The organism is Furfurilactobacillus milii, from assembly GCF_009864005.1.
GTDB classification, from domain to species: domain Bacteria; phylum Bacillota; class Bacilli; order Lactobacillales; family Lactobacillaceae; genus Furfurilactobacillus; species Furfurilactobacillus rossiae_B.
In genome coordinates, this window is sequence record NZ_WEZQ01000005.1 from 472,635 (window position 1) to 530,305 (window position 57,671).

55 protein-coding genes, 2 tRNA genes and 1 other annotated feature (1 of these 58 only partly in view) are annotated in these 57,671 nt (G+C 43.7%); of the genes, 15 read left to right on the plus strand and 42 right to left on the minus strand.

The features are described from left to right. Window positions 1-190: 190 nt before the first annotated feature. The 13 genes from GB993_RS05060 to GB993_RS05120 form a co-directional block, all read right to left on the minus strand. Window positions 191-1,165: a 3'-5' exoribonuclease YhaM family protein gene (locus GB993_RS05060; protein ID WP_161001456.1), complete on the minus strand. Its 975-nt coding sequence runs from the start codon at window positions 1,163-1,165 to the stop codon at window positions 191-193. Between the two features lie 60 nt (window positions 1,166-1,225). Then, entirely contained in the window at window positions 1,226-3,736 is a 2,511-nt protein-coding gene (locus GB993_RS05065; protein WP_161003322.1) for an ATP-binding protein, read from the minus strand. Window positions 3,737-3,739: 3 nt separating this feature from the next. Further along, a complete protein-coding gene (locus tag GB993_RS05070) occupies window positions 3,740-4,978 on the minus strand; it encodes a metallophosphoesterase family protein (protein WP_161003323.1) in 1,239 nt (412 codons plus the stop codon). A gap of 120 nt (window positions 4,979-5,098) precedes the next feature. Continuing rightward, window positions 5,099-5,443, minus strand: coding sequence for a YlbF family regulator (locus tag GB993_RS05075; RefSeq protein WP_017261667.1), 345 nt, complete (start codon window positions 5,441-5,443; stop codon window positions 5,099-5,101). A 115-nt stretch (window positions 5,444-5,558) separates the two neighbouring features. Continuing rightward, window positions 5,559-7,691: a PBP1A family penicillin-binding protein gene (locus GB993_RS05080; RefSeq protein WP_431188828.1), complete on the minus strand. Its 2,133-nt coding sequence runs from the start codon at window positions 7,689-7,691 to the stop codon at window positions 5,559-5,561. A 298-nt stretch (window positions 7,692-7,989) separates the two neighbouring features. Beyond that, window positions 7,990-8,442: an arginine repressor gene (locus tag GB993_RS05085; RefSeq protein WP_161003324.1), complete on the minus strand. Its 453-nt coding sequence runs from the start codon at window positions 8,440-8,442 to the stop codon at window positions 7,990-7,992. Window positions 8,443-8,456: 14 nt separating this feature from the next. Beyond that, the gene (gene argS, locus GB993_RS05090) at window positions 8,457-10,148 is read right to left on the minus strand and encodes an arginine--tRNA ligase (RefSeq protein WP_161003325.1); all 1,692 of its coding nucleotides are present in this window, start codon (window positions 10,146-10,148) and stop codon (window positions 8,457-8,459) included. Window positions 10,149-10,490: 342 nt separating this feature from the next. Next, complete coding sequence (locus GB993_RS05095; RefSeq protein ID WP_162854042.1) at window positions 10,491-10,937, minus strand: GNAT family N-acetyltransferase; 447 nt, start codon at window positions 10,935-10,937, stop codon at window positions 10,491-10,493. Then, on the minus strand, window positions 10,918-11,460 hold the full coding sequence (locus GB993_RS05100; protein ID WP_161003327.1) for a P-loop NTPase family protein: 543 nt from the start codon (window positions 11,458-11,460) through the stop codon (window positions 10,918-10,920). The genes GB993_RS05095 and GB993_RS05100 overlap by 20 nt, the downstream gene beginning before the upstream one ends. Further along, the gene (locus GB993_RS05105; protein WP_161003328.1) at window positions 11,460-11,990 is read right to left on the minus strand and encodes an isochorismatase family protein; all 531 of its coding nucleotides are present in this window, start codon (window positions 11,988-11,990) and stop codon (window positions 11,460-11,462) included. The genes GB993_RS05100 and GB993_RS05105 overlap by 1 nt, the downstream gene beginning before the upstream one ends. Window positions 11,991-12,679: 689 nt before the next feature. Then, on the minus strand, window positions 12,680-13,381 hold the full coding sequence (locus GB993_RS05110; protein ID WP_161003329.1) for a VIT1/CCC1 transporter family protein: 702 nt from the start codon (window positions 13,379-13,381) through the stop codon (window positions 12,680-12,682). A gap of 52 nt (window positions 13,382-13,433) precedes the next feature. Beyond that, window positions 13,434-14,075 (minus strand): VIT1/CCC1 transporter family protein, encoded by a 642-nt coding sequence (locus tag GB993_RS05115; RefSeq protein WP_236402451.1) that lies wholly within the window; start codon window positions 14,073-14,075, stop codon window positions 13,434-13,436. Window positions 14,076-14,463: 388 nt separating this feature from the next. Beyond that, window positions 14,464-15,867 (minus strand): NAD-dependent succinate-semialdehyde dehydrogenase, encoded by a 1,404-nt coding sequence (locus GB993_RS05120; protein WP_161003330.1) that lies wholly within the window; start codon window positions 15,865-15,867, stop codon window positions 14,464-14,466. 314 nt (window positions 15,868-16,181) lie between these two features. Between GB993_RS05120 and GB993_RS05125 the strand changes: the two genes are divergently transcribed. The 7 genes from GB993_RS05125 (at window position 16,182) to GB993_RS05155 (ending at window position 22,694) form a co-directional block, all read left to right on the plus strand. Further along, on the plus strand, window positions 16,182-17,495 hold the full coding sequence (locus GB993_RS05125; protein WP_161003331.1) for a Y-family DNA polymerase: 1,314 nt from the start codon (window positions 16,182-16,184) through the stop codon (window positions 17,493-17,495). Next, window positions 17,488-17,808: a hypothetical protein gene (locus tag GB993_RS05130; RefSeq protein ID WP_017261656.1), complete on the plus strand. Its 321-nt coding sequence runs from the start codon at window positions 17,488-17,490 to the stop codon at window positions 17,806-17,808. Before GB993_RS05125 ends, GB993_RS05130 begins: the two co-directional genes overlap by 8 nt. Next, entirely contained in the window at window positions 17,801-18,187 is a 387-nt protein-coding gene (locus tag GB993_RS05135; RefSeq protein ID WP_161003332.1) for a hypothetical protein, read from the plus strand. The genes GB993_RS05130 and GB993_RS05135 overlap by 8 nt, the downstream gene beginning before the upstream one ends. Window positions 18,188-18,643: 456 nt before the next feature. Then, window positions 18,644-20,023: an amino acid permease gene (locus GB993_RS05140; protein ID WP_161003333.1), complete on the plus strand. Its 1,380-nt coding sequence runs from the start codon at window positions 18,644-18,646 to the stop codon at window positions 20,021-20,023. A gap of 432 nt (window positions 20,024-20,455) precedes the next feature. Further along, window positions 20,456-21,607, plus strand: a complete 1,152-nt coding sequence (locus GB993_RS05145) for an exonuclease domain-containing protein (protein ID WP_161003334.1) — start codon at window positions 20,456-20,458, stop codon at window positions 21,605-21,607. A gap of 133 nt (window positions 21,608-21,740) precedes the next feature. Further along, entirely contained in the window at window positions 21,741-22,175 is a 435-nt protein-coding gene (locus GB993_RS05150; RefSeq protein ID WP_161003335.1) for a hypothetical protein, read from the plus strand. Window positions 22,176-22,538: 363 nt separating this feature from the next. Continuing rightward, on the plus strand, window positions 22,539-22,694 hold the full coding sequence (locus GB993_RS05155; RefSeq protein WP_161003336.1) for a hypothetical protein: 156 nt from the start codon (window positions 22,539-22,541) through the stop codon (window positions 22,692-22,694). Between the two features lie 167 nt (window positions 22,695-22,861). Here the strand turns inward: GB993_RS05155 and GB993_RS05160 are convergent. The 8 genes from GB993_RS05160 to GB993_RS05195 all read right to left on the minus strand — a co-directional run bounded on the left by GB993_RS05160 (window position 22,862) and on the right by GB993_RS05195 (window position 30,433). Beyond that, a tRNA-Gly gene (locus GB993_RS05160) sits at window positions 22,862-22,932 on the minus strand. Between the two features lie 365 nt (window positions 22,933-23,297). Next, on the minus strand, window positions 23,298-23,771 hold the full coding sequence (locus GB993_RS05165; protein WP_161003337.1) for an S-ribosylhomocysteine lyase: 474 nt from the start codon (window positions 23,769-23,771) through the stop codon (window positions 23,298-23,300). Window positions 23,772-23,787: 16 nt separating this feature from the next. Next, on the minus strand, window positions 23,788-24,645 hold the full coding sequence (locus GB993_RS05170) for a MetQ/NlpA family ABC transporter substrate-binding protein (RefSeq protein WP_162854043.1): 858 nt from the start codon (window positions 24,643-24,645) through the stop codon (window positions 23,788-23,790). Window positions 24,646-24,692: 47 nt separating this feature from the next. Then, window positions 24,693-25,853 carry a 5-methyltetrahydropteroyltriglutamate--homocysteine S-methyltransferase gene (locus GB993_RS05175; RefSeq protein ID WP_161003338.1) on the minus strand — a complete coding sequence of 387 codons (1,161 nt, stop codon included), beginning with the start codon at window positions 25,851-25,853 and terminating at the stop codon, window positions 24,693-24,695. A gap of 446 nt (window positions 25,854-26,299) precedes the next feature. Then, window positions 26,300-27,472, minus strand: a complete 1,173-nt coding sequence (locus tag GB993_RS05180) for a MalY/PatB family protein (protein WP_161003339.1) — start codon at window positions 27,470-27,472, stop codon at window positions 26,300-26,302. Next, entirely contained in the window at window positions 27,469-28,320 is an 852-nt protein-coding gene (locus tag GB993_RS05185) for a DUF3737 family protein (RefSeq protein ID WP_161003340.1), read from the minus strand. The genes GB993_RS05180 and GB993_RS05185 overlap by 4 nt, the downstream gene beginning before the upstream one ends. Window positions 28,321-28,559: 239 nt before the next feature. Continuing rightward, entirely contained in the window at window positions 28,560-28,829 is a 270-nt protein-coding gene (locus GB993_RS05190; protein ID WP_017261645.1) for a hypothetical protein, read from the minus strand. Window positions 28,830-28,957: 128 nt separating this feature from the next. Further along, window positions 28,958-30,433 carry an MATE family efflux transporter gene (locus GB993_RS05195; RefSeq protein WP_161003341.1) on the minus strand — a complete coding sequence of 492 codons (1,476 nt, stop codon included), beginning with the start codon at window positions 30,431-30,433 and terminating at the stop codon, window positions 28,958-28,960. Window positions 30,434-30,601: 168 nt separating this feature from the next. On the opposite strand from GB993_RS05195, the gene GB993_RS05200 reads away from it, so the two are divergent. Next, window positions 30,602-30,955 carry a DUF1516 family protein gene (locus GB993_RS05200; protein WP_161003342.1) on the plus strand — a complete coding sequence of 118 codons (354 nt, stop codon included), beginning with the start codon at window positions 30,602-30,604 and terminating at the stop codon, window positions 30,953-30,955. A 182-nt stretch (window positions 30,956-31,137) separates the two neighbouring features. On the opposite strand, the gene GB993_RS05205 is transcribed toward GB993_RS05200, so the two are convergent. From GB993_RS05205 to folB, 7 genes are all read right to left on the minus strand, one after another. Continuing rightward, complete coding sequence (locus tag GB993_RS05205; RefSeq protein WP_161003343.1) at window positions 31,138-32,685, minus strand: UDP-N-acetylmuramoyl-L-alanyl-D-glutamate--2,6-diaminopimelate ligase; 1,548 nt, start codon at window positions 32,683-32,685, stop codon at window positions 31,138-31,140. A 144-nt stretch (window positions 32,686-32,829) separates the two neighbouring features. Next, window positions 32,830-33,990, minus strand: a complete 1,161-nt coding sequence (folP, locus tag GB993_RS05210; protein WP_161003344.1) for a dihydropteroate synthase — start codon at window positions 33,988-33,990, stop codon at window positions 32,830-32,832. A 14-nt stretch (window positions 33,991-34,004) separates the two neighbouring features. Further along, on the minus strand, window positions 34,005-34,598 hold the full coding sequence (locus GB993_RS05215; protein WP_161003345.1) for a non-canonical purine NTP pyrophosphatase: 594 nt from the start codon (window positions 34,596-34,598) through the stop codon (window positions 34,005-34,007). Further along, window positions 34,591-35,928, minus strand: a complete 1,338-nt coding sequence (locus tag GB993_RS05220; protein WP_161003346.1) for a bifunctional folylpolyglutamate synthase/dihydrofolate synthase — start codon at window positions 35,926-35,928, stop codon at window positions 34,591-34,593. The genes GB993_RS05215 and GB993_RS05220 overlap by 8 nt, the downstream gene beginning before the upstream one ends. After that, window positions 35,909-36,490, minus strand: coding sequence for a GTP cyclohydrolase I FolE (gene folE / locus GB993_RS05225; RefSeq protein ID WP_161001484.1), 582 nt, complete (start codon window positions 36,488-36,490; stop codon window positions 35,909-35,911). Before folE ends, GB993_RS05220 begins: the two co-directional genes overlap by 20 nt. A gap of 91 nt (window positions 36,491-36,581) precedes the next feature. After that, on the minus strand, window positions 36,582-37,055 hold the full coding sequence (gene folK, locus GB993_RS05230; RefSeq protein WP_162854062.1) for a 2-amino-4-hydroxy-6-hydroxymethyldihydropteridine diphosphokinase: 474 nt from the start codon (window positions 37,053-37,055) through the stop codon (window positions 36,582-36,584). A gap of 2 nt (window positions 37,056-37,057) precedes the next feature. Then, a complete protein-coding gene (gene folB / locus GB993_RS05235; RefSeq protein ID WP_017261636.1) occupies window positions 37,058-37,423 on the minus strand; it encodes a dihydroneopterin aldolase in 366 nt (121 codons plus the stop codon). Window positions 37,424-38,861: 1,438 nt separating this feature from the next. Between folB and GB993_RS05240 the strand changes: the two genes are divergently transcribed. Together GB993_RS05240 and GB993_RS05245 are read left to right on the plus strand one after the other, a co-directional pair. Next, window positions 38,862-39,077 carry a hypothetical protein gene (locus tag GB993_RS05240; RefSeq protein ID WP_161003348.1) on the plus strand — a complete coding sequence of 72 codons (216 nt, stop codon included), beginning with the start codon at window positions 38,862-38,864 and terminating at the stop codon, window positions 39,075-39,077. After that, window positions 39,064-39,759: a CPBP family intramembrane glutamic endopeptidase gene (locus tag GB993_RS05245; protein WP_161003349.1), complete on the plus strand. Its 696-nt coding sequence runs from the start codon at window positions 39,064-39,066 to the stop codon at window positions 39,757-39,759. The genes GB993_RS05240 and GB993_RS05245 overlap by 14 nt, the downstream gene beginning before the upstream one ends. Before the next feature lie 79 nt (window positions 39,760-39,838). Here the strand turns inward: GB993_RS05245 and GB993_RS05250 are convergent, their stop codons facing one another. The 8 genes from GB993_RS05250 to GB993_RS05285 form a co-directional block, all read right to left on the minus strand. After that, a complete protein-coding gene (locus GB993_RS05250; RefSeq protein ID WP_161003350.1) occupies window positions 39,839-40,135 on the minus strand; it encodes a PspC domain-containing protein in 297 nt (98 codons plus the stop codon). A gap of 42 nt (window positions 40,136-40,177) precedes the next feature. Further along, window positions 40,178-41,098, minus strand: a complete 921-nt coding sequence (locus GB993_RS05255; protein ID WP_161003351.1) for a DUF4097 family beta strand repeat-containing protein — start codon at window positions 41,096-41,098, stop codon at window positions 40,178-40,180. Between the two features lie 2 nt (window positions 41,099-41,100). Next, a complete protein-coding gene (locus tag GB993_RS05260; RefSeq protein ID WP_161003352.1) occupies window positions 41,101-41,736 on the minus strand; it encodes a DUF1700 domain-containing protein in 636 nt (211 codons plus the stop codon). After that, on the minus strand, window positions 41,726-42,076 hold the full coding sequence (locus GB993_RS05265) for a PadR family transcriptional regulator (protein ID WP_017261629.1): 351 nt from the start codon (window positions 42,074-42,076) through the stop codon (window positions 41,726-41,728). Before GB993_RS05265 ends, GB993_RS05260 begins: the two co-directional genes overlap by 11 nt. A 233-nt stretch (window positions 42,077-42,309) precedes the next feature. Further along, window positions 42,310-43,062 carry a potassium channel family protein gene (locus tag GB993_RS05270; protein WP_161003353.1) on the minus strand — a complete coding sequence of 251 codons (753 nt, stop codon included), beginning with the start codon at window positions 43,060-43,062 and terminating at the stop codon, window positions 42,310-42,312. 90 nt (window positions 43,063-43,152) lie between these two features. Next, window positions 43,153-43,236, minus strand: a tRNA-Leu gene (locus GB993_RS05275). A 105-nt stretch (window positions 43,237-43,341) separates the two neighbouring features. Beyond that, on the minus strand, window positions 43,342-43,950 hold the full coding sequence (locus GB993_RS05280) for a hypothetical protein (RefSeq protein ID WP_161003354.1): 609 nt from the start codon (window positions 43,948-43,950) through the stop codon (window positions 43,342-43,344). Window positions 43,951-43,955: 5 nt separating this feature from the next. Continuing rightward, complete coding sequence (locus tag GB993_RS05285) at window positions 43,956-44,780, minus strand: Cof-type HAD-IIB family hydrolase (protein WP_161003355.1); 825 nt, start codon at window positions 44,778-44,780, stop codon at window positions 43,956-43,958. A 237-nt stretch (window positions 44,781-45,017) separates the two neighbouring features. On the opposite strand from GB993_RS05285, the gene GB993_RS05290 reads away from it, so the two are divergent. The 3 genes from GB993_RS05290 to GB993_RS05300 all read left to right on the plus strand — a co-directional run bounded on the left by GB993_RS05290 (window position 45,018) and on the right by GB993_RS05300 (window position 47,278). After that, window positions 45,018-45,980, plus strand: a complete 963-nt coding sequence (locus GB993_RS05290; RefSeq protein ID WP_161003356.1) for an NAD(P)-dependent oxidoreductase — start codon at window positions 45,018-45,020, stop codon at window positions 45,978-45,980. Window positions 45,981-46,110: 130 nt separating this feature from the next. Further along, window positions 46,111-46,500 (plus strand): large-conductance mechanosensitive channel protein MscL, encoded by a 390-nt coding sequence (gene mscL / locus GB993_RS05295; protein ID WP_017261624.1) that lies wholly within the window; start codon window positions 46,111-46,113, stop codon window positions 46,498-46,500. A gap of 142 nt (window positions 46,501-46,642) precedes the next feature. Then, window positions 46,643-47,278 (plus strand): deoxynucleoside kinase, encoded by a 636-nt coding sequence (locus GB993_RS05300; protein ID WP_017261623.1) that lies wholly within the window; start codon window positions 46,643-46,645, stop codon window positions 47,276-47,278. A gap of 68 nt (window positions 47,279-47,346) precedes the next feature. Here the strand turns inward: GB993_RS05300 and pepV are convergent, their stop codons facing one another. Then, complete coding sequence (gene pepV / locus GB993_RS05305) at window positions 47,347-48,762, minus strand: dipeptidase PepV (RefSeq protein ID WP_161003357.1); 1,416 nt, start codon at window positions 48,760-48,762, stop codon at window positions 47,347-47,349. A gap of 145 nt (window positions 48,763-48,907) precedes the next feature. On the opposite strand from pepV, the gene GB993_RS05310 reads away from it, so the two are divergent. Then, on the plus strand, window positions 48,908-49,750 hold the full coding sequence (locus tag GB993_RS05310) for an NAD(P)H-hydrate dehydratase (RefSeq protein WP_161003395.1): 843 nt from the start codon (window positions 48,908-48,910) through the stop codon (window positions 49,748-49,750). Window positions 49,751-49,812: 62 nt separating this feature from the next. Here GB993_RS05310 and GB993_RS05315 read toward each other — a convergent pair whose 3' ends face one another. The 3 genes from GB993_RS05315 to leuS all read right to left on the minus strand — a co-directional run bounded on the left by GB993_RS05315 (window position 49,813) and on the right by leuS (window position 55,645). Then, on the minus strand, window positions 49,813-50,550 hold the full coding sequence (locus GB993_RS05315) for a pseudouridine synthase (protein WP_161003396.1): 738 nt from the start codon (window positions 50,548-50,550) through the stop codon (window positions 49,813-49,815). 35 nt (window positions 50,551-50,585) lie between these two features. Then, window positions 50,586-52,850 (minus strand): putative polysaccharide biosynthesis protein, encoded by a 2,265-nt coding sequence (locus GB993_RS05320; protein ID WP_238331588.1) that lies wholly within the window; start codon window positions 52,848-52,850, stop codon window positions 50,586-50,588. A 374-nt stretch (window positions 52,851-53,224) separates the two neighbouring features. Next, window positions 53,225-55,645: a leucine--tRNA ligase gene (gene leuS, locus GB993_RS05325; protein WP_161003358.1), complete on the minus strand. Its 2,421-nt coding sequence runs from the start codon at window positions 55,643-55,645 to the stop codon at window positions 53,225-53,227. Between the two features lie 82 nt (window positions 55,646-55,727). Continuing rightward, window positions 55,728-55,953 (minus strand) — a binding site (T-box leader). A gap of 115 nt (window positions 55,954-56,068) precedes the next feature. Here leuS and GB993_RS05330 point away from each other — a divergent pair. Beyond that, window positions 56,069-56,719 (plus strand): phosphatase PAP2 family protein, encoded by a 651-nt coding sequence (locus tag GB993_RS05330; protein WP_162854045.1) that lies wholly within the window; start codon window positions 56,069-56,071, stop codon window positions 56,717-56,719. 66 nt (window positions 56,720-56,785) lie between these two features. On the opposite strand, the gene GB993_RS05335 is transcribed toward GB993_RS05330, so the two are convergent. Together GB993_RS05335 and GB993_RS05340 are read right to left on the minus strand one after the other, a co-directional pair. After that, a complete protein-coding gene (locus GB993_RS05335) occupies window positions 56,786-57,316 on the minus strand; it encodes a MarR family winged helix-turn-helix transcriptional regulator (RefSeq protein WP_161003359.1) in 531 nt (176 codons plus the stop codon). A gap of 79 nt (window positions 57,317-57,395) precedes the next feature. Then, window positions 57,396-57,671 carry the 3' portion of a hypothetical protein gene (locus GB993_RS05340; protein WP_186337671.1) on the minus strand. 156 nt of this gene lie beyond the right edge of the window, so only the last 276 of its 432 coding nucleotides appear in the window; its start codon lies beyond the right edge, outside the window; its stop codon occupies window positions 57,396-57,398.

Genomic DNA, 57,671 nt, shown 5'->3' on the forward strand with positions numbered 1-57,671 from the left:
GAAACGGCCTCACTCCAGATGAATACTGGAATGAAGCCGCTTAGAGAATACCAAAACTTTATATTATTTCATCTGTCAACTTGACAGGGCACAGTGCATTTATGGGGTTGCCTTTTATCGTGCATTGAAGTTTGCCACCGAATGAAGCATGGCTCATGCTGAACACGTTTTAATGTTCAATAACGAATCACTAATCATCCTCTGACTGATTAGCTTTGGATGCTGTTGGTCGGTAAAAATTACGGCCATCTAACCCAAAAATTCGTTCAGAGAAATCACCCGGTTCAGTATGTTCAACTGCCGTGGTCATCATTTGAATCGAAGCATCCAGTTCATCCAAATCATGGAGAACTTCTGCTTCTAGCAAATGTGGCCGCACTGGCGAACCGTATTCCAATAAACCATGATGCGCCAGAATCATGTGCCGCAGCAACAGCATCTCCTCACTTTCGGGATCAAAGTGCAATTCTTGACAGACATTCACAATTTCTTCATCAATCAGGACAATATGGCCAATTAAATTGCCAGCCAATGTATAGGTTGTTGAAATTGGCCCCGACAATTCAATGGTTTTGCCCAAATCATGTAGAAGCGCTCCGGAGTACAGCAATGAACGATCAATATTTGGATGCAGATCGGCAACAGTCTTGGCCAGTCTCACAATTGAAATCGTGTGATAAGCTAACCCACCTGCAAATGCATGATGGTTTTTCTTGGCAGCCGGAAAATTATAGAAATCATCTGCATGGCGCTGAAGCAAAGTTCGAACTACCCGATTCCATGTTGGCTCAGTGATTTCAAAAATAATGTTTGAGACAGACTCTTCCATTTCAGCCCGCGTCATCGGCCCGTGGGCGACGTACTGAGACGGATCATTGGGTTCACTGGTATTAGCCAACCGCAGATTCATAATTTTGAGTTGCGGATTTCCCTGATAAAGTTCTTTCTTGCCTCTAACCAAGACCACTTTTCCCGGTTCAAACGTAGCAATATCTTGATCCGTTGCATCCCAAAAATTACCGGACAATTCGCCAGAAGGATCCTCAAACGTCATCCGAATAAATTGCTTTCCGTTTTTAGCCGTTCTTACGTCTGCCCCTTTCAGTAACAAGAACAAATCAAATTGTTCATCTACTTGAAATGACAGCAATTGTTTTTCCGCCATGTCCACGACTCCTTACGTTTATTTTTGTCTCTCCGAAACCAACATTAACTTATGCAGTCGCTAAAGCTCAGTAATCTGATTGTCGTCAAACGTAGTTAGTGCCCCTGCATCCGCGGTAAAGTAAATTACCTGAACCTGTTGAGCGAGCTCTTTCATCAAGTTAAACATTGCCTGTTTACGATGACGATCAAAGTCAACGAACGCATCATCAATAATCAACGGCATTGCAGTCCTGTCGGCCATGACACTGGCAAAGCCAAGTCGAAGCGCGATATAGAGTTGCTCGGCCGTACCACGAGATAATTCAGTAACGTCGAAAACTGTTCCTTGAGACGTCGTCACTGTTAACGCCTCGTTAATAAACTCAATCTTAGTATAGTGCGCCAGTGTTAACGTCGCAAAATATGTTTGCGCGCGCTCTACAATTGCTGGCAAACGGTCAGCAGACGCAGCATTAAGTGCCCCATCAATCCACTGTGCGCTTAGCCGGTCAACCAACCATTGTTGCGCGGTTTCAACTAGCTGAGTTTCCATGTTTGCCAAACGTTGTCGGAGCATTGGCATGGTGTCATCTTCACTCTGACGAGCAAACAGCGCCTGTTGATTTGCAATGTCTTCTTGCACCTGATCACGTTGCTCAATATCGCTTTGTAAATCTGCTGTCACTTCCGCCTGGCGTTGGTCAACGGCTGATAGATCCTGATATGAAGTTAGTTTGGCTAGCCACTCCGGTGTCAACTGATTACCAAGTGCACGACGTTCCGCTGTTTGATCAGCTAACTGAAGTTGCTGTTGATATAGATTTTCAAAATCATTTGGCGTTTGTACATGATAACGTTGCATCACTTGTTGTAACGATGTCGTTACCTCACTTAATTTGGACTGTAAGTCACTATTTTCACGGATAAGTTGCAAGCGCTGCTGTGATTGTCCCTGCACAGTTGCGACGGCTAGTTCCTTTGCCGATGTATACTGTCGTGCCTTTAATAACGCATCTGCTGCTGACAAATTCGTTAACGGCAATTGTGTCTCAGCAAATTGATAGCCTTCAAAGAAGTGATTGATATCCGCGTTCAACTGTTGAATTTTACTTTTCAATGAATCAATTTGATTCGTTAACTGATTTAATCGTTGAATATCTGGTTGTAAGACCAACCATGTGTCCACTGGAAAGCCAGCCATATGGTGTTGCTGGGTTAACTCAGATATGCTGCTTTCTTTTGTTGGCACCGTTCCATGAGCCTGTTGAGCCCGAAACCAGTCCAAAACATTGAACCAGCCACCGGCCAAGCCAGCGACACCCAATAGTACAAACAACCATTTCACACCGCTACTCATTATCAGTCCAAGCAACAAAAGGACAAGACCGACGCCCATCATTAGCCACTGTTCACGCGTCTTTGAACCATTTGTGGCCCGTTGCTGTCCAGCTCGAGTAAGTCGACTAACTTGCTCATATTCCGAATCATTTAGTGGTGTCGGCCACGGCGCATTAAATCGATGCTTTGCCACGATTTGATCCCGTTCATCACTTTGCTCAGCAACTTGCTGTCGACTATACTGACGTTCATGAATTGCCGTTTCAATCTGATCAAACAACGTAGCCTGCGACTTAAAGGCACTTTGATGATCAATATAGAATTGAACGTCGTGAGGCGTTTCTGCCGTCTGTTCCTTTAGTTGAGCCACCTGACGGACTGACGTTTGCATCAACTGTTCACGCTGTGTTTGCAGTTTTAAAAAGTCAGCATAATCTTCTGCCGTAATCAGTTTTTCATTCACGTCAGGCAGACCATCTGACATGTCCCGGTACTTTTCAAAGACCGGCCACAACTGCTTAATTCTTGCTAACTCGTCCCGCTTACTCGTTAATTCTTTAATGTGATCACCAAGTTGAGCAACCCTCTGTTTACCAGATAGAATGTCGTGTTGACGTTTGACAAAATCGGGATAGCTCGCTTCTGCCGCTTTAAGTTGCGCCTGCAAATCATGATAAGCTGTTAGCTGTTGATTTAAGGCTGGCTTTTGACCTCTAGGACGGTATAAATCGTCTGCGTCTTTATCAAATTGCTCAGCCAGCTCAATCCACGATGTACTTCCGACTGCCCCAACACGTTGAACATTTGCCATCAACTCGGGTTGCGTCACCGTGGTCAAGAGTTGTAAACCACTCAGATCAAAGTTAAACGTAGCGTCGTTTAATGTTCGATCGACCGGTCCTAGCAATTGGTCCAACAGCTCGGGCGGCATCACTTGATTAGTAGTCAAATTTGTCAGCTGAATGTCGCCACCATTCTTACCTGAAGTACGACGTAGCCGATATTGTGTCTGCTGGGCATCATCCACCGTGAACGTCAAGCTACCACCATAGCCGGCACCCGTTTTCGGTAAGTATTGTTCAGCCGGATGTTTGGCCGTCGCGAAGCCGAATAACACACTGCTAACGAACTTTTGAATCGTTGTCTTTCCTGCTTCGTTTTCGCCATAAAAAACTTGTAGCTGCGGATTGATCGGAAAAGTTTTGTTTTGCCATTTACCGAAACCGTCGATATTGATTTCTGTAATATTCATCGATTACTCATTCCTTCCAGCCGCGTTAACTTGTCGAATGACAGCCTGTTTCAGATCTTCGCCACTGTGAGCCAACGCGCTTGCAATTGTCGGCTCAGCAAAAAGTTGATCAGCAGTCTTCGCAATGTTTTCCGCCGCAAAAACTGAATCCGCCGCTTGATTCCAATAATGTTGATCCAATTGTGTAAAGTGTGTCGATTCACTGTCTTCATCTGCCAGTTGCAGATCCACAACCAGTTGGTTAGCTTCAGCTAATCGGGCCATTTCTTGGGATTGAAGTAAGCTTAACAGACTCCCGTTAGTCAACCGTTGCTTAGTTTCAGCGGCCAATTGATCTGTATGGATTAGTTTAAGACTCAACATTTCTAAAGACTGTTTAATGGAATGTGCTTTCACTCGGTCAGCTAACTGGCTTAACTGTTTGGCGATTGCTTGTTGCAAACTGTTTGTGCTGGTAATGCTGTCACAGTCCACCGTTTGCATATTCCACACGACGGGAGCCACCGCATGAAAAGTTGGTACCAAACGACTCTGTTCCTGTTGAACCAGCATGTACCCCTTTTCACCAGTTTCGTTTATGTGGCGTCCTTGAATATTACCCGGATAAATAATCCACGGTCGTTCCTCATGCAAGACCTGCCGTTTGTGAATGTGGCCAAGCGCCCAGTAATCGTAATGCTTGCTCATAAGCTCATCAACAGTAAACGGCGCATCGGTGTCATGTGGTCCTGGTTTGCCAGCAATTGAACCATGCAACATGCCAATTTGAACGTCCGCTTGCGGACCGCGATCAGGAAATGTGGCCGCCATATCTGTGGCAACAACTCGAGTCGGATATGAAAAACCGACTATTTCAACTTTTGTTTGATCTCGCGTCGTCAGCTTAAAACTAGACACCTCTTCACCAAACGAATGGACATTGGCAGGTAGTTGAAGACCATCCGTTGCCGCATCCAGATAATCATGATTGCCATAACTTAAATACACTGGGATCTGTGCCTGATTCAACCGCTCCATCTCGGTTAAAAAGGCTGCCTGAGCGTTAATCGCACGTTCCTGACGATCATAAACGTCACCGGTAATTAAAACAAAATCGACCTGTGTGTCAATGGCGTCGCTAACCAACCGTTTAAAGGCCGTTAGAGGCGATTCATAAATTCTTTGCCATAAAGCATCCGGCAAATCTTTAAGGCCCAAAAACGGACTGTCTAAATGTAGGTCAGCCGTATGAATGAACTTCATGCTGATGTCTCCTTTACCTCGGTACTTTTTGTTTAACGTAATACTCGCCTAGCGCTTACTAAAAACAGTCTGGCAGTCACGGGACTAACCGTTACTACCAGACTGCGATATCGAACTTAATTATTTTCTGTATAAATCCTGAATTGGCTTAGTAATCACATTGTTGAGTTCGTTCAACAAGTTGTTAACAGCCTCTTCTTTTTGCATCAATGTTTTGATCTCTTCAAAGTTACCAACCTTCGTGGCTAACTCACGAGCGTTGTTCATTTCGTCTTCGCTCAGATTTTGACCTTGCATCTGCTTTTGTTGCAAACTCAATTGAGTTGACTGAAATTCTTGAAAAGTTTTATAAGCCTCATCGTTTTGCTTCATTTTATCGTAGGCATCACTCAGTGCTTGAAATTCGTCGCTTGCTTCTAGGGTCGTGGCCATGGACTTTGCGTCGGCCAAAATATCTGCTGCCATAAACGGTAGCCTCCTCATTTTTTAATTCCTTATTAGTGTAACATTTCCTTCAAAAGGAAACAGCTGTTCGCTTTGAAAATCTCATCAAATTTTCAATCAGTCAGTGCCTTATCGTTTAACGTCCTAGAACACCGGTGAACTGATTCCAAAGATCGCCAGCTTTTTGAAGCAACGAATCGGCGCCCTTACCAATTGATTTGCCGACTTTACCAGCACCTTGTTGCACCTCATCCCAAACGTTGCCACTTTCCGCTGAACTTTCAGTTGCTGCCAACGTATTGGCATCTTTAACGGTAAACGCCGTTTGTTTGGTATTCGGCAACATGCTCGTCATTTCGGCCTTGTAGAGCTGACTAACAGCTAACCCCTGGGGAACATCTAGATGGTTCCCCTTATTAGTCTGGTCGAAACCTTCCCAGTTAACCATGACTAAGTCCGGCGTGTAGCCGTCAACCCACATATCTGTCGTTCCAGTAGTGTCGCCAACACCGTCTGCTTCAGTGGTACCGGTCTTCCCAGCCACTTGATAACCCGCTGGTTTTGCGTAGACACCAGTACCATGGGTAAATGTCCCCAACATCATGCTGGTCATTTCGTTAGCGACATTCTTGCTGATAATCCGTTTTGGCTGATCATAGTCATTATCTACGATGACTTTTCCGGAAGCATCCACAATCTTAGTAATAAAGTGAGCCTGAGTTAACTTACCACCGTTGGCAAACGTCGTAAACGCTTGTGCCATCGTCTCAGGTGACACACCTTTCTTAATACCACCAAGCACCATTGCCAGGTTATTATCGGATTTATCCAAGTTAATTCCAAATCGTTGAACAGAGTCATAACCCTTTTGAACACCAATCTTGTTCAAAAGCCAAACTGCTGGCGCATTGTAACTGTTCTGAAGCGCTTGATACATTGGCACCTCACCACGATAAGTATCGCCATAGTTACTTGGTGAATAATGATTAGCGCCATAGGATTGTTTCTTATCCTGCAACTCAGAATCATAATAGTAACCATTTTGAAGTGCCGGCGTATAAACAGCAAATGGCTTTATCGTTGAGCCCGGTGAACGCAATGATTGTGTTGCTCGGTTAAAGCCACGGAAGACGTGTTCACCACGGCCTCCCATAACAGCAGACACGCCCCCGTTATCAGGATCCATTGCAATACTTGCTGCCTGAACCATTGTGCCATCGCTAGCGTTAGCTGGGAAGTTGGCGGAGTTCTTAAATAAGTTCTGCATGGTTGTTTGCTGCGTTTGATCCAAGGTTGTGTAAATCTTATACCCATGGTTCATGATGTCAGCTTCTGTTAGACCATATTTAGAAATGGCTTCATCAATCACTGCATCAAAGAAATAAGGGTACCGGTAAGAACTGTCCGGCGCATAATTGTCTGTCGTCACTAAGGCTGTTTTTTGATAAGCAGCCGCGTCAGCCGATGAAATCTTTTTGTTGTCTGCCATCAAGCCGAGCACAACGTTTCGCCGCGCTTTCGAGGCGGCCGGCTGATCTACCGGATTATAACCGCTTGGGGACGTTAACATCCCTGCCAATACCGCCGATTCCGGAACAGTTAACTGAGTCGCATGCTTACCAAAATATCGCTCAGATGCATCTTCAACGCCCCAAACACCATGTCCAAAATAAGCATTGTTGAGATACATTGCTAGAATGTCCTGTTTGGAATAAACGTTTTCAACTTCAATAGACAGGAAGATTTCTCGTGCCTTACGTGTCACCGTTTGTTCCTGTGACAGATAAGCGTTCTTAACCAATTGTTGAGTTAACGTTGATCCACCGCCACTAATGTAATCTCGGTGAAGGAGCTTATTTCGAGCTAACAGAAAGAAGGCACGTGCCAACCCCTTAATCGAATACCCGTGTTCGTGATAAAAATTGCGATCTTCTGTTGATAACACCGCGTTTTGAATGTTGGGTGAAATCTTATCTAATGAAACATAGGTCCCTTTTTGTGAGTACAGCTCCCCAGCTTTTTGACTCTTCCGGTCGTAAATTACCGTTGGCTGCGACAACGCTGCTTTTAAATTACCAACATGGGCCGTTTTTGCCTCGAACGTAAAGTAAGCGCTCATCACGAAAATAACGCTTAAGATAGCCACAATAACCCACCGTGTGAGTTGAAAGCGACGCCAGAAATGGCGAATGTGACGCCACATGGCATGCCACAAACGTCCTAACCACTGCATAAATGCAGAGTTTTTAAATTGTTTTAGGCCCTGCATAAAGGCGGAATCCCGCCAAGACTGACCGGAATCCGGATGCTGATTGCGCTTCATAAATTTGTACCCTTCTGTCTAAATTAATCCAGTGTATCGTACCACACTAAACCGTGGCGTCAGCGTTGAAATCGGCAGTTTTAACAATTTTTATTAGTCCGTTTATGAATGTAACCCGACAAACACACATTTTATCTGCATGGATGATAAAAAGGTGATGTTCAAAAACGTCGCAAACGTTCTCAAACATCACCTTTAATTTAGCTTACAACTAAGAAAGCTTTAATTACCTAACATCCTGCTTTTAATGCTGATACGCTGCCCAACGGTCATGCAAAGTGTTCGCTGCCTCACGGTTAGGGCTGATAACTAATATCGTATCATGACCCGCCAACGTGCCCGTTATAGCATCGTCATCCATGTCATCAATCAACGCCGCTAATGCGTTACCATCACTAGGCGTCGTCTTAACGACATTCATAAACTCAACTTGAGTAAAGTCAATCACCACTTCACCGAAGCGTTGTTCAAAGCGATTATTCGACACACCACTAGTCGTTTTTAAAGCTCGATAGACTGCGTGTCCTTCCGCATTAGGTTCCTTGACAATATGCAGTTCTTTCAAATCACGTGAGAGTGTGGCTAGTGTTACGTGCACATTCTGTGCAACCAACGCTTTTTGCAGCGCATCTTGGTTAGTAATGTTAGCTGATTCAATCAACTTTACAATTGCCGCTTGCCGTTGTTGCTTTTGCATGCGTGACCACCGCCCTACATTTCGTCTGGTGATTCAACGCCAAGCAACCGCAAGCTTTCCTTCAACACGATGCTGACACTCTTAACAAGTGCTAGACGAGCGTTTAAGCCATCATCTTCAACTAAGACTTTCGAGTTAGCGTAGTACTTGTTAAATTCACGCGCCAAATTGATCGCGTATTTTGCCACAACAGATGGTTCGTACTCTGTAGCCGCCCGTTTGATAACATCACCAAACTCGCTCAACGCCTTAATCGTATTCCAAGCTGCTGGATCGTCAATGCTGATGTCATCCAAATCAAACGTCGTCTTGTTGGCTTTCCGTAACATACTTTCAGCCCGCGCACGTGCATATTGAACGTAGGGACCAGTATCACCTTCAAAACGAACCACTTCTTCAAGATTAAAGTCGAAACTATTTAACCGTTCATTCTTCAAGTCGTGGAAAATTACGGCACCCACACCAACTTCATGAGCAACCTCAGTCTTGTTAGCTAATGATGGGTTCTTCGCTTCAATTTGCTTCATGGCCAAATCAATGGAATCTTTTAACACATCTTCCAGTAGAACAACCCGCCCAGAACGAGTGGATAATTTTTGACCATTCAAGGTAATGAGACCAAACGGAATGTGGTGAATCTGGTCGGCCCAGTCGAAGCCCATTTCCGTTAACACTGCCTTTAATTGTTTGAAATGGTTAACTTGTTCGGCACCCACAACGTAAAGAGATTGGACAAACTTGTATTCACGTTTCCGATAAATAGCAGCAGCCAAATCACGTGTGATGTACAATGTTGCACCATCTGATTTTTTAATTAGCGCTGGGTTTAAGTCGTACTTGTCAAGGTCCACAACTTCTGCACCCTTACTTTCATGCAAAAGATGTTTATCTTCAAGAATCTGGACAACTTCGTCCATCTTGTCGTTGTAGAAGGCTTCACCATTGTAAGAATCAAACTTCACGCCTAATTCATCATAAATTCGCATAAAAGATTTAAGTGATTCTGACCGGAACCACTTCCATAGGCGAGTTGCTTCTTCATCACCATCTTCAAGTTTTTTAAACCATTCCCGGGCATCTTCGTCCATTTCCGGATGCTCTTTTGCTTCTTTATGGAAACGAACGTAGTATTCAAGCAACTTATTGATGGGATCTGCCTTCACTTCGGCTTCAGTTCCCCACATTTTGTAGGCTTGCATTAACTTACCAAACTGTGTACCCCAGTCGCCTAAATGGTTGATTTTAATTGGATGATACCCAGTTTTAGATAAAATATTGGCAATCGCATTACCAATCACTGTGGACCGCAAGTGACCCATCGACATTGGTTTAGCAATGTTCGGTGACGACATGTCGATTGGCACATTACCACCATTACCAAGGTTTTGAGCGCCGTATTGATCCTTATCAGTTAAGATGGCGGCCAACGTAGTTGCAGCAAAGTTGCCCTTCTTTAGGAAGAAGTTAACATAAGGGCCAACCGCTTGAACTTTTTCAAAGGCCGTTTGGTCAATTTTGTCTGCCAAATCAGCGGCAATTAAATTAGGTGCTTTATGGAGTGTCTTGGCTAATACAAACGTTGGAAATGCTAGGTCACCAAGGTCAGAAGTTTTCGGCTGTTCAATTTTGACAACAATATCCTCAGCTGTTAATTGACCATCTAACGCTTCACTGATAGCTTGCGCAACTTGTTCGCGATTATTCATTAAATCTCCCTTTCATGGTTCAAATTCTAGATGTCGTGTTAAAAAACAAAAAAACGTCCCTTACATGTGTATGTAAGAGGCGATTTTCCGCGGTACCACTCTTTTTGATCAGGTAATTACCCAATCCACTCATTTAATATTTAACTTTAACCGTTTGACACGCTTCGTCTGCTCTCTTGATCGCCTTCCACCAACGCGACTCGCTTAACAATACCAATACAGACTACTTCTTCAAACGTGAACGCAAGCTATTATACCAACTACAGCTGTGAAACACAATATTATTTGCTTGAACCAAACCGCGTTTTGCTGCCCCACTGACATAGCCAGTCTATAGGTCAATTAATTTACTAAAGTTTGTGACATTTCCTGATGCGCAATACCAAAATCATCAAACGGTTTACTCATAATTTCAAATCCCATTTGTTGATAAAAGGCAGATAAATAAACTTGTGCCTCAATATCAATAACCTTGGCCTCCGGTTGCTTTTTAATCCAGTCAATCGCCGTTTGGACCAATTCACGGGCTGCACCGTGACCACGAGCCGTCTTAGCAACCAGAACGCGTCCAATATGCCAATGGTCTGTTTGCGACTCATCACGGTAAATTCGACAGTACGCCTGTACCTGCCCGTCTGCAGTTGTTGAAAATACATGCTGGGCAGTTAAGTCTACGGTGTCCACTTCGGGATAAGCACAAGCTTGTTCAACGACAAAGACATCCGTTCGTGCACGATAAATTTCAAATAATTCCCATGTTGTTAACGCCTTAAATTCTTTTATCCACATGTTCCTGACCACCCTTTTCTGAAAAACGTAAAACTGCCTGTTGCACTTCCGCAAAATTAACACAAATTGTTGGCGTTTTTGCGGCCCGAGCAATGAGCAAACGAACCTTTTGTCGATCATTTTGGTTATATTGGCGCTGCCACCGATGCATATCTTTTAATCCTTGCCAAGTCGGCTGATAGTTTGCGTGTTCTAAATGCAACAACTGCTTTACAAAACGTGAGTCAATCTGCCAACGAACTTTTTTGATACTCGGTTCAAGTAATATACATAAGTCTGCACGCTCAAATATTGTCGTCTTGCCAATCCAACCTAGTTGAGCGCCTTCAATGATAAAATTCTGTCGTTGACAGATTTCATTCACCCTTGCAATTCGTTCTGCTTCTGGCCGTTTTTGAGCAACTGATCCGCGAACCCAGGTAATATCATCCAGTGACCACGCGGGCCACCCGGTCTGACTAGCCAATTTTCGGGCAATCGTTGACTTACCACTACCAACTGATCCACATAAATAAATTTTCATTAATGCGCCGCGTCTTCTGTAGTTGTTTCAGATTGGACTGTCGGATTCGGCATTACGTGACCAAACGTCCCTTGCCAAATTTGTTCATGATGATTAATGATTTGAGCAGCCGTCAGCCCGTTACTAGCCATCGTCGAAGACAATCCTTGCATGATTGACATATCGAAGCCTTGGTCATGACCAACTCGCATAGCGGTATCAACACAATATTCCGTTTGAAAACCGCAAATTTCAACAAATCGAACGGCCCGATGATGCAACAAGGATGCCAGTCCTGTTTCATAAAAAGAATCTGAATGGTACTTCAACATGACTCGATCCGTTTGTTGACGATGTAGTTGCGGTGCCAACATCCACGGGTCAGAACCATAAACAAGTTCATCATCCGTATGTTGAATGAATAATAGTGGTTTATTTTCCGCACGATAGGCATCGATTCGATCATTAATTTGATTAATGACTTGTTCGTAATTGGCTGCATTGACCATTCCCTTTTGAGCATCGATCACTAATAACGCGTCTTGTAACATGCTGGGCCACTTCCTAACGTTAAATTTGTTAACTATATTACCACTAGTTTTACCGCAAAATAGTGAAAGTTTGAAGTGGCCTAAACAACTCACATACGTGTAAAACCATTAAACCGCTAGTAATTTTTTTGGAGACAACCTTCATGCCGTTACGCTGACCCGAAACGCCGTTCCATGGGAATCGGTCTCAGCCTCCTGAATCCCGGAGTCTTCTACCTTGATTATGAGCCGAAGTACACGTCTCATAAGTCATCCCGCAACACTAAGCGGCTAAATTCCCGCAGCCAAGTGTTGCCGACACGGAACTCTGTTTCAGATCAGCTTCACTTCTATAGTAAACAATTATAATCAACGATTAAGCTTTCTGATAGTTACTATCGGATGAACATGACAGACAGCTTGCCACAACTTCAGCTGGAGGGCGGCAATATTGATACCAAACCGTGAAGGTAACTTAAATTCGAGTGGTTTGCTCGAATTTAAGTTACGGACGGTCGCAAAGACTCGGCTCCCCACGAGGCTTTGTGGCGAGGTGAAAGACGCTGGTTCCAGGCGGCTTGAACCGGTCCCACGGCGAGCGTATCAATGTTGCCAACCGTAGGCGTAAGTCACCTCTGTTCTAACTTTCATTTTGCAATCATAAAAAAATCCCGAAAGCCATAACAGTTTTCGAGATCTAACTAATTCAATTAGAGCAGTAACCCAACACGGTAGTGAATAAACATCGTAATCAACCCGACAATCACGTTTCTAATAATCGCCGTCTTAGTCAAACCATCACCAAGTTTGGCACTTAAATAACCAGTCAAGGCAACTGATAGTGTAACGGCCAAGATGGTCATTGGCCACTGGATGCTGACCGGTGAAAAAGTCATGGCAAATAATGGGAAAATTCCACCCGTCGATGCGGCAATCAGTGAGGAAAAAGCGGCGTTCCATGGATTCATGTAATGCCCTAGTTCAAGGTCATACTTAATTCGTGCCAGCGTCCCCAGCGGATTTTTTGTCATCAATTCGTCAGTGATTTCCTGCGCCGTTTGTTTGGTGACACCCCGGCTAACGTAGTAATCACGAACAATCGCAGCTTCTTGATCAGGTTGCGTCTTTAACAATTCACTTTCCTGTGCAACCGCAGCCCGCTCGGTATCTTTTTGTGAACTAACTGAGGCATATTCGCCAGATGCCATAGAAAAAGCACAAGCTAATAAATCGGACAATCCGGCAATGAAAATTGTAAATTGATTCGTCGTTGCAACGGCAACAGAAAATAACACTCCGACAACGGTTAAAATACCATCGTTTGATCCCAAAACACCGGCACGTAACGTATTCAAACGCTCAGCCATGGTCATTTTAGTTCGTTTCTTTGGTCTAGTTGGACTTACTTGCATGAAACACTACCCCTTTTCTCTATCTCTTCAAACGCCATTTTTCAACACATGACTAATGGGCAAATAATAGTCCGATGGCATATGTGACCGCCATGGTTAATAAGCCTGAAATGACGTTTCTCATGGTTGCCTTGCCACGGTTAGCGTGTCCCAATGAGGCAGCGATGTAACCCGTAATTGATAATGCAATAATCACAGAAATTACGGTTGCCAACACCCGAATTCTTGCTGGAAAGAACGTAATGGCGACCAGCGGTAAAATTGATCCTGTCGGAAATGAAATCATAGAAGCAATCGCTGCACCAATGGCACTAGTTTTAACCTTTGGATCAAACCCATAACGTTCACGTACACCAGTATATAGCGGATCGCCAGACATCATTTCATGAGCAGCACGATTGGATAACTGTTCCGAAATACCCTGTGCCATATACTTATCTTTAATAAAATCAATTTCTGTATCCACGTGATTGTCCACTGCGCTTGTCTCACGTTGAATCGCACGCTTTTCAGAATCACGTTGCGTACTAACGGAGACCCATTCCCCCATTGCCATTGAGATTGTACCAGCCAGCATACCAGCAATCCCTGCTAGGAAAATTGCCCGAGGACTATTGGTTGCACCAGCTACCCCAATAACGATACCGGCAACGGACAAAATACCATCGTTGGCACCCATGACGCTCGCCCGCATGATGTTTATCCGCTGGGCAAGCGATGCACCTTTTTTACTTTTTTGCGGTTGTGTCGTTTCCACGTGATTGCCCCTTTTCAATACCAGAATCACCATTTATAATAAACGACGATTGATATGTTCTCTCAATTTAGAATCATTCTAACGTGCAATTATATATTAGCACACTGATTGGAATCTGCAAGTAATCAGTGTGCCTTTTTTCATCTTTTTTCAATCACCTTTAACAATAGGCTATTTTGATGTTTTTTCAACACTTTTCATATTTTTATATGGCTACCCTAACTTTAAAGATTCATCTCGTTAATCTATGTAACTTAAAACAGGTTCGCTTGATTCAGGCAATCACCTGTCTCAAACGGACCTGTTTCATTAATCAATTTAATTTTTAGAATAAGGCACCGGCTAAATTATCCAGTTCAGGATGATCTTTAGCTACAATCAATTCTTCATTAACAAATGCTTCGAGACCTAACGTACTCATTTCACGTCCATAGCCTGACTTCTTCACACCACCAAATGGCAATTCAGGGAATGTGTACATGAACGTATTGACAAATTCCATCCCCGTTTCAACTTGACTAGCCACCTTAGCGCCATGCTCTTTGCTGCCAGCAAACACAATACCGCCAAGTCCAAACTGTGAATCGTTAGCCAAATCAATTGCCTCTTGTTCAGTAGCCACTTTGTAAACTTGTGCTACTGGCCCAAACATTTCTGTAGAATAAGCTGGATTGTCTGGTTTAATATCTGTCAAGATCGTCGGTTCAAAGAATTGCCCAGGTAAATCGATTGGTTGATTACCTTGATACAAGTTTGCCCCATTTTCAATTGCTTCATCGACTTGCTGTTGCAATTTGCGTTTGGCCTTAACAGATGACATCGGTGCCAATGTCGTAGCATCGTCAAGCGGATCACCAGGCTTTACGCTGGCAAACTCCTGCCCCAATCGTTTCAAAAATTCGTCGTACAAATTTTCTGCAACAATGAATCGCTTAGATGAGGTACAAACCTGCCCTGCATTGTACAAACGAACCTGACGAGTAACTTTCATGACCTCGTCCAGGTTGGCATCTGGTAATACGATGAATGAATCCATCCCACCCAGTTCCATCGTCGATTTCTTCAAGTTTTCACCAGCCGCGGCAGCAACAGCGCGACCACCGCGCTCAGAACCAGTCAACGCAACACCTTGGACACGAGGATCTGCAATCACAGTGCCAACTTGATCATAATTCAAGAATAGGTTGATTAGACTACCCTCAGGTGCTCCCGCTTCTTTAACGAGCTGTTCAAATGCCACTGCTGACCCGGGTGTGTTAGCGGCATGCTTTAAAATCATCGGGTTACCCACGATAAAGTTTGGCGCAAAGACACGCATAATTTGATAGTAAGGAAAGTTCCATGGTTCAACCATCAAGACAACCCCAGTCGCGTGTTTTTCTACCCACGCATCACCAGCGCCAGATTTAATTGGGGTTGGCTTGAGCATGTTAGCGCCATGATCAGCAAAGTAATCCGCGATAATCGCACATAACTCAACTTCACCCTTAGCTTCCTTTAAGAGCTTCCCCATATCAATAACCATTGTTTTAGCTAAACTGTCTTCGTGCTTACGCATTAAAGCTGCAATCCGATGTAAGGTCTCTGCACGGGACTGAATATCGGTGTGTCGCCATTCATGATAAAGTTTATCGCCACTTGCCAACGCAGATTCAATTTGATCACTGGTTGCATCAGGATATGTTTTAACAACTTCGTTTGTATACGGATTAACTGTTTGGTATGCCATACTATTTACCTCCAAGCGGATTAATAATTATTCACTATCTTTGAATTCGCTTTCATTATAGTTTTTAAAAGGCTTTCTTAGCAATTAATGGTGATGCATTTTCACAAACATTTATTTTCACATTCCTCATTATGGGCTTAATTTCCTTTAAAAATGGGATTGTCAGAGTCTAAACTGTAATGGGTTTAATTACAGTTTAATAAGAGTGTGTCTTAGTACACAATCACGCTAAAAAAGCATAAAGTTTCGCTTGACGTTGCGAACGTTTGTTTGTATTATTTATTCATAGCAAACGAATGTTCGAGGTGATCTTAATGCCCTATGATTACGATGCTTCAAAGGAACCACATGGCGTTTACTTTCTCATTGATAATAAGTCCTTCTATGCCAGTGTCGAGGCCGTCCAACGTGGTCTCAATCCTCTAAAAGAATTACTGGTTGTTATGAGTGAACAAAAAAACACCAATGGTGGCCTCATTCTGGCGACTTCACCTGATGCTAAGAAGAAGTACCATCTCACAGCTAATGTGTCTCGCCAGCGTGACTTGCCCCAAGACGAAAAACTCATTGTTGTGCCGCCACGAATGAATTTATACATTAAGAAAAATTTGCAAATTAACGATATTTTTCGCCGTTTTGTTGCAGATGAAGATTTATGGCCCTATTCAATTGATGAATCCATCTTAGACATGACTCATTCTTATAAATTATTTGGACAACAACCACAAGAAGTTGCCAAGCTCATTCAACACACAATTCGTAGAGAGTTAGGCCTGTACGTCACAATTGGTATCGGTGAAAATCCTGTGCAAGCTAAAATCGCTTTGGACGTATACGCTAAACACGCCCCAGATTTAATCGGTGAAATCCGCTACGATACTGTTCCAAGTCAAATCTGGACGATTTCTCAACTGGACTCTGTTTGGAGCATCGGTCATCGAACAGCCGCTCATTTAGAACGAATGGGAATTCACACGATGAACGATTTGGCCCACCATAATCCCTACGATTTGACTGCTGAGATGGGGATTATTGGTGCCCAATTATTTGCTTTAGCATGGGGTATTGATCGTAGTCAAATACGTAAACGTGTCAAAGTTCATGAAGCTAGTCTAGGAAATTCACAAGTATTACCACGTGATTATAATGATCAATTTGAAATTGAAACAGTTATTAAAGAGATTGGCGAACAGGTTACGGCTCGTTTGCGCCACCACCACAAACTAGCAGGCTGTCTTTCTCTCTCCATTGGTTTTTCCTATGCTGCTAGCGAACAAGATGGCCGCGGCGGTTTTCATCAATCGATCCGCATTGATCCAACTGACAGCAACAAAATCATTGTGAGCCACCTAACCAATATGTTTCGCAACCAGTGGCAGGGTCAAACCATTCGTAACATTGCTGTTTATACATCACGGTTATCCCCTAATACTGGTCAGCAACTTGATTTATTTTCAGACCCTCAACGACAAATTAAGAACGCCCGCTTTGAGGCCATTGTTGACGCTATTCGTGACCGTTATGGTTTTCGTGCCATTGTCTTTGCTCGAAGTATTATTCACGGCGGCACAGCTATTAACCGTGCCTCACTGGTGGGAGGACATAACGGAGGAAATGCATATGAATAAAGATTTAGATTTAATTTGCCAACGCATCGATGAACTATTTCTACGACAGTACAATACCCGCTATTGGCTGCAGATTGTCGATGATCCCTATGACAAAACGTATAATTTTTTCTTTGACAGTCTAAAAAAGGCTCATCGAGAGAAATCTGTCCCCTTACATACTGTCACCATTTATGATCTAACGTATCTTGAGGAGCTTGTTGACGATATTCAAAAGCACACCCAATTGAGCATTCAGTTTGAAGGTTTTACTGGTCAGCATTGGCCAAAATCACAACGGATCATCCAAAGAAAGAAGCATTGGGATGAGTGATGAAAAGTATCCTGATTACGATCCTAAAATTGTGCAAGACTTTTTCGACAACCATTATGTCGATCGTGGCATGCTCAAGTGGCAAGGTTATTATTTATCAGATCATACTAGCGCTTTAAACAAAGAAGCAGAAGAAAAGCAACGTCACTTTGAACCAAAGCCACTGCAATCTATGACCGAAATAAGCCAGCGGTTGGCCACAGCATATGCCAATATTTATCGTGTCAGTATCCAATGTTACGCCCACAATAGTGAGGGTAAACTCTCTGCTGACATCATCGGTCATGTGAAAGGCTACGATGATGTCAGTGTTTATATTGAAGAGAATGGTTTTCTGCGCCTTGACGATATTCGCCATGTCACGGTGTTAAAACCATAATTAGCATTTTTATTCGCTGGTATCATTAAACCATTGTTTTACTAAAGAAAAGCCTGTTGGCACGTTGGGTAACAAGTTTTGGAGTAGTTCTCTTATAAATTTCGTTTGACATGTTTCTCATTGTCGTTTAATATGTTTTTAACTTAATTTTTCTGCTGAACTGATGTGGTGGATGCGTTAATTAGTGATCTAAAGAGAGCACCAACGGCTGGAACGGTGTGTTGACTGATTAATTAAAGACCCATTAGAGCGTATTTTTCATGAGAAATACCGGTGTTACCCGTTATCGTAAACTGCATATTCGTGTGCAGTAAGGAACAACAGCCAAATTGCCCGTTGTTCGAACAAAGGTGGTACCACGTGTAAACGTCCTTTGAATCCATGTTGATTCAAAGGACGTTTTTATTTTTCATTTTAAAAAATAAAACAGTCAGATATAGAGAAAAGGAGTTTGCAATGACAAACGAAACCAAAAACAACGACAACGCTCATCTGCAACGATCATTAACAAGCCGCCATATTACAATGCTGGCATTAGGTGGTGCTATCGGTGCTGGTCTGTTTAAAGGCAGTGCCAACGCCGTCCATACTGCCGGTCCTTCGGTTATTTTATGTTACCTGCTTGGTGGTTTAATTCTGCTATTTATCATGCAAGGCATGGCCGAAATGGCCGCAAATAATCCATCCGCCACCGGCTTTTCAGGTTTGCTACAACCAATTCTTGGTCCCTTTGCGGCTTATTTAGTAGACTGGGCCTACTTTACGATGTGGTTTGTGGATTTAACAGCTGAAGCCGTGGCCGCGGCCAGTTTTATTCAAATCTGGTTTCCAACCGTTCCTACCTGGCTAATTGTTTTAGTCATTGCGGTCGTCATTTCTGGCATTAATCTACTTTCAGTCCGCTGGTTTGCCGAAACAGAATACTGGCTAGCCATTATGAAAATTGCGGTTATTATTTTCTTCATCTTCGCTGGCATCTTCCTAATTGCTCGAAACATGATGACCACTAACCATGCATTTGTTAATTTAACCGTTCACGGTGGCTTCTTTCCTCATGGTGCTTTTGGCTTTCTAAGCGCTATGTTGATCGTAATTTATTCATTTGCCGGCTCAGAATTAATCGGGATTACACTAGGCGAAGTGAAGGATCCACAAAAAGTCATCCCGCACGCAGTTCACGGCATCATGTTCCGGATCATTTCATTCTATCTAATTCCTTTTTTCATCATCGTCACCCTATTTCCATGGGACCAATTAACGGATAAAGTCAGTCCATTTGTCTCAGTATTCCGGTTATTAAACATTCCGTTTGCCTCCGACATCGTTAACTTCGTTATTATTCTAGCGTTGATTTCCTCCATCAATTCTGGTATTTACTCAGCATCACGGCTCTTATTCGTTCAAAACCAACGCAACAAACGTCAAACGAAGGTTACAACTGCCTTAACCCGGTTGAATAAACATTTTGTCCCTTACATGGCCGTCCTTATGTGTTCACTATCTTTATTTGCCGGTGTACTGCTTACCTACTTTATTGGTAATACATTATTTGATTATTTAGTCGGCTCAATTAGTTATACAATTTTAGTAATATGGATTCTGCTTTGTCTGGGTCATATCCGCAGTCGTCGCTATAAGTTTGATGACACTACTTACCACGTCAGCTTGTACCCATGGACATCGTACTTTTCTTTAATTGCATTAGTACTTGTCTTCTTTGGTATTCTTTTCTCCACTAATATCATTGTCACAATACTGACCATAGCGATATACGTTGGTATCTGTGCTTACTACTACTTTACGCAACGAGAATCGTTGCACCGGAACACTAAATAAATAGCTTCAAACCAGGACTTGCAAAGTGAATATGCAAGTCCTTTTTGTATAGTTGCATTGATTTCCCCTAGTGCTAGCTTTTCTTTCGTGGTGTCGCCTTCCTTCATGTGTAATAATGAATAATTGCTAGGAGGTGTTCCGAACGAACGATATTTGGTATTAGCCGTAATTACTATAGCCCCAAAAGCTGTCTCCGTTGCGATAGTTAAACGATGAAAGTCTGGCAGTTGCGTTGCTGAAGCCAAATATGAAATGCTTCAGGTGATTGGCAATCAGGTTGTTTAAGTGAACCAGATGAAACGAGCAGCTACTACGTCAATGTCATTTCAAAAAAATGCGGGTGAATCTATGACTGATACCGCTATATCAGTTGAAGCCTATCCTGATGAAACTATTTCAGAGAACTAAATCATATTTATGCAGGTGAAAAACATGAAAGATTTTTGGAAATTAATCAGTATACTCATTTTGATTTGGCTTGTAATTACATTCTGGTGGGTACTACTCCTTATTGCTGTTGCCACCTTACTTGTATGGGGAATCATTAGGTATCGTCAGAAACGAAAAAGAGTTATACATATGTCTTCCGATCGAAAAGACATCACGTCGACTACTACTTCTCAAGAATTTGATGAACAGATTAAATCTGCCAAGCCTATTAAACAAGAAAAATCAGTTGTTGAATCAATTAAGCAAGCCACGTCAGAACCAAATTTTAATTACAACGCACCAATTCATATTGACCGACCCGTAATTCATCAATTGCGCCGTAAACTAACAGATTTCGTTGTAGTTGATATTGAAACAACTGGTTTTGACGAATATGAAGATGGAATTACACAAATCTCCGCTGTTAAATACAAAAATGATATTGTGACCGATACATTTGATACTTATGTAAAACCTGGCTGTGATATTCCCCAAAAGGTTCAATTTCTCACGCATATTACCAATGAAAAAGTTGCGAATGCACCAACTGCTAAAGATGCAATCGAAGAATTGAAATCGTTTGTAGGTAACATTCCTCTAGTTGGGCACAATTTCAGGTTTGACCTTAAGTTTTTGATTCATAATGGTTTCAATTTGTCCGATATTTCGTATGAAGACACTTTGCCGATGTCAAACAGTAAGTTGCCCGAGCTTGATAATCATAAGTTGCCCACCCTTAAACACTACTTTGGAATAACCAACGAGTCTCATAACTCACTAAACGACTGTAAAACCACTGGTACAGTCTATCAACATCTTCGCGATGACGACTTAGACTCCGTACCAATTTCTGAGCCTACAACTACCAAGTTTGCTGGTTTACGCTTCTGCATCACCGGTCAATTTATGGAAGCAAGTCGCGATGAAATTTCAGAATTAATCATTAGAAACGGCGGCCGAGTGACAAAATCTGTTTCTAAATTAACGAATTATCTAATCGATGGCATTCAAGTGGATGTACGCCTTACAGATGGTGTACATAGCGGAAGTGAATTAAAAGCTGCCGAGCTGATTCAAAACGGATCTGCATTAAAAATAATCGATTACCAAGCACTACAAGAACTTTTGGCTAATTCGACTACTACTTCAGCGTAATCAAAAAGGCACACCCTTTTGGATATGCCTTACAGGCCCGTGGCTCAGTTGGTTAGAACGCTCAAATTATAAAGAGATGTTGGTTCAAGTCTAACGGGAACTATCGTGACAAAATAATTTTAAGGATAAAAATATGCTTAGTTTAAGTGAAATTGCAGATGAAAAGAAAAAGAATGGCTACCCAGATAGCACGGACAATTGTATTTTAGTGCAAAAAACCTCGGCACAATTTAGCTTTTACTTTGACTCGCTTACCCATTTACCATTTGTCATTAGCGCAGAGACAAATGGTCTTCTATTCATTGGCCTAACTCAACATGGAAAAATCAATGGTAAGAATAAATTTATTCCCGCTGATCAGTTAGGACTAATTGAATTCACACCTGTTTTATTTATGTACTTCCCAAACGCCTTTGTTTTCAATGCGATGAAACTTAATATTGATGAACCTGTCGTTGGTCACACCACATATATTGCATTTACATCGATGCTAGGTCAAAGATTTTGGAAGAATCACATTGAGAATGTTCAAAAAATAATTTCTCAATACCCCACGCCTAATTCCTAGTATGCTCACGGTTGAAAAATACTTTCATCCCCGTCGAAAAGTTTGAAAGCGTGGCTTGTTAGGCCTTGGTTAGATGGAGAGTTTATGTTTCCACAAAATGTTTGGCACGACTATCGGAAAGAAAGGCAGTTATAGCAGAACCAAAAAAGTTAAAAAATAGCAAATGATCGATTGGACCAATATGTATAGATCCAATTAACGGTAAACGGAAGAAAACCCACAAGACTTTTACTTTTATGCTCGCCGAGATTTAACCATGCTTAATATATCAAGTATGGTTAAACGACGCCTCTCTGAATCATCAACATATAACTGTGCTAACTTATCACACAACCTTTAAGGCTATGATAGAAAAGGACGTCGATGACGTTGGCAGCGGTCGATAATAAATTTATTGCTGCCTTTCTCGGCCACAGTGTTCAAACTTTGGAAAAATATTATGTACGTGAAACTGAGGACTTACAAAAACAGAATTCAGATTTGCGAGAACAATTTTTCCGTGACCAAGGTCTTGGATAGTCTCCCAATTTGTTGACTGAAAGTTGTCTATACTGCAAAAAAAGACAATAAATATTGCCTTCAAATTGTCCAAACTTTTAGTTAATAAAAGACGCTCAAATCCCCTCATCTAAGGATTTGAGCGTCAAACGGGACTATCATCGACCTACGAGATACGTCCTTCTGAGAGCGGGTGACGAGAATCGAACTCGCGACACAAGCTTGGGAAGCTTGAATTTTACCACTAAACTACACCCGCATTGAACCAACTTTTATAGTGTAGCATAGCGCCCTCAATCTGTCATTATCGATTTATGCGTTTGGACTAAAAATCAAAGAATCAAAGCCAAGAAAAAATCGTCGAGACTTTTAAAAGTTTCGACGATTTTTCAAATGTTTCCACACACCCTGAGCTGGATGGCCGTCAAAGATGAATGTAAGCCGTGAACGTGTTGTTAATCAGGCGTTTTATACCGGATTTACAACACAGGACGGTTGAAAGGACTCGGCACTCCACGAGGCTTGTCAACGAGGTGAAAGACTTCGAACTTCAGAAGGCTTGAACCGGTCCCACGGCGGCATTCATCTTTGACAACCGCAAGCGTCAGTCAGAACAGACAACATTTAGATCACGTGACGTTCAAATGGTTCGTCGCTGATGCCTTGATCCAAAATAGTCTTGCACCATTCCTTGGCTGAGAACAAAGAGTGGTCACGGTAGTTCCCACAACTGTACTTGTCAGTGCCTTGAACGTCCTTCCATTCAATCGTGTCGCGAATTTCTTCCAATGAGCTCTTCAATGCCTTGGCAACTTCTGTTGTAGAGTGTTCACCCCACATAATTAAATGGAAACCAGTCCGGCAACCGAATGGTGAACAGTCGATGACACCGTCCATGCGGTCACGTAACAAACCAGCTAATAAATGTTCAATGGTATGTAAGCCGGCAGTTGGAATCGCATTAGTGTTAGGTTGTACCAAACGTAAATCATAGTTGGAAATGGCATCCCCTTTAGGTCCACTTTCAACTGTAATCAAACGAACATATGGTGCCTTAACCTTCGTGTGATCCAATGTAAAACTTTCTACTTTTGCCATAATCTACTCGACTCCCTTATTTTTTTAGTGCACTAATCGGTTTAATAACTTCAACCTTCGTGCCATGGAATTCATTCTTAATATAACGCTGAATGCCCTTGTTACGATAGAGCTTAATCAACTTTTTAACGGATTTATTATTCCGGTACTTATCACCTGCTGCCAAAATGTTGACATCTTGGTTCGTTTCACGGCTGACTTTTTCATGGACCAATGAGTCCTTGAGAACGTTCAAACCGCCATCTTGTGCGACTGTATTGGACATTAAGACAGCATCAACATCTGATAAAACCCGTGGTCCAGTCGAACCATCAATTTGTCGAAACTTTAATTGACGTGGATTACTCTTAATGCCGCTCACATTACCAAGTGCATTGAAATTAGGCTTCAACGTAATTAATCCAGCCGTTTTTAACAGCTTCAGGCCACGAGTTAAATTAGCTGGATCCTCCGGAATGCCAATAGTTGCCCCTTTTGGTAACTGTTTTAAATGCTTAATCTTCTTCGAATACAATCCCATTGGTTCTAGATAGGTCGTACCAACTGCCGTTAGCTTCTTCGTCGGATTTTCCTTGTTATAAGCCTGCATATAACTAAATGACTGAAATGCATTGACCGGAATCGTCCCATCGCCAGTAGCCTGATTTAACTGAACACTATCCGTTACTTCTTTAACATGAATTGTGAGGTGCGCTTGTTTAGCTGCTGATGATTTAGCAATGTGCCGCCAAATTTGAGCATCTGTTCCCTGTGTCCCAACGGTCACACTGCTTGCACTAGCACCGGTCGATGTTCCTAATCCTAATACCAGTCCCGCCGCAATGGCGACAGCCACTAGAATTTTTTTAGAATGTTTGATATAGATTACCCTCATTCATAACTATTTTGATAAATCCGTTTAAAACTCACTGGTTGCCTGGCCTACTTTTCATCGACGCCCCAAACTTCTTCGGCAATCGATTTAGCTAACGCAATCTTAGCCCACTGATCATCTGGCGTTAAAATGTTGCCCTCTTCTGTTGAAGCAAAACCACATTGTGTACTCAAACATAAACGGTCCAACGGGACAAACTTTGCGGCTTCATGAATACGATCAATAACTTTTTGCCGATCTTCGAGCTTGCCATCTTTCGATGTTAATAATCCCAGTACAACCAATTTGTCATCGCTAACCTTTGCCAATGGATCAAAACTCCCTGAGCGGTCTGAATCATATTCCAAATAATAGGCGTTAACATGTTCCTGACTAAACAATGGATCTGCAACTTTGTCGTAACCACCAGCAGCAGCCCAGGTTGAGTGATAGTTGCCACGGCAAATATGGGTATTGACAGTTAAGTCTGCCGGTAATCCATCAATCACAGAATTGTTAATGTTTAAATATAATTGTTTTAGTTCGTCGTCAGTTGTTGGTTCACCACCTGCAAGACCATTAATAAAGTCCTTTGGCAGTGTTGCCACCAACATTCCCCAAGTACAGTCATCCAATTGAATGGTGCGCGCACCAGCGTCATACAAATCAGCAATAACTTGTTTATAAGCCTTAGTAATATCAGCGAATAGTGCCTCATCAGTCGGATATATCTTCCGAACCTCGGGCAAATTAGTTGGGCTCAATAATTCAACCAACAATTGCGCTGGTGCCGGCAAAGTTTGTTTGACCTGAACACCCTTGCTGACATGAGCCTGAGTAAATTTAAAGTGATCCACAAACGGATGGTTGTGACCATCAATTTTATCGGTTACCGTAACGGTCGCTTTACGCGTTTCTTCACCATGGAAGAAATAACCATGTTCAGGGACTTTATACGAGATGCCTTGAAAGCCCCAGAAAAAGTCGAGGTGCCACCAACTTCGACGGAATTCACCATCTGTGACCGCCTTGAGGCCAGCAGTTTCCTCCTGCTTGATTAATTTAATGATTTCGGTGTCTTCAACTGCCGTCAATGCAGCACGATCAATTTTTCCTGCAGCAAATTGTGCCCGCGCTTGCTTCAAGGTTTCTGGTCGTAAGAAACTGCCGACAATATCATACCGAAATGGTGACTTGGTCCGTTTAGAAAAAGAAATTGCTTCACTCATATTCAAAAGCCTCCTGAAAGATGTTGTCGCTGTATGCGGCATTTTTAATTAAAAACATTGATAAACAAAAAAATCCGTCCCTAACTGTCACTTCTGACAATCAGGGACGGATTTAACCGTGTTACCACCCTTATTTACATCATTTTCACAAATGATGCCTCGACGGTACCTGTTGATACCCGGCAAGTTAACGGTTGCAACCGTTCAGTCGGCGTGAACCGACTGAATCGCTCAGAGCTCATCTTCATCACTGTGTCGCTGTCCCTTTCTCACCAACCGGGTTCTCTTTATCAACTGTCGAGCGATTACTCTTCTCTTCAACGCTTAATGTTTATCTAATGTTTTCTTAACGTTGAATTCAAGATACAGCGAAATAAATTTAGTGTCAACCACTTTTTTCAAGAAACATTCAGATAATCGCAACTATCTAATGGCAGCACGTTTATTTATTTTTGAACTGAAAAAGCTTTAATACCACGTTTCAGACGTCCTAAGCCATCTTGTAGTTCGGCGTCAGGGCAAGCCACATTCATCCGGACAAATAAATTACCATTGCCACCATATTCCACACCATCAGACAAGAATAATCCCGTTTTTTGGCGAATAAAGTTACAAAGTGCCACCGAATCATTAGTAACGGCGGACACGTCTAACCACATGAGGTAAGTCGCTGCACCACTGGCAACTGTTACCTCTGGCAGTTCATTACTCAAAAAAGTCGTCACTGACCGTTTGTTCGCGGCTAATTGCTTTAACAGTTCGTTTAACCACGGTTCACCCTTAGTGAAGGCCGCTACCGCAGCATCTATTGCAAAAATATTTGGTTCAGCAATCTCATCGTTATTAATGCCTCGATCAATCCGTTCGCGAATGGCCGGATTAGGAATAATCATGCTCGATGTTTGAACACCCGCCAAATTAAACGTCTTTGTCGGTGATACACAAGTAATACTATTGTTGGCCAAATCGCTACTGATCGATGCAAACGGTGTGTACTGAACAGTTGGATCCGTGACAATATCACAATGAATTTCATCCGACAATACTAGCACATGGTGTTTCAAGCACAATTCACCAATCTGCTGCAAAGTTTCCCGCGACCACACTTTGCCAACAGGGTTAGCTGGATTACAGAGAATCATCATCGTCGTTAATGGATCAGCCAACTTGGCTTCCAAATCATCGAAATCAATATGGTACTGACCGTTTTCATAGACCAAATCACTGGAAATCTGACGCCGACCATTATTAATAATCGAATTATAGAAAATGTTGTAAACAGGTGCTTGGACTAAAACCTGTTCACCTGGATTCGTCATCCGCCGAACAGTTGACGAAATGGCTGGCACAACCCCGCTACAGAATAAAATCCAGTCCGTTTGCACAGCAAATCCATGACGCTTGCGCCACCAGTCTGCCACTACCTGATAGTAGTTGTCTGGAATGATGGAATAGCCAAAAATCCCCTTAGCAACCTTATCAGCTAACGTTGCCTTGATTTCTGGTGCCGTTTGAAAATCCATGTCAGCTACCCACATCGGTAACTCATTGTCGGCCACATCCCATTTTACTGAATTCGTGTGGCGTCGATTAGGAACCGTTGTAAAGTCGTATGTCATTTCACTGTCACCCCAGTTTCCGTAATTGTTGTCTTGCTAGGATCGATTTGGTCCTCCTGCAAGATAATCTCACCAATAGCTGGTGCTGTAATTTCACCGCTAACAGGATTTTTGACACTGTCAATTTTAGTCGTGATATCAGCGTGAACGGATGAATATTCGAACGCCAAGTTGGTTTTGATCAGTGAACAGTTCTTCATGACCAAGTTATCCATGTAACAAAGCCCTTGTTCACTTTCGATCCGACAATTAATAAACGTAATGTTCTTTGAATTCCAACCTAGATATTCACCGATGATGGTGGAATCATAAACGGTCACATTTTCACAGTTCCAAAAGGCGTCTTTTGATAGCATCGTGGCGTTGTGAATTTCAATATTCCGTCCACCGTCAAACGAATAGTTACCAGACAATTGAAAATCATGGGCAACGATGTTTTGACTGTTCATGCCAAAATAATCGCCCTTAGCGGATACATGATCCAAGGTGATGTCGTCACAGCTCCACAATGTTTCCTGAGCAATTGGCATCTGCACATTGGTCAAGTGAATGCCACTGGCACGACGAAATGTTTTCGGTGCCTCAATTAAACACTGTTTCATATCAATGTTGTGCGTATACCAAATGCCTGAACGTGCCGTTTCCAGTAGTGTCGTGTTTACTGCGCTGACATCCGTACAGTACCAAAGTGGATATTTCCATTCAAACGTATCGTGTTCTAGCGTCAGGTGATGGCCCTCTTTAAGTGGTGATTCCCCGTCTGCAAAAGTTGTGTTGGTAATATTTAAATTAGCGGCATTGAATAATGGCCGTTCACCAACGTATTGTTGTTGATCAATATTTTTCAAAAAGGATTCGCTTCTTTCATGTTCAAGTTCTTAAAACTTCGGTCAGCCGATTGAAGGTAACTAACTGTTACTACTTTACCCCCTTCGAGCAACTATAAGGCAAACTTTTTCAAAAAGAATTTTACGCTTCAAAATAAACTTTCATATTTGAACCCGGTTATAAAAAAGATTCCTGCGGATTATACACCACAGGAATCACTTTGAATTATCTGCTAACCGAACTCACGAACTAGCAGTTATTATTTTTTCTCATCTTCCGCATCATCGGCATTTTCTTCATCCGGATCCGGTTCTGGTACTGGTGCAGCTTTAATGACCTTAATATCACCGTTCTTAACGACGGCACGACGATTCATTTCACTGACAGTCATGCTGTCAGCGTCATTGTAATCATCAATCAATACAAGTGCCGAATTTTCATAAACTTTTTCTAATTCGCCACCGAAATTGTGTTCAAACGGTCCAAACTTTTTCGCAGTGACAACATCACCAACATGTAATTCAGCCATTAATTTCACCTCAATTCCCGTTCTCTTCGGCAAGAAGGTAAACGGGTTATTCTGGTCTTATGCCCAACGCATACGAGTTTGTATGTTATCAAAAAAACAACTGGATTTCAAGTCTTATGTTTCGAACTTCAACTATCCTGCTTCGTACTGTGCTGTCCAGCTCGACTTAACCCGTGCGGGGCTTGTGTCGAATTTGGGACACTGATTTCTGTGTGATCACCCGTCCCGGATTCCGCCGTCACTTGTTTAGCCTGCTCATTTTGATCATGCATGTATTGTAAATTATGCAACTGTCGAATAGCACGCAGGTAGGACGGAATCAAAACGATACAGGATCCTAGCCAAGCCAATGGCTCCGCTGATACAGCTCCAGCATAGCCTAAGGGGCCAACTAGGAAAAAGGCCGTGAAAGAACGCATAACGAGTTCCGCAATGCCGGCAAAGGTCGGCATTGCTTGCTGACCAACACCCTGTAACGTGTTACGAATAATGAACAGTACGGCCAGTAACACGTATGAACTGGCAATCACGTTGAAGTAGGTTTGCGACAACCTCATGACAGCTGGGTCATGTCCACTAATAAAGAGGCTCACTAACGCCTTACCGAAGATAATTTCCAACGCACCAATCACAATCGCAAATGAGCTGGATAAAATCAGCGTCTGACGAACACCTTTAATAATGCGGTTATACTTACCTGCCCCAATGTTTTGGGCCGCAAACGTCGCCATGGTTACGCCAAACGAAGACATCGGCATTGTGGCAATTTGGTCAATCTTGCTGGCCGCTGTTGAAGAAGCAACCGAAGCGGTTCCTAAACTGTTTAAAGCCGCCTGCATAACAATGGCACCAATCGCGATTATTGACATCTGAAAGCCCATCGGTAACCCCGTTGCGAAATGTTCCCACAACTGACCAGCCCCTGCACGCATGTCCTGACGGTTGATCCGCAGCAATGGTACGTGGCGCCAGATGTAAATCAAACATAAACCGGCCGAAATAACCTGAGAAATAACTGTGGCCAATCCTGCACCAGCAACGCCCATATGAAAAATTAGAATAAACGCTAATTCCAACACAACATTGACGACCGTCCCAATGATCAAAAAGTATAGCGGAGTCCGTGAATCACCCAGTCCACGAATCATGTTTGATAACAGGTTGAAAGCAACGGAGGCAAAGATACCAGCAAAAATAATGGAGATAAAAATTAGAGCATCGTGATAAATTGCTGCTGGTGTCTGCATCAAATGTAAAATGGGATGAACAAACGCCAACGAGAGTACTGTCAGAACAACGGTTACAAACAAACTGATCCAGATGCTTGCCGCAAAACTTTCACGAACACCCTTCAAGTCCCGTGCGCCAAACCGTTGCGCTGTCACAATCGAGAGGCCAGCCGTCAGTCCTTGGGCAAACCCGATAATTAGAAAACTAATGGATCCGGTTGAACCGACTGCGGCCAATGCGTTGACGCCCAATGTTTGACCAACGACCAACGTATCTGAAATGTTGTATAATTGTTGAAATAAATTCCCAATAAGTAGGGGCATCGTGAACAAAAATATTAATTTGATTGGATTCCCCTCAGTTAAATCGTGCACGTGACCCCTCCTTAAAATTGTAAGACCTGCTCATTTTTGTGATGCATGTTAAGGCCTGTATAAACATTGATTGTACCGCTTAACGACACGGTTTAACAATGCTAAGATAGCTTCAGTTTCATGTCAAGTTGATTCACTCAAAAAAACTTGATTCAGAAAGGAAAAAATATGAATTTTCTAATTGCCAGTCATTTTTGGATTGCCATTTTACTAATTCTGACAGTTCTCGCTGGCGTGTTCAGTAAAACAGAAAAGCGCGTCAAATGGTGGCTAATGTGGAGCAGACTACTCTACATGGTGATGATTATCACTGGTTTCATTGCTGCAACCAAGACCTGGTCAACGGTTCCCATCCTCACGATTTTAAAAGGTGCGTTGGCAATTCTGCTTATTGGCGTCGTTGAAATCGTCTTCGCTAGAAAGCAAGAAACCCACGTCACTCCCTGGCTGTATGTCGTCCTCGGCTTGCTGTTTGCCGCTACCATTATCCTCGGCTACACCATTTACAGTTTGACTGCCTAATCATCAGAACACAAACAATCCTTACCGTGACAATGACAAATGGAAAGCTCATTTTCATTTGTCATGGCATATAAAGACAGCTCACATTTTTGAAGTGAGCTGTCTTTTTTGTCGCTATCTTATCTTCCATGGGCAACAATGGCCCAAGCTTTAGCAATACTAATCTTACAAACGAGATAATATTACGCTTCAATATCCGCAATCACTTGTTTGGCAACGGCCATGTCAGTCGGGTATGGTGTGTCTACCCCGCGAATCTTTTGATAAGGATCCTCACCCTTTGCTGCCAACACAACCACATCATCAGCATGACTATCACTAATAGCTTCACGGATGGCAGTTGGTCGATCAATCTGAACGTGAACATCAACCCGGTTGTGATCAATATGTTCATCAATCTGTTGGGCAATGTCAGCAGGATTTTCGAAACCAGGATCATCAGCGGTTAAGTATGCTACGTCGGCCTCTTCGTTCAACGCTTTACCAAACCCTTCTCGACGCGAAATTCCCTTATCACCAGGGCTACCAACCACCACAATGATCCGGCTATCAGCATACTGCTTCCGTAAGAACGACAGCAAAGCTTTGACGGATGCGTAATTGTGGGCATAATCAACGAACACCATCCCGTGATTCTTGGTGGCAACTGATTCAAACCGACCGGGTACCGTGATATCCGGTAATGTTTGCTGGGCTTCGGTAGCTGTCGCTCCGGCTAGACCAGCGGCAATGATTGATGCCACCGCGTTATTTTCATTGTAATCACCAGGCAATGCCAATTGATACTCGCCATCCAAATTCAGTTTGGCTGGCGTTAGATCCGTATGCGACACCGTAAATTTAGCATCCTTCAGGGTATCTTCATTGCTGTGATAGCGGAAGTCGATTGGCACATCAATACTTGGCTTGTAGCCATCATGAGCATACAGATAGATATCCTCAGGTTCTGTCGTTGCCTTAGCAGCCATATAAATATCTTCTAAGTGATCCGTTTCTGCATTAATAATGCACTGGCGAGAATTGACTAAGAGCTGTAATTTACAGTGCAAATAGTCAGCAAACGTTGGGTGCTCGTTGCGCCCGATATGATCTGGCGTGATGTTTAAAAAGATCCCAACATCATACGTCAAGCCATACACACGGTTCTTCTTGTACGCCTGTGAAGACACTTCCATGACCAGCGTCGTCATGCCAGAATCAACGGCTTCACGCATATCATGAAATAAATTGAGTGATTCAGGTGTCGTAAGATCAGACTTAAATTCTTGCTCTGGTTTTGGTCCTGAAATCCGGTCAATGGTTGAAAATAATGCGGTATGTTTATTCGTCGTCTGTTGCAGAATTCCTCGCGTAAAGTAAGCAGAGGTTGTTTTCCCCTTCGTCCCAGTGAAAGCCACAATAAATAGATCATCTTGTGGGTAGCCAAAAAAAGCAGCGCTCAACAGTGACATTGCTTTTTGAATATCCGCCACGATAAAGCCAGTGGCCTCGCACTCTTTAGCCGCAACTTCTGATACATAGGCCGTGACACCCGCATCGACCGCCGTAGTTAAATACTCCGGCTTGAAGTTACCCTTACAGAAGAATAAGCCATTCGGCTTTGCCGTTCGTGAGTCGTATGTGACATCGGTCACTACTAACTGATCATTGGCATTTATCACGTTGGTCAACAAATGGTGCTCACGTAAAATCGTCAAAATTTCTGATGCTGATAATTGTAATTTCGCCATGCGTTCCCAAACTTCCCTTTATCTTTCTTGAATATCCAGTATACACCAGAACTATCAACCAACGCCGCCATTTTTCTTAACAACTAAAGCTTTGACTAAACCTTAAGTATTCATTTTCAGTTATGACATTGGTAACGGTCAAAACTACTGATGCATTTCCGTTCTGTCTGGGAACCAGTAACTGCCCTCAATCGTGTCCAGTAACGTGACTAACTGTTTAGTTTCTTCGATATCGTGAACCCGCAGAATACGACCACCGTGCAAATACATATAGGCCTCGGCAATCAACGTTACGGATAGGCGATCTTCCTTTGCCAAACCGAACAGTTTATGACCAAAACCCTTTCGCGAAATGGCAATCATGATCGGTCGTTCAAACGGCAAAAACTGGTTGATATTGCGCATCATGGTGAAATCCTGGTAGCCATCAGCCACTTTGGCGTACCCAATCCCTTCATCCAGAGCGATCCGCTGTTCATCAATACCAGCGTGTTTCAGTGCATCCAAATTCGTTTTAAAGAAATCTGTCATTGCCGTCGTTAAATTATCGTATTCGCGGGCACGACTTTCATGCATCGTTAACAAACCAACATTACTCGAAGCGAGTAGCGGCAGTTTTTCAGGATTATCAGTAAAGGCGTTAACGTCATTAATGATATCAACCCCTTCGTCCAATACCGCCTTCATCACCGGTAACTTATAAGTGTCAACCGCGATTCCCAAATCAGGATATTGCGCCTTAATGGCCTTAATATAAGGCATAACCCGTTGAATTTCAGTTTCTGGCGTAATCTCCGTAAAGTGTGGTCGCGTCGTCTGACCACCAATTTCAACCACGGGCACACCTGCTTGGGCAAACTCACCCGCCCGTTTCAACACGGAATCCATATCATGGTAGCGGCCACCATCGTAAAATGAATCAGGACTGACGTTTAAAATTCCGTAAATCAGTGGTTTGGCGGTCACATTAAAATCAAAACGCCCTGCTTGCCAATGAATTTCATGTTGCTGCCGAATCGCGGCGACGCCTTTTGCCAGCACATTATGATCAAACTGACGACTTAATTGCTGTTCCAAAACTGGCAAAGCAGCCTCATTAACCAATGTTTGCACAGTATTACCAGCCACTGTGACTACGGCATCAAGATTGCCCATCAAGTTGACCAGTCTGGTTCGATCATCCGCATTATCGAGTTCAAACATCAATGCCAGCTGACGCTGATGTTTGATGGCATCTAGCAAAGCAGCCTCGGCCAGACCATTAGTTTGACTGAGGTCGTCAGCGTTTATTTCTGTAACTTTCATGTCGTATCCTCCCACTATCGCAACTGTGTCAATAATTTAGGCACTGCAATGCCCCTTGGTGTAAACGGAATGCGCGCCTGATTCGGCAGTTGAGCCAGCGTCAGTCCTGTTTTAGAATCCCACATAATCCGATCAAAGCCGACACTGTACTGGCCGACTGGCACAAACGGAATCCGGAACCGGCGCTGCCCTGTCGCCGTGAGCCACTGACCATCGTGACTAAGTACTGTCAGTGTTGTCGTCAACATTGCATGACGGTTCGTTTGCGTGCCTAATAAACGTAGAATGTAACGATTCATGGCCGCATCATCATGCGCATGGGCGGACAGTTCGCGCATCGTTGTCACCCCAAAGTGGTCTGGCAATGCGTCGACAAACAGGCCACTGTCATCGGCCACGACGGTCGCTTCTGGCAAGCGTTGTTGAATAAACGTTGCCTTGCCTTCAGCATTGTTTTTGAAATCAGCAGTCCCTTCTTTGGGAAATTGTAATCGACCAAGATAAGTCCAGTAAGGGCGAATCGTCTGACCAAAAAAGGCAAACGTCCGTGCCAACTCGGCAAATTTTTGTCGATTGTTGGTTGCTGCGACAAATAGTGGATTAGTCATTTAAACCAGCCTCCCGCAACGCCCGGATAAGGTAAAAGCTCCCCGTCACAATCACTGGTGGTTCAACGTTTCGTTTGCGCAAACAAGCTAAAGCATCACGCGCAGTCGCCGTTGAAAACACCGCTACGTCATTTAACTGTAGTTTGGCCAATGTATCACCCACCATCTCAGTTAATGCATCAATCGGTAGTGCTCGCTGATGCTGATCTGGAACCGTTAACACAACTTGCTTGGCCAACGGCAGCAATTCTGTCAACATCCCCGCCACGTTTTTATCAGCTAAAAAGCCAAGTACAAACGTAAACCGACGTGTTGGCGCCACCTGCTTTAACAACCGAATCAGCGACTGAATCCCATCTGGATTATGAGCACCATCGACCAGCAATCGGGGATGTTTATCGGTTGCTGCTAACGTCGTCAATCGTCCAGGCAAAGCTGCCTGATTAAAGCCCGTTCGCACGGCATCTTCATCAATGCGGCTGTCATGTTCAGCGACTTGTTTTAGCACCGTCAGTGCAGTGGCCGCATTAGCTAATTGATGCTGTCCAGCCAAATTAAGATGAACGTGATGCCAAACCGACTTGCTGGACCAATGAACGTCCACCGTCGTTCCGTCCAAGCCAAATTGAGGATTGTCAAACCATGTCTGTTTACTGGCTAGCATCACTGGCACGTGAACACGCGCTGCCGTTTGTTCAATAACCCGTTTTGCATCATCACTTTGACTAGGCGCAATCACTACCTTCGTGTTCGGTTTGATAATGCCCGCTTTATTTTGTGCAATCTTTGCAATCGTGTCGCCTAAGATGCGGGTATGATCCAACGCAATGTGCGTAAACACACTGAATCGTGGGGATGTAATCGCATTAGTAGCGTCCATCAAACCACCGAGTCCAGCTTCGATAATCATCCAGTCCACGTGTTGTTCAGCAAACCACGTCAACGCAATGACAACCTCCCACTCAAAAATGGTTAGTGGTGCGTCGTCCGGCACAATCTTTTTGACAGTCGACAACAGTGTCTGATACAAACGGACAAATATCTCTTTGCCAATCATCTGCCCATTAATCACAATTTGCTCGCGCTGATCTGAAATGGCAGGACTCGTAAACACACCGACTTTATGACCGGCAGCAATCAATGTATCGGCCATCAAAGTAACGGTAGATCCCTTGCCGTTTGTGCCAACCACATGAATAATCGGCGCTTGCGCATCGGGTTGTCCGACCGCCGCTAGTACTTGGCGCAATAACGGCACACGATCCTCGTCGCCCGCAAGCATTGCTTGATTCATTTCATTAATTAATGTCTCATACGTTAATGTTGCCATGTTCGGCCCTCATTAAAAATTCCTGGCGTAATGCGTTATTTGTTTTAAACTCACCCAAATATGTCGCTGTCTGCGTAACAGACCCCGTCTTGTTAACACCGCGCATTTCCATGCACATGTGTCGCGCAGCAACGCTCACAGCCACTCCAGCCGGTTTCAAAATTTTTTCTAGTTCAGCAGCTACCTGGTTCGTAATGTTTTCTTGTACTGTTGGTCGGCGGCTGACATAATCAACGAGCCGAGGAATCTTGCTAAGACCGATAATAGTCCCGTTTGTGGGTACATAGGCAACACTGACACGACCAAAAAATGGTAGTAAATGATGCTCACACATCGAATAAAACGGAATTTGACCGACGACAACCATGTCGGCGTTATCCTCTTCATGAAATAGCTTGTAATCCTTAAATGTCGGTTGTTCCAGCGAAGAAAACATCTCGGCGTACGCACGCGCCACCCGTGCCGGCGTTTCGACAAGGCCAGCCCGATCTGGATCTTCCCCTACTGCAGTTAAAATTTGGCGGACAGCGCCTTCAATTGTGGCTTGTTGTTCATCTGTCATTAATGCGTGTCTCCTTTAAAACAATTTCTAAATAACGAACTTATGTAAGATTGTTAGCCAAATGACTAACAATGCTAATAATTCAAAGGTGTTACGATAATTTGTTGATTTGTTGATGATCGTCCGTTTCAGCTAACCAATCACTGACCTGTCTCTGAATTGCGCGATCATCCCCACTAATTTCTAAAATCGGTTCGAGCACAAACCGCCGATTTGGCGCTTCGGGATGTGGCACTGTGAGCGTTTTCGTATTGATGTGTTCATCACCATAAAAGATGATATCTAGATCCATTGTGCGTGGTCCCCAATGGATGAAACGATGACGGTGCTGTGCTTGTTCGATTTGATGAACCAATGCCAGCAAAGATTCTGCCGACCGTTTGGTGTCAATGGCAACCGCAGTATTCAGGAAATTGTCTTGAACCACGCCGCCAACGGGTTCAGTGATATAAAAATGAGCCGTTTTCATTGAGACAGTCGCGTGATCCGCGCGCAATTGCGCTAACGCATACAATAAGTGTTTGCGTCGGTTACCAACGTTCGATCCCAAACTTAAATAAGCCATGGTCACTGCGCATCACCACCAGCCACTTCAATTTCAACGTTATCAAAAATTCCGGCAATTGGGACCGAATATTTGCGCACGCGGAGTGTAACGCCGGTAGCTTCGGGATACTTTTCCTGAAGCATCGTCAACGTGTTGTTAGCCAACGATTCAATTAAGTCATAGGAATGATTCGAAACGAACGATTCAATATCGTCATAGACGTGTCCGTAATGAATGGTCGTTGTTAGGTCATCATCATGCACTTTTGTCTCAATTGGATAGTTCAGTTCAACGTCCATTTCCAGCCGTTGGCCCAGTTTCTTTTCTTCCGGAAAAACACCATTATACGTATGAAATTGCATATTATTGATACGAATTTTACCCATTAAATTAGTCACGTCCTTAATTAATACTCGGTCCAATATATAATCATGAACCAACGATCGTCTGTGTGAATATCAAGTCTCATCTTATCACATGCACCATCTTAGTGTGGTGCAGTTTGTTTTATCACCGTTAGGTCGCCATTGTTTGTTTAACAAGTTAGCAATCAAGCCCAACAAAAGTGACATCATTCGGCCTTATTTTATCGCTATTTTGCGTGTGCTTTTCTAAATGACGATATACTATAACCATCAGAAGGAACAAGGCTTTCACAGAGGATTCGCGGTCATGTCGGAATTTTTAATTTTGACCGTCAACGGCGATGTGTCACATCACAATCGTTGATACCGCCATCCTGAGCGGAAGTTAGCGCAGATCAACAGTGCCTCGTTTCAAGCGAGCTTGGTTGGTCGCAGTCCTGGAACGTGCTCGTTGTCTAAATCAAACGGTTAATCCGATTGTTGTCCCTATCCCTGCTGTGATGGTCAAGGGTTTCAAACGTCACGTGAATCGGCGCACGGTTCATGTCGTTGACAACCATCGTGCTGAAAGGCCACTACTAATGAGCCATGGTGAAGGTCGCTGAGGCTCTCACGATGTTAAAACACGTTCGTTCATCAGCGGGCGGCAAAACCACTTGCTGATCAGGATTTGTCCTTCCGTGCCGCCACAGCGAAAGTTGTGGCGGTTTTTTTGTGAGCGTGTGAACGCCCCTGATTGCAAGCCAAGCAATAACATAAATTGGCTGTTGTGAGGGCGCTCTTTGCCTTTACAGCAGCCAATTTGGGTTATGCGCAGGCTTGTGGGGCGTGAACACGTTTATGACAAGCCCCTAGGAGCGGGCTGGAGCGCGTTATCGCTATGTAGAGCGGAAGAGCGTCAACGCATCTGGAAGATAAAAGCTAAACCATTATCAAGTAGTCAAACGCGCAATCTAGCAATTCAGTACCTCTCCCTCATAATTCACCTGATTCCACAGGCACATTAATCGCCCTTCTTCTCCAAACTAGATTACACTAACCTCAAGAAGGAACACCAAGTGATGAAAGCCGGTTGAGTCGTTTGACAAAAGATCGACCACCACATGGCGGACCCGTTCTAAACCGAGCTGGCGCAACGGTTCATGTCTTGCTTAGGTAGGATGCAGGCCAATGCAATGGGTTGGCAAAGTAGCGGGCAGTATCCTTCACATCGTACTCGGCGGACAGTCTAGCACTCATTAGGCTGCCCGCTTTTTTAAGCTTACATATTTTTTCTGATTAAAATTGCTAGTAAGAACGATTTAACATGCATGGTCCACATAGTCAGCTGGAGGGCGGCAACATTAAACAAAGCCGTGAAAATGCTGTTAAACCGGCGAACTATGTCTTAGCCATGTTTCCATGATGTTCAAATCACCACTGTGATACAATTGGACCATCTTAACTCGAGGAGTTTGCTATGCAAAGAATTCTGTCCAGCAGCATTATCGTACTTGCCATTGTCATCTTCGGCGGCGTTGTGTGGCTCACTGAAGCGCAACACCTAACCGGCGTCACCCTCTTCGCCTTGTGGATTGGTGCGTTCATCTTAACAACCGTATTGGTGACCCTCATCAAGGTCTGGCAACTACGTTTACAGCAAACAAAAGATGGAGGTCCCAATGACAAACGATAATCGACCGTTTTTATTTTCATGGTTGCCGCGCGTTTTGGAAGTGGCATCACTTTGGATTATGGTTCAACTGCCACCTACCATCTTGGCCTTTGCCAGTAAAACAACGTTTGCCAACGCTAGCGGGTACATTCTCCTCACTGCCTTCTGGGGTTCCTTCCTGCTCTGCATTTGGATCGCCTACCGTCGCTTTCGCCATTGGTCTGGTGAACGGTTATTCCATGATTTTAAGCTGAGAGACATTGGGGTTGCGATCTTGGCCTATCTGGCCATCATCTTTAGTGAAGCTATATTAATGCGGCTTCAACAGGTACTGTACCACACGCAATCGACTGAAAATAATCAGGCCATCAGTTCCATTATGAAAACAAGTCCGGTGGCTATGGTTGGTTTCGGCGTATCTGCCGTATTGTTAACACCTTTTTTAGAGGAACTCGTCTTTCGCGGTGTCATCACCAACATTTTTTTCAAACGAAATAACCTGTGGGCTAAAGTGTTACTATCTGGCGTGTTATTCTCCAGTGGCCACATTTCCGGCAATCCAATCAGTTTTCTACTCTACTTTATGATGGGCGCCATATTAGCGTTTACATACCAAAAAACACACAAACAATTTAATTCCGTCATGGTCCATTTCATGATTAACGCAGTTGCGATTACGCAACTTCTCAGCATGATGCATTAAATTCACATTATTAAAAGAGACCGCTAACACCTGACAATTCGTCAAGCGCTAACGGCCTTTTTTATACGATGACAATTAATTATTGATCATCGTGTTTCTGTTTACTTTCTGGATCTGTGAACTCACCATCGAATGAATTACGATGATCGTCCTCTGTTCGTTCATAAGATGCATCCGCTGAGAAATGATGTCCCTCAGCGTCGGGCATAACCAGCGCTGCAATCGCATACGCAACAATCCCAGGGCCAAACGAAACGGCAATCAGAATACCACCGATCACCCGTGTCAAGGCGATGTCCCAGCCAAAGTACTCGGCAATACCACCAAAGACCCCCGCCAGAACCTTATCGTTAGACTTCGTTAATTTCTTTTTCATCGTTAATCATCCTCCCCGTTATTCGTTTGATTATCGTTAATTTCATTGTACGGAATTTTTACCGTCATTGGTAGTTAAGTGCATAATGTCTGGCACCGTTTCATTTTGTTGCAACGTGCCGCCATCTTCATTGTGTTGCTCAAACAACTTATTCTCATCGTCGCCATGAAGAACGTAACCCTTATTCCGATCAGCGTTAACAATCTCATTATCGCCGTCATCGTTAGTTACGTTAACGGCACCGGTAAACCCACCATTTGTCATGTTGAACGTACCGTCAGTCAGTTGAATGGAACCTTGGTTCAGCTGGACATCTCGCAGGCTAACCGCACCGTCATCAGTTTTAATGGATGGTGTGTTTAGTGTCATTCCGGTCACATAAAGATTTCCGTCGTGACTGTTAACCTTAAGGGGCTGTGTAACCGCCATGTGTTCAAGCATCACGTCATCATGGGCGCTGATACTGACTGTATCTGCTGAAACATCAGTAATCCGAATGGCGCCTTGACGTTCTTTAATACTAATATTGTTGAGCTTAGTCCCCCGTGGAACTGTCACAACAACAGTCCGGTCGGGGTGTTTAGACTCATAGAATGTTCCAAAACCAAACGTACCTTCAGGATTGTCACCAAAACTCCAGCCGGTCATCGAATTGTCTGCACGTTTTTGTTCGATAACCAGTTTGTGCCCCACCGATCTAACTGTTGGCATGGCTTCTTTAGTACTGCTAACTTGGACACGAGCGGTGTCGCCTTCCTTGATACGAATCTGATCGCTTTTCAAGTCGACGCTTATCGCGTCAAAATCCTTCACTTTCTTGCTGACTGTTTGCGTCGTTCTTAGTTCTGGTCGTCCATGATGACTAAACGTAACGTCTTTAAAACTGTGGGTAAAAGCACCGGCAGCAACCATGATCAAACCAACGATGAGCACTGCGATGCCAATTTTTAAAGTTCTCTTCATGATTAATGATCCCCCTTCGGCTGTTGACGCCGGTTTGAAAATTTACGGTACAAGAAGCGAATAAAGTTTGCAGAAATCTGGATCAGGAAACGAATGATGTAATAGCATAATGGGATCAAAATCAGGATGACACCAACACCAGTCAGGCCAACTCCCAAATAGGCAATGCCGACAAAGAAGTTTGTAAAGACCATGTAGGCGCCGGTGTACAGTGAGACGCCAGCGACCGCAATAGCTCCACCAACTAAGGCCACCGCTACAACAATTCCGGACCCAATGAGTGCAACCATGACGACGACTACGGCGAACAGCACAGCAACGATTGCAATGGCTGCTGGAATGGTCACCGGCGTTGACAGAATCGCCAAAATAATCATCCATACCATGTTGGCATTGGAACGTGGTGTGCGTCGCTCACCCTTTTGTTCAGCTGTCTCATTTTCCTTAATGGAGTAATCGGCGAGTACTTTGCGAGCCAGTTGTTTTGGTGTTCCCAATTTACTAACGATGGCATCCCCCGATGTCAAGTTAGCGTCCTCCACATATTCGGTATAAAAATCCATTACATCTGAACGCTCGCTATCACTTAAACCGTGCAAGCGTCGTTGTAATTCTTTTAAGTAGGCGTCAGTTGTCATCAGTTGTCCCCTCCGTTTTGTTTTGCATGTGCGCTGGTGGATTAAAAATACCGTCTAGGCTGTCTTTATAGGCATCCCACTCATGCAGAATCTCTTTTAACCGTTTCTTACCGGTTGTCGTGATTTTATAGTACCGTCGATTGCGGCCTTGAAATGGTTGATCATACGTCGTCAACCACGCTTCCTTTTTTAACCGACGGAGCACTGGATACATGGTTGATTCAGAAACTGTGATTGATGATTGGATGTGTTGCGTTAACGCGTAACCGTATAGATCTTCTCGATCCAGCAACGCAAGCACCATCCCGTCTAGCAACTCTGTGCTAACTTGAATGCTCATGAGCCTGGCCTCCTAACTGAAGCGTTGTGTCTTTTAAACATATTTGGTCTCCTACTTTGTTTGTGACTATATTATATGTCGTATAATATAAAAGTCAACACAATATCATTTAAAAAATCGTTTCTCACTATTTCTGCGTAAAAAAATCGTTTTGAATTCACTATCACCAACGTTTAGCCTTGTTCTTTTGGAAAAATAAAAAGGATTGCATCAATTATCTATGTAATCCTTAATTAGTCCTCACGCTTGATAAACGTATTTAATTCTCTGATTTCTTGTTGCATTAACTGGTTTTCTTCATGCAACTGCTTAATTTCCTGTAACAGTTCATCATTCGAGACTGCTGTTTTACGCTGACTCTTTTTAGTGAAATAAGTCGTCAACGTGCTGGTCAGCATGCCAACAAAACCGACTCCAATCAGCATTAATGTGATTGCCACAATTTTGCCAATGACAGTATGCGGGGAAATATCACCGTATCCTACTGTTGTAGCGGTCGTAATCGCCCACCATAACGCATTGCCAAAGGAAATCTTTTCAACAGTAGCGTACACTGAGGCCGCAACGAGCAAAATCGCAATGCTGGCATAAAGCAAATAAATGAATCCATTTGTTTGCAAGAAATTCCTAAGCTTATCCTGCAGTTTGCCAATAATACCAGCCATTCGAAATATTCGTAATAAACGAATTATCCTAAAAATGCGGGCAAAACGAAACAGATTAAACACAGCATTAACGGGAATAATCGCAAGTAGATCCATTACATGCGTTTTGAAATACTGTTGCTTAGATTTTGCACTGAAAAGACCAACGATATAATCAACAACAAAAATACACCAAATGGCGGCATCAACAATCGAATATGGTGCCAAAGATAAATTAATTTCGCCAGTAAGATCAAAGAGCGTTAACACCACAGAAATAACCGCCAAAACAATGATGAATAGCTGATAAAATTGACTAAAAATTCTGCTTTTAGATTTCATAACACACTGCTTTCTGCATAAAAAGACCGTTTCTGTATGCCAATAAATTAGCACATAGAAACGGTCTTCTTATAACTGAATGTTTTCTTATGCCCCTGGCTGGATTCGAACCAGTACTCACCAAGGTGAACAGCGACCTGAACGCTGCGCGTCTGCCAATTCCGCCACAGGGGCATGTTAAAGTTATTCCCTTCAACAAGATACTAGTTTACACGACCTCAAGAATGACGGCAAGCCCTATTTTCAGTTTAAAAGATTGTTTTATATTCAAGACGGTTGTTAAAAACGCTCGTCCGTATACGCTTCGAACAGTGCCTGCATATTCACGCAAACGCCTGCACCAATGCGGATATAATTAATTTCATCCAACTTCATGTCCAACTGCCAGGCGTCACTTAAATCCCACGGGTTCAAATAATTAAGGGCCAATGTGTCACCAACAAAATCACCTAAGAAACCAGTGAAATCCGCGTCCTCTGCCGTCTCATCATCAATTTGACGTAACGTCCCAAGGTTAATGATCCACTTGTGTTTAAGTGAAGTTTGCAACGCCGAGGCCAGTAAATGATCGGGATTTAGTGTCAATGTATCTGCCCACTGTGCAATCCGCCACGGGTCTTCACGATGTTGAGCGATGGCCGTTTGTTGCCAAACTTCCGTGCTCCGCAAATAATCGGAACGGAGCAATATCTTAGTAATAAATGCCTTCTGAATGATCTGTATGCCGTTTACAGCACCGTTAGGATCAATTACCCGCAAACACACCGAAGTCGCATCTTGAGCCATCACGTAACCGACAGAGAAGGTTTCCTCATCCATAAAATTATAAATCGCAATTAATAAACCGCGGTCTTGGGCCGTAGCCAGTTGTGTCTCAATATCCGTCATTCACATTATCCCTTCAGTACATACTCATTAACCAATTCGGCAATCGCGCCGTCATCGTTAGTGGCCTTAGTTTGTACATCAGCCTGTTTGGCAACTTCTGGAACAGCATTGGCCACCGCGACACCAACACCAGCCGCCTTGATCATCGGCAGATCATTAAAGTTGTCGCCGACAGCCATCGTATCTTCATGATCTACACCCAGTAAATCGGCTAGTTGCAACAATGCGCGGCCCTTGTTCACGCCTTTCTTGTTGAACTCAATGTAGCGACCAGACGAAAAGGTCACATCCACGCCATCACCATAAGTGGCCATAACGTGATCTGCCAGTTCGTGCTGACGCTTAACATCCGGTGTTTCAAAAATCACCTTCATAATTGGGCGATTCTTCAAAAAGTTGATGTCTGGCTGTTCTAATTTGGTAAACGGAACTTGGCGTGACGCCATATAAGCAGCATCCGTTGGTGTTTGGTGATAAATATAGAGCTGATCTAATAAGTAAACATGACAACTGACGTGATCAAACGTCCGGCCGGCATCAAATACGCCCTTTGCTAAGTTAAAGGGAATGCCATTAGTCGCAATCACACGGTCATGTGCATTTTCCAAAATGGCGGCTCCATTATAAGAAATTTTATATTGGTGCGGCTGTTGTGCTAGTCCGAGATCAACTAAATTATCCTCGAAGGATTCATAACCGCGACCTGAATTTGGTACAAAATAAACGCCGGCCTTAGTAGCAGCTTTGATGGCGTCAATGTTTTTCTGATTTAATGAACCATCCGTATCCAATAATGTTTCATCCAAATCACTCGCAATAATTTTAATCACAGTATGTCTCCCATCAGATAGGTCATCACTTTAGTACGTCAAGTCTGCCCATCGCTCTTCTTAAACGTACACTCACCCGCTACTGTCATGAGATAAAATGAAAGTTAGCGACGAGTATTACTTCTGTCACTACCATACCGAAAAAAAGGCGGTTTGACAATCATGTAAACGATTTCTAAACGGTGTAAGATGGAGTTGGTATGATTCACTATATTTGTATAGAAGGAAGTCTATGACATGGCAAACGTTTATTTATCAGCTCAATTTCCTGACAAGGCCCAGCAAATGTTGACTGAGGCTGGTTTAACCGTTAACAGTTATGACGGCAAAGGACTCGTTGATCGGGAAACACTAGCAAAGAACCTCGAGACGGCAGATTATTTAATTACCTCACTGTCTACAATGGTCGACGCTGATTTAATCCAGGCAGCTCCCAAGCTAAAGTTAATTGCTAACTACGGTGCCGGTTTCAACAACATCGATGTTCAGGCGGCAAAACAGCGTCATATTCCTGTCACTAACACCCCAGTTGTCTCCACCATTTCAACGGCAGAATTGACTGTTGCCCTGATTCTAAGCACCCTACGTCGCGTCGCTGAGGGTGATCGTTTGATGCGGACAACCGGCTTCTCTGGCTGGGCACCACGCTTTTTCCTTGGTCATGAACTGAATCAAAAGACCGTTGGTATTATCGGGATGGGCGGCATTGGTCAAGCTGTCGCAACACGCTTAAACGCATTTGGCATGCATATTATTTACACACAGCGCCACCCACTGGCAAATGACCAGGAATTGGCCTTAAACGCAACCTACGTTACTATGCCAGAATTGTTGAGCCAATCGGATGTCGTCACCATCCATGCACCATTGACCGACAATACGCATCACCTTATTGATGCGACTGCCATTTCACAAATGAAACCTAGCGCCGTGCTCATTAATGCTGCTCGTGGTCCCATCATCGACGAGGCCGCCCTGCTTAAAGCATTACAACAACACCAAATTGCCGGAGCTGCCCTGGACGTCTACGAAAATGAACCTAAGGTTGCTGAGGGTTATAAAGCATTGGACAATGTCACTTTGACACCACATATCGGTAATGCAACGGTTGAAGCCCGGGATGCCATGGCAACCATCGTGGCAGAAAACGTCATTGCAGTCGAACATGGTGAACAGCCTAAGCATATCGTCAACGCTTGAGTTTACACAATTAATTTTCTAAAATTTATTTTATCGTATGTGGCAACACCTCTTTTATGCACGCAAAATGTTCGCTAAAATATGAATTAGCGTTTGTTATTGCAATTTACATATACGGAGGAAGAGACACATGTGGAAAGAGTTTAAAGCATTTATCACGCGTGGAAACGTGATTGATTTAGCTGTTGGGGTCATTATCGGATCTGCTTTTACGGCAATTGTTAAATCACTGGTTAGCACCTTAATCAATCCGTTAATCGGGATTTTCATCGGTGGCATCGATTTTTCAAAAATGGCCTACACGGTTGGCTCCGCCAAGTTCAAGTACGGCAGTTTCATTAATTCAGTTATTTCCTTCTTAATCACCGCATTTGTCGTGTTCTTATTGGTTAAAGCAATCAATAAGATCATGCCACGGAAGGAAGTTACACCGAAAGAAACCAAGACTGAACACCTACTGATGGAAATTCGTGATGAGCTTAAGGCATCAAACAATCATGATGAAGGACCACAAGCCTAAATTTTTTTATGGCGTCGAGTTCACAGCTCGGCGCTTTTTGATGGTTACAATTGACTAAGTTGTTTGCAATAGATGCAGTATGACAAGCCAAAATGTTGTAACATATGTTGTAGCGCTAAAAAACTTGAGCGAGGAGATATCCATGGTGATAATTACCGCAGGAATGATTGGGGTTGGTAAAACAACTCTTACAGGCTTAATCGCAGACCACTTACATACCAAGGCGTTCTTTGAACCCGTTGGTAACAACCCAGTGTTGCCGCTTTACTACAAGGATCCTAAACAATACGGGTTCCTATTACAGATTTTCTTTTTGAACAAACGTTTTTCAATGATCAAAAAGGCATTGGCAGATGATAACAATGTGCTGGATCGCTCCATTTATGAAGATGCCTTGTTCACCAAAGAAAATAACAAGGAAGGTAACATTTCAGACACTGAACTCGAAGTGTACCTCAACCTTTTAGACAACATGATGAATGAACTTCAGGAATTGCCTAAAAAAGCGCCTGATTTGATGGTCTACTCAGAAACTGATTTTGAAACCATCCTGTACCGAATCAAAAAACGTGGTCGTGACTATGAACAATTCGACAATGACCCTGCCCTGCGTGACTACTACTATAAAATGTGGTCAGCTTACAAGGAATGGTATCGCGATTACGACGCCTCTCCAAAAATGAAAGTTGACTTACAAAAATACAATCTTGAAGATCCTAAAAATGTCACCGAAGTTCTTGGCGAAATCGACGAACATTTGAAGAGTATCCGCAATTAAACCAAAATACCGACCAGAAAGATTTCAATTTTCTGGTCGGTATTTTTATTACTTATGTGAAACGCTAACTAGTCATCCGTTTGGGCGGCCAATTCAGCAATTGATTGCGCGTAAATCGCTGAAGCACGGTAGATATCTTCAACCGGAATAAATTCATTTGGCTGATGCATCGTGTCTTGAACGCCTGGGAACATCGCCCCAAACGCTACCCCACGTTTCATCAAACGGCCATAAGTATCACCACCAACAACTTCTTCTTTAGCTGGCAGGCCAGTTTGATCATGGTAAACGTTGAGCAACGTCTTTACAATGGGATCTTCGGGAGAAACGTAATGTGGTTCCATCGCGCGTCCTGCAACCGCCGTTCCATGATGCATTTCGGCACCTTTGACAACAGCAGCCGTGATTTCTTCTGCAGACGTATTCTTTGGATAACGGAAGTTAAGGGTTACTTCACCATGACTATCTTTAAAGTTCATAATCCCAATATTCATGGACAACGCACCCATCACGTCATCAGTAATCTTAACGCCTAAATGCGCGCCAACAGTGTCGTCGTGAACATCATCTGCAATAAATTGAACGAAGTTAGCTGCCGCGCCATCAAATGTTTGCGTTGCTAAGAAGGCACCTAGATAAGTCCCGGCATTGATCCCGTTTTCAGGCCATGCGCCATGTGAGGCTTTCCCATCAACATGCAAATGAATACCATCGCCATCAGTGGTGACTTCACCGGTAACTGGTGCTTTATCCAAAAAGGCAGTGAAAGCAGCAACAAATGCTTCATTGTCACTGCTGGTCACAACAGCATCAGCTTCAGCAGGCACCATGTTATCACGTTCACCAGAGGCAAACGAAACTAACGTGTTCACTGTATCCGCATTTTGATCGCCATCAAAACTAGCTTTCAGCGTGATGTTCCCTTTTTCACCGTTGATAATTGGGAATTCTGCATCAGGAGAAAAACCAAGTGTTGGCGCTGGTTCAACTTCAAAGTAACGGGTCATCCCCGTCCAATCTGATTCTTCGTCTGTGCCGACAATGAAACGAATTTTACGTTTGAGTGGTAAACCTAATTCAGAAACAATCTTCAGACCGTAGTAAGCGGCCATCCCGGGTCCCTTGTCGTCAGACGCACCACGGGCGAATAACTTGCCGTCTTTTATGGTTGGTGTGAATGGATCAGTATCCCAACCTGTTCCAGCAGGCATTTCGTCCACGTGTGCCAAAACGGCCAATGTTTCTTTTGCATCAGGATCACCAAGTTCAACGTAACCAACAACGTTATCAATATTCTTAACGCGGAAGCCGTCACGTTTAGCAATGCCCAAGAACGTTTCCAAGCCGGCCTTAGGACCAGGACCTAAAGGAGCATCATCAGTGGCTTTGCTGTCATCACGAACGCTGGGCACCTCCAACATCGTTTGCAGATCCGTCATTAGATCCGCTTTTCGTTTATCAACTTCTGCTTTCCAATCAGTCATGCATCGTCTCTCCGTTTCTTCATTAAGGTTGAAACACTAGTTATAGTCTAGCATATCCACCCTCTTACGGCTCCTGTTTTAGCCCGCTGTTTTGTCAGGACATGCTATACTTTATGAAAGCGGACCAAGGAGGTTGCTTATGTCCATTCAACCAATAACAGAAACAATTTTACGTCAAACAATTCGGCCACGTCCTGAAAATAGCCATAAGGGCACGTATGGCAGGCTAACTTTAGTCGGCGGTAATGCTCAATTTGGTGGTGCCATCATCATGGCGACAACTGCTGGCATCTATTCCGGCGCTGGCTTGACCACAACACTGACCGATCCAGTTAATATCACAGCGTTACACGCCCGTATGCCGGAAGCAATGGTGACCGATTTTCACGATGAGGCAACCCTAACTGAATTGATCAGTAGCGCCAACAGTATCGTTGTCGGCCCTGGACTCGGTTCAGATGAAGCAGGGTTAACTGCCCTTAGACGCGTGTTTGCGACCGTTCAACCACAACAATCGCTCACAATTGACGGTTCTGCCATCGATTTAGTGGCCAAACACGATCTGCCATTGCCAAACGCTAAACTTGTGTTCACCCCTCACGAAATGGAATGGCAACGGTTATCCGGTATCGCAATCAAGGATCAAACACCAGACAATAATCAACAAGCTGTCGCAAAACTTGGTGGCATTGTTGTCCTTAAAAAACATCATACTCAAGTCTACGCAGACCACCAAATTTTTGAAAATCCTGGCGGCACGCCTGCAATGGCCACTGGCGGAATGGGCGACACTCTGGCTGGCATGGTCGGTGGCTTTACTGCTCAGTTTGCGGACCAGTTGAACGCCGTCCTGTCAGCCGTTTATATTCACAGCCAGATTGCTGACGATTTAGCGCACAATGCATACGTCGTTCTACCGACACAAATCAGCGAAGAAATTCCTTGGTATATGAAACAATATTCGTTACCCCAATCTACTAAAATGTAAAAATGAGCATCACTCAACCGCCAATTTTTGGCAGGTCAAAGTGATGCTCATTTTTTATTGTTTTAATCCTGAGTGAGGTCAGCCGCTACCTTAAGCGCGTTAACTTCTTCCTCTGATAGTGCCCGATAATGACCTGGCAACAAGCCAGTGGACAGCTTAAGCGGCCCAAATGATAAGCGTTCCAGCCGCACGACCCGTTGTCCAAAGCTACCAACCATCCGTTTGACCTGATGGTACTTACCTTCTGTCAAGGTAAGCTGAATCGTTGTTTGATCCAACACTGGGTCATACGCGTCCAATTTCATATCAGCCGGTTTCAACACCGTACCATCTTTTAACGTGATGCCAGCCGCAACTTGCGCAACATCATCTTCAGTCAGTGTCCCAGTTACAATGGTCTGATAAACTTTCGTCACGTGATGTTTGGGATTGGTCAACCGATGCCCTAGCTCACCGTTATTCGTGATCAGCAATGCCCCAGTTGTATCTTTATCCAAACGTCCGACCGGAAATAGATCATCACGATAATCGGCCTTATTAAACAGATCCATCACTGTTTGCGCAGTCTTATCTGTGGTCGCTGTAACCACTGCGACAGGTTTATTCAACAGAAAGTAAAAATACCGTTGGTAAACAACAGGTTGTCCACCGACTAAAACAGTATCCTGATCCGGATCGATTGACTGACGTCCTTGCTTCGCGACAACACCATTAACGTTCACATGACCATCACGAATGAGCGTATGCGCTTCACTTCGCGTCGCCACCCGCATTTCCTTTAAATATTTATCTAAGCGAATGCCTTTGGACACAGTGTTACCTCCGAAACTATCAATTATTTAATGTGAAAACGCGCGCGAACCCGTTCCACTCGACTACCAAGCATCTTATCTGCCAGTCTAAACCGCAGACTAAGGTAGGCGTACGCGCCACCACCGAGAACAACAGAAATCAGCAGTTCAATGAACGCCGTTACTTTAAACTGGGTGTTCACGACGTGATCAAGGCCCCAAACAGACAACCGCGCCACAATGAACGTGACCAGTGAGAACACAATAATTTGATTGAGTCGATGCAACAAGCCATCCCAATCTATCTCAAAATGTTGATTTAAATTACGCAAAATCAGCACGCTGGAAACGGTAAACCCAATTAACGTTGCCGCTAACGGCCCTAATGGTTGTGCTATCGCTACCAACGGGAACTGCAACGCCATCTTAACAATCAGACCAATCAGCATATACCAAATCACTGCTTTGTTTTGATCGACCCCTTGCATAATCGTTGACAGCACCGTGAACAGGCCAAACAAAACGGACAGGTACGATGAAAATTCGAGGATTAATGAGCCAGCCAGTGAGTAGTGATAGAAAAATGTATAAAGTGGCACAGAAATTGCCGCCATTCCCAAAGCAGACGGAATCATGATGAAACTAAACAGCTCTAATGTGAAGTTAATTTGACGACTCGTTGAAGCACCATCCTTCAATGTATGAGCCTCAGTTAACATCGGGATTGCAGTGGCCGCTAACGCAGACGCTAGCGATACCGTAATCATAATAATTTTGTTGGCATTGAAGTCAAAGTAAGCATACAGCGTGTTTTGAACGGCATAGCTTAAGTTTGAAGTCACATGCATGATTCTAAAGAACGTGACTTGATCAAATAACTGATAGATCGCAATGGCACTCGGCACAATGGTAAACGGAATCGCCTGCCAGATGATTTGCTTCAATAGTTGACCAGTCGTGATGGCCAACCCACCCTTTGCGTTTTCAATCTTATTACGGAAATATTGACGATAACGCCACATTTCATAGACCAACACAGCCACGCCGGCAACAGCTCCCAAACCGGCGGCAAACGTTGATTGAACAACAGCCCGTGGCCAATTGTGAGCTGGTGCCGTGCCAACCCGCATAATCAGAAAAGCAGTCAGCAACATGTAAATAATTCGGACAACTTGTTCGACGAACTGTGAGATCGCACTAGGTGCCATCATGTGATAACCCTGGAACATCCCCCGCATCATGGATAACGTTGGAAAGACAAACACTGCCAAAGTGAGTGAGCGAAGAACCGGAATAACGTTTGGATCACCGGTAGTCAACGACTGCATCGGTGACATGAACCACAACAGGACAGCCGCTACCAATCCAGTGATTAAGGATAGCAATAACCCGCGTTTGAACAAACGGAAACCCACGCCATACTCATTTAGCGCGTTGTAATGGGCAATCAGCTTAGAAATAGCTGCTGGAATCCCAGCAGTTGAAATCATTAAAACTATGGAATAAACGTTGTATCCCTTTGAAAAAAGCGCATTGGCTTGATTATAAAAGGTCCCGAACCAAACGACCCACGGGATAATGTACAACGCACCTAATACCCGCGATGTGATGCTGGCTGCCGTCATCCACCCGGTACCACGTAGAATTTGCTCTTGATCGGATACGGCCCCTGATTCAAAGCCCGGATGTTCAACAATCTCACCCAAGTCTTCGCTGTCACTATTATCAGCTTTTGCTTGGGCAGATGTCGTTTCTTCATGGGTAACTGGAATGGTCCGTTCTAAAGGCACCGCTTCGGAAGATTCAGCTTTATTTTCATCAGTATTAGGCATAGACATTGTGGACTCTGCTGATGAATCGGAATAAGCCGTCCAACGACTAGAAACTAAGTGCAGTGGCTTTTCTTCTTTCTCAACTTCCCGTTCAAGCTCAGTCTCTGATTGGGCCTGCGATTGCGATTTGGCTTCCACCTCGGGCGTTGCGCTTGTACTTTCTTCAACAATTTCAGATTGAGCACTGTCAGTAACATGTCTGTCCTGTGCGCTCGACTTTAACTGTGTAATATTCGATACTGCAGCAGTCGAATCAGCCACCATCTCACTGTCAGCAATGTGACTCGTCGCAGAGGCAGTAACTGATTCATTCTGAGAGCTAACTGTGGCTGTCGAATCGGCCATTGAAGAGACTTCCGATTGGGCCCCCTGCAAGTGCAGTTTGCTTAGTAACGCTTCACGACGTTGGCGCCGCCGATACTGTTTTCTGGTAGGAATTGCCTGACTATTTTCGTTTTGTGGATCTTCCTTTGACATAAAAACTCTCAATTCTTTTTTCGATTTGGATAGTTTCCAACATGCGTAAATTGTTTTCTTAAACTATTAGTGTACCGCGTTGTAGCAGTTTCAAACACCTTAAATGTCATTATTAAACCAAGCTTTAATGAACCTTAGTTAATGGTCGAAAATTGAAAACCTAGTATGCCGACAGATTACTGACTCTAGCGCCAATATGTAATTGAATTGCCTGACACTGGCTGCTTTAAGTCAACACTAACATCACGTAAAAACGCAGTAATACCATTGATTATACAGAGATTGCCGCATCTAATTCAACAAAAAAATGCCACTAATTGTTGGCTTAACGCCCAAAAAACAATTAGTGACACATTATTTATGTTAAAGCCACGCTAATTAGCAACCACGTTAACCAACTTGCCTGGCACAACGATTGTCTTACGAACCGTTTTACCGTCAATGGCCTTTTGCATGTGCTCGTCAGCCATCGCGATCTTTTCCAGATCATCCTTGCTGATATCCTTATCAACCGTGGCATGACTCTTAACTTTACCATTAACCTGCAGAACCACTTCAATCGTGGCCTCTACTAGTTTGCTAGCATCATAAGTTGGCCAAGGTTGGTAACTGATGGTGTCAGATTCATGGAAGTAGCTCCACAATTCTTCAGCAACGTGAGGAACCAATGGCGACAACATCTTGATGAAACCTTCCATGTACTCAACTGGCAGATCATCGACCTTGTGGGCTTCATTAACAAAGACCATCATTTGAGAAATGGCTGTGTTAAAGTGCATCCGGCCATAATCTTCTGTAACTTTCTTGACCGTTTCGTTGTATACCTTATCCAGCTTGCCGTCATTGATCGTCGTTACACGATCACGCAGATGATTGTTTTCATCAATCAGTAAACGCCAAACACGTTGAATCCACTTGTATGAACCATTGATGCCGTCTTCACTCCATGGCTTTGATTCTTCCAATGGTCCCATGAACATTTCGTACAAACGAAGCGTATCAGCACCGTACTTTTCAACGATTTCGTCAGGATTAATAACGTTCCCTTTAGATTTCGACATTTTTTCGTGATTGTCGCCAAGAATCATCCCCTGGTTAACCAACTTGTGGAATGGTTCCTTTGTTGGCACAACACCGAGATCATAAAGAACCTTGTGCCAGAAACGGGCATACAGCAAGTGAAGCACGGCATGTTCTGCACCACCGATGTACAAATCAACAGGCAACCAGTACTTTAATTTTTCAGGATCTGCCAAAACCTTGTCATTATGTGGATCGATATAACGCAAGAAGTACCATGATGAACCGGCCCATTGCGGCATCGTGTTCGTATCACGTTTACCATGACGGCCATTTTCATCCGTAACGTTGACCCAGTCGTCAATATTAGCAAGTGGACTTTCACCAGTTCCAGATGGTTCCAACTGGTCCGTGTCAGGCAGTGTTAGCGGTAACTGGTCTTCTGGAACCAAGGTCGTTTCACCATCATCCCAGTGAATCACTGGAATCGGTTCACCCCAGTAGCGTTGGCGACTGAAGATCCAATCCCGCAAGCGGTAGTTGACCTTTTTGGCACCGGCATCATGCTCGGTTAGCCAGTCAATCGCTGCTGAGATGGCCGTTTTCTTATCCATCCCGTTCAAGAAACCGGAGTTGATGTGCGTACCATCGCCAGTAAAGGCTTCCTTATCCAAGTCGCCGCCTTCAATGACAGGCTTGATTGGCAAACTGAATTTATTAGCAAACTCGTAGTCACGCGGATCATGCGCTGGCACAGCCATCACGGCCCCAGTACCATAAGAAGCCAACACGTAGTCGGCAATCCAAATTGGCACCTGTTCACCGTTAACTGGGTTAATCCCATAAGCGCCGGTGAAGACACCAGTTTTATCCTTGTTCAAATCCGTCCGTTCCAAATCTGACTTGGACTCGATTTGTTTGCGGTAAGCGTCAACGGCTGCTTTTTGGTCAGGCGTTGTAATCTGATCAACAAGGTCGTATTCCGGTGCCAGCACAAGGTAAGAAACACCAAACATCGTATCAGGACGGGTAGTGAACACTTCGATCTTCGTGCCTTCGTGACCGTCAACAGCGAACTGAACACTGGCACCTTCTGAGCGACCAATCCAGTTTCGTTGTTGCTCTTTGATGCTTTCAGGCCAGTCAAGATCATCTAGGTCATCCAGCAAACGATCAGCGTAGGCTGTGATCTTCAACACCCACTGCCGCATTGGAACACGGTAAACGGGATAACCACCACGTTCCGTTTTGCCATCAACGACTTCCTCATTGGCAACAACCGTGCCACCCATAAAGTCAGGGGCCCAGTTGACCATGATTTCGTCTTCATAGGCCAAACCACGTTTGTACAGCTGTTCAAAAATCCACTGTGTCCACTTGTAGTACGAAGGATCTGTCGTGTTAACTTCGCGATCCCAGTCATAAGAAAAGCCCAGTGATTTAACTTGTTTACGGAAAACGTCGATATTTTGATCAGTAAAGCCTTTGGGATTATGACCGGTTTTCAGTGCATACTGTTCCGCTGGCAACCCAAAAGCATCCCAGCCCATTGGATGTAAAACATTGTATCCCTGCATCCGTTTCATTCGGCTCATGGCATCCGTTGCAGTATAACCTTCTGGATGACCAACATGCAGTCCCTGACCGGATGGATAAGGGAACATATCTAATGCATAATACTTTGGCTTATCGGAAAAGTCTGGCGTTTTGAACGTATCGTTCTTTGACCAAAACTTTTGCCACTTTTTTTCAATTTTTGTATGATCGTACGGCATGTTTTGCCCTCCCAGAAAAAATTAATTAACAAATAAAAAACGCCCTGTCGATTATCGTCACTGTTAAATCAATAACGACAACCGATAGGACGATGCGGATCGCGGTACCACCTATCTTCTTACCACAACAACCATGGTAAACACTTAAAGTCGGTAACGCTGACAAACGAAAACAGCTACTGACGTTATCATAACGTCGTTCACCATCTTAGTGATTATCGGTGAGTTCATTCTGTCATCAACACTGACTTGCACCACCCGTCAGCTCGCTTAAGATCACAACACAATTACTAATCCGTCACTTTTACTTGTTAAAATATTGTTCATAGCATAGCAAAATAAGCGCGACTTTACAAGTCAGCATCCGCTTTAGAATGCTATACTGACTTTAAAATAACTTCGGAGGTCATCACTATCTTTGTTTTGTCACAAACGCACTGGCAACGCGTCAGAAATCTCATTGCCGTTATTTGTTTTATTATTTTTCTAATCCTGTTAGCCGGTGTCGTAACGGATGCAAGCTGGCTTCATCAACTCGATCAATTCGGCACCCATATTGTCCGCCACCCGGTGACCGAGGAACGAACGTGGTTCTTTCGCAATATAACAAGGCTCGGCAATGTAAAATTTACTATGATCGTGATGGTTATCTTTTCACTCGGCCTTTGGTGGCGAAAAAAGTATCAAGGCGCTGCTTTTTTCTTCGTTAACGTTGGCGTGTTTGCACTTGCCGTAAATACGATTCTTAAAAGCTTGGTCGAACGTCCACGACCAATCATTACGCATTTAGTGGCCGCTGGAGGATTTAGTTTTCCTAGTGGTCACTCAATGAACGTCACGTTGATGTACGGCTCACTGATTATTCTGTGTAATCTGTATGTTGACCGGTTGCATTTACGGGCAGCTTTTAATACACTATTAACGTTACTCATTATTACCATTTGTCTCAGCCGCGTGTACCTCGGCGTTCATTTTCCTAGTGATGTTTTGGCCGGAAGCGCTCTCGCCTGGTCTGAATTGCTCGTGTCACGTTACCTCTTTTTCAAAACAACTTCGATTCACGCAAAACGATAAATAAGGTCGTTGACGATAACTAATCCATTAGTTACCATCAACGACCTTATTTTGAATTCGCACAGTTTAACCTTCGTGAGACTTCTTGATTCGTGATCCCCAACGATCACGTTGAACGATTTTCTCTTCGAAATCACGAATAAAATCAAGTGTCTCTTGGAACTTACCGCGGCCGAAAACATCCAACCAACCTTTGAAACGGTCCTGCGCAACATCCCACAACTTACTCTCAACCTCACTACCCTTAGGCGTTAAGTGAAGTGTCTTGTGGCGACGGTCGGCCATGTCATCTTCTTCGTAGACATAGTCTTGTTTAAGTAATCCCGCTACCTGACGGGAAATTGCGCTTCGAGTAACACGGTGCATGTCGGCCAGATCCATTACGCTTAACAGTGTTTCTGCTTGCGCAATTTCGGTCAAAATCAACCATTGATCAAACGACATTCCAAAATCACTCGCTGGTCCGGAGGCAAATTCGTTTAAATACTTGTCCACAAACAAGTATTCTTCAATGTAGCCTTGCATTAACTCTAAGTCTTGCTTTTTTTCTGTCATGTTTCCACCCAATTCAACAATCCGTTTAACTGTTGAAAGCATAACATATTGTTCCCATAGAGTAATCAAAAAAAAGAAATTTCAGAAAATAAATATCGATACACTTAACTATTAAACATTTTTATCTTATTTGTCGATGATCTAAGGCGTTGACCAGCAGTGCAACAATGACTAGCAATAATGCCACCAAGAATACGTTATGAACACCACTGGCCAATACACGCCGCAATGTTGGCAATAATGCAACAGGTAAATTTTTCGCCGTGTGCGGATTAATCAATGCATTAAGCATGCGTAAATTGATGTTGTGATGCTCTGCCACCCCATTTGCTAAGGTTGCGTTCATCACGATCCCATAAACAGCCAGCATAATTGTTTGCGCCAAACTCCGTGCCAG

What these genes read in the sequence shown, in the direction of transcription:
- GB993_RS05060 (WP_161001456.1), bottom strand. Translation starts at nt 1,165, where the DNA reads ATGGCGGAAAAACAATTGCTGTCATTTCAAGTAGATGAACAATTTGAT.
- GB993_RS05065 (WP_161003322.1), bottom strand. Translation starts at nt 3,736, where the DNA reads ATGAATATTACAGAAATCAATATCGACGGTTTCGGTAAATGGCAAAAC.
- GB993_RS05070 (WP_161003323.1), bottom strand. Translation starts at nt 4,978, where the DNA reads ATGAAGTTCATTCATACGGCTGACCTACATTTAGACAGTCCGTTTTTG.
- GB993_RS05075 (WP_017261667.1), bottom strand. Translation starts at nt 5,443, where the DNA reads ATGGCAGCAGATATTTTGGCCGACGCAAAGTCCATGGCCACGACCCTA.
- GB993_RS05080 (WP_431188828.1), bottom strand. Translation starts at nt 7,691, where the DNA reads ATGCAGGGCCTAAAACAATTTAAAAACTCTGCATTTATGCAGTGGTTA.
- GB993_RS05085 (WP_161003324.1), bottom strand. Translation starts at nt 8,442, where the DNA reads ATGCAAAAGCAACAACGGCAAGCGGCAATTGTAAAGTTGATTGAATCA.
- argS (WP_161003325.1), bottom strand. Translation starts at nt 10,148, where the DNA reads ATGAATAATCGCGAACAAGTTGCGCAAGCTATCAGTGAAGCGTTAGAT.
- GB993_RS05095 (WP_162854042.1), bottom strand. Translation starts at nt 10,937, where the DNA reads ATGTGGATAAAAGAATTTAAGGCGTTAACAACATGGGAATTATTTGAA.
- GB993_RS05100 (WP_161003327.1), bottom strand. Translation starts at nt 11,460, where the DNA reads ATGAAAATTTATTTATGTGGATCAGTTGGTAGTGGTAAGTCAACGATT.
- GB993_RS05105 (WP_161003328.1), bottom strand. Translation starts at nt 11,990, where the DNA reads ATGTTACAAGACGCGTTATTAGTGATCGATGCTCAAAAGGGAATGGTC.
- GB993_RS05110 (WP_161003329.1), bottom strand. Translation starts at nt 13,381, where the DNA reads ATGCAAGTAAGTCCAACTAGACCAAAGAAACGAACTAAAATGACCATG.
- GB993_RS05115 (WP_236402451.1), bottom strand. Translation starts at nt 14,075, where the DNA reads ATGCGGGCGAGCGTCATGGGTGCCAACGATGGTATTTTGTCCGTTGCC.
- GB993_RS05120 (WP_161003330.1), bottom strand. Translation starts at nt 15,867, where the DNA reads ATGGCATACCAAACAGTTAATCCGTATACAAACGAAGTTGTTAAAACA.
- GB993_RS05125 (WP_161003331.1), top strand. Translation starts at nt 16,182, where the DNA reads ATGCCCTATGATTACGATGCTTCAAAGGAACCACATGGCGTTTACTTT.
- GB993_RS05130 (WP_017261656.1), top strand. Translation starts at nt 17,488, where the DNA reads ATGAATAAAGATTTAGATTTAATTTGCCAACGCATCGATGAACTATTT.
- GB993_RS05135 (WP_161003332.1), top strand. Translation starts at nt 17,801, where the DNA reads ATGAGTGATGAAAAGTATCCTGATTACGATCCTAAAATTGTGCAAGAC.
- GB993_RS05140 (WP_161003333.1), top strand. Translation starts at nt 18,644, where the DNA reads ATGACAAACGAAACCAAAAACAACGACAACGCTCATCTGCAACGATCA.
- GB993_RS05145 (WP_161003334.1), top strand. Translation starts at nt 20,456, where the DNA reads ATGAAAGATTTTTGGAAATTAATCAGTATACTCATTTTGATTTGGCTT.
- GB993_RS05150 (WP_161003335.1), top strand. Translation starts at nt 21,741, where the DNA reads ATGCTTAGTTTAAGTGAAATTGCAGATGAAAAGAAAAAGAATGGCTAC.
- GB993_RS05155 (WP_161003336.1), top strand. Translation starts at nt 22,539, where the DNA reads ATGACGTTGGCAGCGGTCGATAATAAATTTATTGCTGCCTTTCTCGGC.
- GB993_RS05165 (WP_161003337.1), bottom strand. Translation starts at nt 23,771, where the DNA reads ATGGCAAAAGTAGAAAGTTTTACATTGGATCACACGAAGGTTAAGGCA.
- GB993_RS05170 (WP_162854043.1), bottom strand. Translation starts at nt 24,645, where the DNA reads ATGAGGGTAATCTATATCAAACATTCTAAAAAAATTCTAGTGGCTGTC.
- GB993_RS05175 (WP_161003338.1), bottom strand. Translation starts at nt 25,853, where the DNA reads ATGAGTGAAGCAATTTCTTTTTCTAAACGGACCAAGTCACCATTTCGG.
- GB993_RS05180 (WP_161003339.1), bottom strand. Translation starts at nt 27,472, where the DNA reads ATGACATACGACTTTACAACGGTTCCTAATCGACGCCACACGAATTCA.
- GB993_RS05190 (WP_017261645.1), bottom strand. Translation starts at nt 28,829, where the DNA reads ATGGCTGAATTACATGTTGGTGATGTTGTCACTGCGAAAAAGTTTGGA.
- GB993_RS05200 (WP_161003342.1), top strand. Translation starts at nt 30,602, where the DNA reads ATGAATTTTCTAATTGCCAGTCATTTTTGGATTGCCATTTTACTAATT.
- GB993_RS05205 (WP_161003343.1), bottom strand. Translation starts at nt 32,685, where the DNA reads ATGGCGAAATTACAATTATCAGCATCAGAAATTTTGACGATTTTACGT.
- folP (WP_161003344.1), bottom strand. Translation starts at nt 33,990, where the DNA reads ATGAAAGTTACAGAAATAAACGCTGACGACCTCAGTCAAACTAATGGT.
- GB993_RS05215 (WP_161003345.1), bottom strand. Translation starts at nt 34,598, where the DNA reads ATGACTAATCCACTATTTGTCGCAGCAACCAACAATCGACAAAAATTT.
- GB993_RS05220 (WP_161003346.1), bottom strand. Translation starts at nt 35,928, where the DNA reads ATGGCAACATTAACGTATGAGACATTAATTAATGAAATGAATCAAGCA.
- folE (WP_161001484.1), bottom strand. Translation starts at nt 36,490, where the DNA reads ATGACAGATGAACAACAAGCCACAATTGAAGGCGCTGTCCGCCAAATT.
- folK (WP_162854062.1), bottom strand. Translation starts at nt 37,055, where the DNA reads ATGGCTTATTTAAGTTTGGGATCGAACGTTGGTAACCGACGCAAACAC.
- folB (WP_017261636.1), bottom strand. Translation starts at nt 37,423, where the DNA reads ATGGGTAAAATTCGTATCAATAATATGCAATTTCATACGTATAATGGT.
- GB993_RS05240 (WP_161003348.1), top strand. Translation starts at nt 38,862, where the DNA reads ATGCAAAGAATTCTGTCCAGCAGCATTATCGTACTTGCCATTGTCATC.
- GB993_RS05245 (WP_161003349.1), top strand. Translation starts at nt 39,064, where the DNA reads ATGACAAACGATAATCGACCGTTTTTATTTTCATGGTTGCCGCGCGTT.
- GB993_RS05250 (WP_161003350.1), bottom strand. Translation starts at nt 40,135, where the DNA reads ATGAAAAAGAAATTAACGAAGTCTAACGATAAGGTTCTGGCGGGGGTC.
- GB993_RS05255 (WP_161003351.1), bottom strand. Translation starts at nt 41,098, where the DNA reads ATGAAGAGAACTTTAAAAATTGGCATCGCAGTGCTCATCGTTGGTTTG.
- GB993_RS05260 (WP_161003352.1), bottom strand. Translation starts at nt 41,736, where the DNA reads ATGACAACTGACGCCTACTTAAAAGAATTACAACGACGCTTGCACGGT.
- GB993_RS05265 (WP_017261629.1), bottom strand. Translation starts at nt 42,076, where the DNA reads ATGAGCATTCAAGTTAGCACAGAGTTGCTAGACGGGATGGTGCTTGCG.
- GB993_RS05270 (WP_161003353.1), bottom strand. Translation starts at nt 43,062, where the DNA reads ATGAAATCTAAAAGCAGAATTTTTAGTCAATTTTATCAGCTATTCATC.
- GB993_RS05280 (WP_161003354.1), bottom strand. Translation starts at nt 43,950, where the DNA reads ATGACGGATATTGAGACACAACTGGCTACGGCCCAAGACCGCGGTTTA.
- GB993_RS05290 (WP_161003356.1), top strand. Translation starts at nt 45,018, where the DNA reads ATGGCAAACGTTTATTTATCAGCTCAATTTCCTGACAAGGCCCAGCAA.
- mscL (WP_017261624.1), top strand. Translation starts at nt 46,111, where the DNA reads ATGTGGAAAGAGTTTAAAGCATTTATCACGCGTGGAAACGTGATTGAT.
- GB993_RS05300 (WP_017261623.1), top strand. Translation starts at nt 46,643, where the DNA reads ATGGTGATAATTACCGCAGGAATGATTGGGGTTGGTAAAACAACTCTT.
- pepV (WP_161003357.1), bottom strand. Translation starts at nt 48,762, where the DNA reads ATGACTGATTGGAAAGCAGAAGTTGATAAACGAAAAGCGGATCTAATG.
- GB993_RS05320 (WP_238331588.1), bottom strand. Translation starts at nt 52,850, where the DNA reads ATGTCAAAGGAAGATCCACAAAACGAAAATAGTCAGGCAATTCCTACC.
- leuS (WP_161003358.1), bottom strand. Translation starts at nt 55,645, where the DNA reads ATGCCGTACGATCATACAAAAATTGAAAAAAAGTGGCAAAAGTTTTGG.
- GB993_RS05335 (WP_161003359.1), bottom strand. Translation starts at nt 57,316, where the DNA reads ATGCTTTCAACAGTTAAACGGATTGTTGAATTGGGTGGAAACATGACA.